Source organism: Cytobacillus gottheilii (assembly GCF_900166665.1).
Lineage (GTDB): Bacteria > Bacillota > Bacilli > Bacillales > Cytobacillaceae > Cytobacillus > Cytobacillus gottheilii_A.
Window position 1 is genome coordinate 1,042,360 of the sequence record NZ_LT800494.1, and the last position, 57,671, is coordinate 1,100,030.

Here is a 57,671-nt window from a genome sequence, read left to right on the forward strand (position 1 = left end):
GAAGAAAATTACTTACCGCTTGCGTGATTGGCTGTTCAGCCGCCAGCGCTACTGGGGCGAGCCAATTCCAATTATCCATTGGGAAGATGGCACAATGACAGCTGTGCCGGAAGAAGAGCTTCCGCTAATTCTGCCAAAAACAACAGAAATCAAGCCGTCAGGAACAGGTGAATCACCGCTTGCTAATATTGAAGACTGGTTAAATGTTGAGGATCCTGCAACAGGCAAAAAGGGCAGACGTGAAACAAATACAATGCCGCAATGGGCAGGCAGCAGCTGGTACTACCTTCGTTATATCGATCCGAAAAATAGCGAAAAAATTGCTGATCCTGAAAAAATTAAAAAATGGCTTCCAGTTGATATTTATATCGGCGGTGTGGAGCATGCCGTGCTTCACTTGTTATATGCAAGATTTTGGCACAAGGTTTTATATGATATTGGAGTAGTGCATACAAAAGAGCCGTTCCAAAAACTATTCAACCAAGGGATGATTCTTGGCGATAATAATGAAAAAATGAGTAAATCAAAAGGAAATGTTGTTAATCCGGATGATATCATTTCAAGTCATGGAGCAGATACACTGCGTCTATACGAAATGTTTATGGGCCCGCTGGAAGCATCGATCGCTTGGTCAACAAATGGTCTTGATGGAGCAAGAAGATTCCTTGACCGTATCTGGCGCTTATTCATTGAGGAGAATGGTCAGCTATCCTCCCGCATTAAAGGGAATGAAGAAGGCGGAGAGCTTGAAAAGGTATACCATCAGACTGTTAAAAAGGTAACTGAGGACTTTGAAGGGCTGCGCTTTAACACAGCTATCTCGCAAATGATGGTCTTCATCAATGATGCATACAAATCAGAAAATCTGCCAGTGGGCTATGCAGAGGGCTTTGTTAAAATGCTTTCTCCAATTGCTCCTCATATTGCAGAAGAACTTTGGGCGAAGCTGGGTCATAGCGGAACGGTTACGTATGAGTCTTGGCCGGCATTTGATGAAGCAAAACTGACAGACGATGAAGTAGAAATCGTTGTACAAGTGAATGGAAAAGTAAAAGCGAAGCTAATGGTTCCAGCAGATGCTCAAAAAGACATCCTTGAGCAAATAGCAATGGATGATGACAAGGTCAAAGAGCAAATTGAAGGAAAAACAGTTAGAAAAGTGATTGCTGTTCCTGGAAAATTAGTGAATATCGTTGCAAATTAATAAAAAACATTCCCTGATTGCTTTTTCAGGGAATGTTTTTTACACTATCAGTATTATAAATGAGCAGCACGGATGAATTTCGGCGCTGTGGCTCATTTAGAAATGTAGTATAAGTGCAACTAAGCCTCTGGCTGTGCCTTGCAGGCTTGCCAGTCGGTAAGTTTTCCTTACTATAGGAATAGTGAAATCGGCAATAGAAAGGATGTATGTGATATGATTCCAGAAATCACAACAGAAGAATTAGAACAAAAGCTGAAAGCTGGCGAAAAGCTTGAACTCATTGATGTGCGTGAGGATGAAGAGGTTGCCGGGGGAATGATTCCTGGCGCAAAACATATTCGTATGGGGACAATTCCTGAACATCTTGATCAGTTTGACAAAGAAAAGGAATATATCTTTATCTGCCGTTCTGGTGGCCGAAGCGCCAATGTTTGTCATTATCTGCAGGACCAAGGCTACAAGGTCGTCAACATGAAAGGCGGCATGCTTGACTGGAGCGGGGAAACTGAATAAATAAAACAAAGCACCCAAGCGAATTGGGTGCTTATTTATTGGCTTTAAGCAATAATTAAAAAATATAAATCCTGACCATTTTTATAAGGTTCTTCAGCAAGAGTGTAGCCATGCTTTACGACTTCTTCTGGTACATTTTTAAAGGCAGGCGGGCAATCAGCAATTACCTGAAGAACTTCTCCCTTACTCATGCCTTCGAGTGCCTCAAGAGAATAGATAACAGGATATGGACAAGGCTCTCCTCTTAAATCTAGCGTATAATCAATTTTCATGCGATATTCTCCTTTCTTTTTTTAAATCCAGTTCCGAATCGGTAATTTTTCTCCCAAAAGACAGCGATCATATACCATGAAATCAGCATTAGCAACGTAAGTATTAACGCCAAAAATGCTCCAAATGTATCCATTAAGTTGATTGGAGTTCCCATTTTTACAAAAGTATTATAAATGCCAAGGTGATCCCAGCCGAATGAAAGCAGCGTAACGCCTATGATGTTGCCTGCAAATACAAAAAGATACAGTACTTGACCTTCCATAACTCTATACATCATGCCTGTCTCACAGCCGCCAGCCAAAACAATGCCTAATCCAAAAAGGATTCCTCCAATAACAGTGCTTGGTGCGGCTATTTTTATAATAGGTTCAAGTCCGTAAATTAAGATCACTGCAAACGTGGCAATTGTACTAATAGCAATGCCAAATGTAATGGCTTTTGCCATTGTTGCCCTTCCGCTCACCCAAAGATCACGGAAAGCAGAGGTAAAGCAGATTTGACCTCTTTCAATTAACATGCCAAATGCTGCGCCAAAAATGGCTGCATTTCCAAGCATCGGCTTACCAGTGAGGAAAAAAAATACAATCATTCCTATATAAATAAGACCAACAAGTACTCCGAAATAAGGCTGCTTTGATTTTTTTAGTTTTTTCACAGGTGGTGGCGCCCCTTTTGTGAGTGCTGGTTTGCCTTTCCACCACTTTGTTTTTACAATTTTAAAACCAAAGAAAGTCCCAATTGCAGTGGCCGCCATGAAAATCCATGAGTGGAAGGAGAACTGCGGCACACCTGTAAAGAAGGCAGCCAAGTTACAGCCGAGTGCCAGCCGTGCACCAAATCCAGCTATAATTCCGCCAACTAATCCCTGTACTAATCTTCTCTTTTGCTTCGGTATTCTAATTTTAAAATTGCTGCTTAGTAATATAGTTATAAAGGCTCCGATGAACATCCCCCAAACTATCCAGCCGTCTGTTCTTTCAAAAGTAGAACCTTCCATTCCGACGAGATCAAAATAAGCCCAGCCAGAAATATCTATCCCGATAAATTCGAGGATATGACCTCCTAATCTAGTAAACTCTCCTGTTACCGCCCAGACTGTTCCAGTTATGCCAAAATAAGCAGCAGACAGAATGCCAGTTATGCCAATGGCCCAATAAGGATTCCAATAGCTCTTTGTTAATCTTTTTATTGTTGACATTCAAGAACTCCTTTCAGGATACCTTCTCTGCATAGCAGAGGCTAAGAACAGCATCCTTCATTGTCTTTATAAGAAGTGCATTTAATTCTTATATGGTAATTCTAGTAATGCAAGTTAGATAGCAATGTTAATTATAGTACAATCCATGATCTCTGAAAGTGATAAATGTTAAACAATAGAATAATAAGATTGAATTGTGTCCATAATGAGAAAAAAAAGCAAATGAGGGAGAGTACAAGTGATTAAAGTAAAACTATTTGATCATGAACATGAAAAGGATTTAGAGGTTGAAATGAATAAGTTCTTAGAGAAGATGGATGAAAAAAAGCTGCTCGATATAAAGTATAATGTGGCGGCTGTTCAAGAGGAAGAGGATGAACAAATCTATTGTTTTTCAGCAATGGTTATTTATAAGGCCTAATGAATAATTCATTAGGCCATTTATCTTGCTATTGGTTACCTTGAAAATAAAGCAGCATTTGTTCCTGCAAGTCGGCCTGTAACTAGAGCTGACGTAATATTGTAGCCCCCAGTATAGCCATGTATATCTAAAATCTCTCCGCAAAAATACAATCCATTCATTTTTTTGGAGGCCATTGTCTGCGGTTCGACTTCTTTAACCGATACACCGCCGCCAGTTACGAATGCTTTATCTAGCGGCAAAGAGCCGTTAACAGTGAATTGAAAGGATTTAACATTCTTAATAAACGTCCGAATCTTTTCATTTGAAATGGTCGCATTTTGTTCTGCAGGATCAATTTCACTTTTTTCGAAAAGGAAGAGCAGATACCTTTCGGGAATAAACCCCTTTAGTGTGTTTTTAATACTTTTCTTCGGATCTTCTTTCATTTTTCTTAATGTGTCCTGAAAAAGGGGTTCTTCCTTTACATCTGGCATACAATCAATACTCATCGTTACAGGTCCTTTTTCTTTTTTCATGGCTTTAACAGCAAATTGGCTGCAGCGCAAAACCGCTGGTCCGCTAATGCCAAAGTGTGTAAATAGCATATCCATTCTATGAGTGATCAGTGCTTTGCCTTTTGCATTTAAGACACTTAATGCAACACTTCTCAGGGATAACCCCTGCAGCGTTTTCTCTTTAATAAAAGGTTCAGATGAAGTGAGCGGTACTTCTGTTGGAAAAAGATCTGTAATGGTGTGCCCAGCCTTTTCCGCCCAAGCATAACCATCCCCGGTTGAACCTGTATGTGGGACAGATTTGCCTCCAACAGCAATCACTATAGATGCAGCTTCAAAAATTTCCCCATTATGAAGCTCAACTGATTGAACAGAATCATTCTTGTAATGTATATCTTTAATGGGACTATTCTTTTTTATTTGTACATTTAATTCCTTCAACCTATTAAGAAGGGCGTCAACGACAGATTGTGCTTTATCACTGACAGGAAACATTCTGCCATGATCTTCTTCCTTTAGGCGAATCCCCAGGTTTTCAAAGAAAGCGATAATGTCTTCATTGCTGAAGATATTGAGGGCACTATATAAAAATCGCCCATTGCCTGGAATATGCTTAATAATCTCATCAACTGGCAGCCTGTTTGTTACATTACAGCGCCCGCCTCCTGAAATCGCAAGCTTTCTGCCGAGTTTCTCACCCTTATCTATAAGAAGCACTTTTGCTTTGTTTTCAGCTGCTCCAATTGCGGCCATCAAACCAGATGGTCCTCCGCCAACTACAATAACGTCAAATTTCATTCTATCCACCAACTTATTTTCATTCGTTATTTACAACATGTTTTATTATACTTTATTTGTCACAATCATAAAAATAAAGAAGGAAATTTCCAGTTGAAAGTAGCATTCTGTAAAAAAGAAGAGTACACTACAAATAGTGTGTCAAAAAAAATGGAAACACAAGATTTATGCATGTTTAGAAATTACACTTGGCTAATGGCCAAGTTTATTTGATTATTACTAAAAAAATAAGCGGGGCGCTTCCGCTTTTCTAAAAAAACAGTGTCTAGCTGCAGGCGCTAGGGGCTCGAGGTGTCGCCCCTGGGCAAGCGCCTTCCGCTTTTCTGTAGATAAAATAATAAGGATTTTTGAACTTTGAATAATGTCTAGCTGCAGCGCCTAGCCCCTCGAGGTCATAAGCCAATCTGTCCAGAAGGTTAAAGAGCAACCTTCTAGCCATCTTGTCTTATGCTTGTCGGGGCTGAGCAAGGCGCTTCCGCTTTTCTAGTAAGGGTAGGGGTTTTATGTCTTCGAAGCTTTTACGCGGTACGTTTATTTTAACGATTGGTACTTTTGTTTCTAAGCTCCTGGGGTTATTATATGTGATCCCATTTTCTCGTATTGTTGGGGATGATGGAACGATTCTTTATCAATATGCTTATGTTCCCTATACTATTTTTCTGAGTATGTCCACCGCAGGTATTCCATTGGCTATTTCCAAGTTTATAGCTAAGTACAATGCTATTGAAGAATATTCGGTCGGCAGGCGGCTGTTTAAATCAGGAATTTGGGTTATGCTTGCAAGCGGTATTGTCTGGTTTTCAATCCTGATGTATTTTGCTCCTGAGTTTGCAGCAATCTTTACTGATGCCGAAGAAGATCAAAAGCTTGAGGAAACGGTAACGGTCATCCGGGCAGTCAGCTTTGCGCTGATTATTATTCCATTTATGAGTTTAATCCGCGGGTTCTTTCAGGGCCACCAATCTATGGGTCCGTCTGCTGTTTCACAAGTAGTCGAGCAAATTGTCCGTATTATTTTCTTGCTTGGCGGTGCTTATGTTGTACTTTACATGATGGATGGATCTGTTGTGGAGGCGGCTAGTGTCGCTACGTTTGCAGCATTTATCGGAGGAATTGGCGGTCTTTTTGTCTTATTCTGGTATTGGTATAAAAGAAAGCCGCATTTGGATCAGCTGCTGCAGCATGATAGGGGCACAGCAGATATCTCCCTAAGGGACATGTACAAAGAAATCATTATTTATTCTATTCCTTTCATTTTTGTTGGTGTTGCTAATCCTTTATTTCAGCTGATTGACTTGATGACGTTTAATAGAACTATGGATGGCATTGGAATTGATATTAATGAATCTGAATATCTTTTGAACATCTTAAACTTTGAAACCCATAAAATTGTCATTATTCCAGTCACGCTGGCGATTTCATTCTCATTAACATTGATTCCTAGTATCACAAAAGCATTTGTGGATGAAGATCAGGCCTCACTTAATCGGCAGATGAATCAAAGCATACAGGTTATGCTCTTTCTGACATTGCCTGCAGCTGTTGGTGTTGCTTTGCTTGCAGAACCTGTTTATACGCTATTTTATACAGCAGACATACAAGGTGCAGCAATTCTGCGTACATATGCTCCTGTTGCCGTTTTATTCGCATTGTTTTCTGTGACCGCAGCTATCCTGCAGGGAATCAATGAGCAGCGATTTACTGTTTTAAGCTTGCTGGTTGGAATTTTAGTCAAGCTGAGCCTGAATGTCCCTTTCATCAGCTGGATGCAAACAGAGGGGGCCATTTATGCAACTGCTATTGGCTATTTAACAGCTATCACTATTAATTTCTATGTGATAAAGAAATTCTCTGGATACCGTTTTCGGTTCGTTTTCAGAAGAAGCCTGCTGATTGTTATTTTTACAGGCATTATGTTAGCTATTACGTTTTTCTTATATAAAGTGTTAACGATCTTTTTATCACCAGAGTCTGTTGCGCAGTCTGTTATGATTGTAATCCTCTGCGGTGTAATCGGAGCGGGAGTTTATTTTTACCTCGGAATTAAATCGAGACTTGTGTACTTCCTCTTCGGTGACAAGGTCGATCGTCTGTTAAGCAAATTGAAATTAAAATAATGGAGGAAGGAGGACAATTTTCATGAGAATCGATAAAATGCTTGCAAATCTCGGCTACGGAAGCCGGAAGGATGTTAAGAAGCTTCTAAAAAATGGTTCGGTAACCATTAATGAGGTTGCTGTTAAGGATGGTAAACAGCATGTGGACCCTGAGTGTGATACGGTGATGATTTATGGGGAACAGGTTGAATATAAGGAATATATCTATTTAATGATGAATAAACCGCAGGGGGTTATTTCTGCCACTGAGGATACTCGTCATGAGACAGTTATTGATATTTTAGAGGCAGAGGATGTTGTTTTTTCACCATTTCCAGTAGGACGGTTAGATAAAGATACGGAAGGGTTGCTGCTTTTAACTAATGATGGCCAGCTTTCGCATAAGCTGCTGTCACCTAAAAAACATGTTCCGAAAACGTATTTTGCTGTCATCAATTCAGAAGTGACAGAAGAGGATATTTCCGCCTTTAAGAATGGGGTCATTTTAGATGATGGCTATGAAACGAAGCCTGCCGTTTTAGAGATTCTAAAATCTGGGCTTACTTCTGATATAGAGCTGACGATTACAGAAGGAAAGTTTCATCAAGTAAAAAGAATGTTTGAAGCGGTTGGAAAACGTGTGATGTATTTAAAAAGGATTTCTATGGGACCGCTAGAGCTTGACCCATCGTTAGAACTTGGTGAATATCGGGAATTAACGGATGAGGAACTAGAGCAGCTATTATCGTACGAGTCTTAACAAACAGGAAGACGGAAAAAATCGCCTAGTCATTTAGGCGATTTTTCTATGGTTTTTATCTATTTGTTGTACTGCTTAAGATGACATCTTCACCTTCTTTTGTGTAATCGTCCATTTGCCCCGGCTTGGACTTTTAACTAAATCGTTATAGGCCAAGACATTTAGGTCTCTTTGTATCGTTCGAGGTGTTATACCAAATTCCTCTACAAGCTCCTGAGTTGTTACAGTTCCGTGTTTGCTGATAAACATGTAAACGGATTTGATACGGTTTAACATCCGGTTAGTCGAAGGTTTCAAAGAACCACTCCCTATCCTTTTTTCAAACCAATGGCAAAATTTCTGCAACCGACAGTTTTCAAAGAAGAAACGTGTCCTTCAAGCATATGTAGTTTTTTTCCTCAGACAACCCCTTTACAAATTGTCACACAATTTAAGATGTCATACTTCTATCCTAATTGTACCCTCATTGTCTGATAATTTCCACTTACACGCAAAATATTAATCTAATTTTAACAAAACTCGATGAATTCCTCCCATCGTCGCTGTCGTTCTAATACATTTATATGGCAGTAGAGCTTTGGATTATGTCAGAAAATTTAGAGAAAATAACTGCATGAATCATGTAAAAAGTAATTAAAAAACACTATTTCCATCTCCTGTATATTATTCTATAATCAATAAGTATTGAAAAAAAAGGATATAAGGAGAATATTATGGATCAATCATTACGCCAGCAATTAGTGCATCCTAAGGAAAATATTTATTTTGCATTTGTATTATTATTTAGTATTTTAATGTATGTGTTTCTTGCTGTTTCAATCATTGGTATTGCAATAATAGTGGTTATTCTTCTGCTTTCTGTTTTTCTTCAAGGTCTAATGATGGCTGGGATTAGAAGGAATGGAGTTAAACTAAGTGAGGAACAATTTCCGAGATTGTATGAAATGGCTGTAAAAACTGCGGCAGATATGGAGATGAAATCTGTTCCTGACATTTATGTTATGGAATCAGAAGGAATTTTAAATGCTTTTGCCACTAGATTCTTTAGAAGGAATATGGTTGTTTTATATTCCAGTATTTTTGAGATGGCAGACAGAGGCGCGGAAAAAGAAGTATTGTTTGTGCTGGCACATGAATTTGCCCATTTAAAAAGAAAGCATGTGATCGTCAATACGCTTATTCTGCCAGCTATGTGGGTGCCTTTTTTAGGGACAGCCTATTCACGTGCTTGTGAATATACTTGCGACAGGTATGCAGCGTACTATGTGCAATCTTTTGAAGCGGCAAAGGATGCACTTACCATGCTGGCTATTGGTACAAGTCTGTATCCGAACGTAAACAAAGAAGTTTATATGAAGCAATTGGAAACAGAGAGCGGATTTTTTGTCTGGTTAAATGAGAAGCTGTCAACACATCCCCATTTGCCAAAAAGGCTATATGCTTTATCTCGCTTTTTTTCTAATGAAACGACTCCTGTTCTAAAAGAATCAAAAGGCAAGGTTGTTATTGGTATTATTATTTCATTTATTGTATTGATTCTATTGGGGGTTGCTGTCTGGTTTTCAATAAGTGCACTGGAAAAGCTCGATCAATTTTCAGATTCATTATATGGAGAAGAATTTAGCTTCTCAGAAGGAGGTAATTCTATTGATGGTGTTACACCGTTAATGGATGCTGCCTTTAATAATGATTCTGCAGCCATTCTTACTCTTATTGAAGAAGGAGAAGATATAGACGCAGTAGACTCTGAGGACACCTCTGTCCTGCATTGGTCTGTATATGGAGATAACCTGGAAGCTGCTGAAGTATTGCTTCAAGCCGGAGCAGATCCTAACACGGTTGACTATACAGATTCTACTCCTTTAATTACAGCTGCTGCAAATGGCAACTCGGAATTGACCGAACAGCTTCTGAACTATGGAGCCGATCCAACCTACGTTGACGGCGCAGGCTACACAGCATATGACTATGCCATGGAATATGGTTATAATGACATCGTTGTCTTGCTCGAAAACTATTAATATAACATCTAGAAAGCCAGAGGGATTCCTCTGGCTTATTCTTATGATACAGCTATAAAATCCATAGGAATTATTTTATACCTTCTTACGTTTATAAAAACCTTAATAAGGATAAAAGAACTATAAGTAAGTTAGTTAGCAAGAATGGTACAAAATTGATTGTATAATAACAGACCTTTATTTCTTTTATGAAGGAATTTATCAACATTCAGCCTTTACATTTTTGCAATCTAATTAAGAGTGTTACAGTAAAAATAGAATGACATATACTAAGAGACAAGTGTTCATACTTGTAAACCATGGGGGAAGGCTGATTATATATTTTAGTTGCATGCAAAGTGCACAAGAATGGTTCTCCATTTTTTTTGTGTGTTAAATGTTAAAGGGGCTGTGAGTGATGATTCGTTTTGAGGATGTTAGGAAGCAATATGATGGTTCTGTAGCAGTGAATGACCTGAATTTTGCCATTGAAGAGGGAGAGTTTTTTGTTTTAATTGGACCGAGCGGTTGCGGGAAGACAACGACGCTGAAGATGATGAATCGTTTGATTGATCCATCTGACGGTACCATTTTGATCGATAATAAAAGGATAACTGATTATGATATACATAAATTGCGTTACAATATCGGCTATGTGCTGCAGCAGATTGCTCTGTTTCCGCATATGACGATTGAAGAGAATATCGCCATTGTACCTCAGCTGAAAAAATGGAATGAGCAGGATATACAAGCAAGAGTATCAGAGCTTTTGGCAATGGTGGGATTGAACCCAGAGGAATTTAAGGACCGCAAGCCTAATGAGCTTTCTGGCGGACAGCAGCAGAGAATCGGGGTGGCGCGTGCTTTGGCAGCGGATCCGAAGCTGATCTTAATGGATGAGCCTTTCAGTGCGCTGGATCCGATTAGCAGGGAAAAGCTTCAAGATGATCTTTTAGAGCTGAAACAAACGATAAAGAAAACAATCGTTTTTGTTACACATGATATATCCGAAGCTTTGAAGCTTGGCGATCGCATCGGGATTATGAATGAGGGGAAAATGATTCAGATTGGCACACCAGAAGAACTTCTGCATGCACCGCAAAATGATTTTGTAAAAAGCTTTATTGGCAGAAGTAATGATGAAACGCCTATCAATTTGGAAGAGCTTCTATCACCGCTTTCTCCAGAAATAGAACTGTCGACTGTTAGGAAAATTCATACAGGATTTACGATACAAGAGCTTCTTCATACCTTAAAAGAGGATGAGCAGGTTGTCATAATAGAAGATGATCAAGCACTCGGTTCCATTGACCGGCAGGCAGTTATCGCTTACCTGGCGAGTGGTGCGGTAAAAGGGGGAAGCCCTAAGTGAATGATTTTATAAATGTCTTTTCAGATCGCAAGGGAGAGCTTCTTCAAGCGCTGATTGAACATATGCAAATTTCGTTTATTGCGCTCTTTTTTGCAGTATTGCTGGCGATTCCGATTGGGATCTTTTTAACACGGAAGGAGAGACTGGCCGAAAGCATCATTGGGATAACGGCAGTTCTGCAGACCATTCCATCGCTTGCTCTGCTTGGTTTATTAATTCCGCTATTTGGCATCGGCCGTGTACCTGCCATTATTGCACTGGTTGCATATGCACTGCTCCCGATTCTGAGAAATACCTATACAGGCTTAAAAGAAGTCGATTCTTCCCTTTTGGAAGCTGCACGTGCCATGGGGATGAATACATATCAAAGACTTGGAAAAGTTGAGCTGCCGCTTGCAATGCCCGTTATAATGGCTGGGATTCGAACGGCAATGGTCCTGATTATTGGAACAGCCACTTTGGCTGCTTTAATTGGTGCAGGAGGTCTGGGAGATCTTATACTGCTTGGAATTGACCGAAACAATATCCTGCTCATTATTCTTGGTGCTGTACCAGCAGCACTACTAGCTCTATTTTTTGACTTCATTTTGAAAAAAATTGAGCAATTATCCTTTAAAAAGTCTGTCACTGCCTTTGCCATTATGGCTGCAGCAGCACTGTTCATTATTCTTTCACCTCTAATTTTTGCTGAGGAAGAAAGTGATCTTGTAATCGCGGGGAAGCTTGGCGCTGAACCAGAAATCCTTATAAATATGTATAAGCTGCTGATTGAAGATGAAACAGATCTGCAGGTCGAGTTAAAACCTGGTTTTGGTAAAACTTCTTTCGTCTTTAATGCCTTGCAATCAGAAGATATTGATGTGTATCCAGAATTTACGGGTACAGCGATTGCAGAATTTCTGAAAGAAACGGCAGTGAGCACGGATGGAGAAGAAGTGTATGAACAGGCAAAAGAAGGCTTGTTGGAACAATTTAATCTAACTTTATTAGAGCCAATGAGCTATAACAATACGTATGCACTGGCAGTTCCTAAAGAGGTGAGCGATCAATATGGAATCACATCAATCTCAGATGTCATTCCTGTGCAGCAGCAGATTAAACCAGGCTTCACATTAGAGTTTGCAGACCGGGAGGATGGATACCTGGGCATTCAGGAGCTATATGGCATCGAATTTCCAGAAGTCATTACAATGGAACCGAAGCTTCGTTATCAGGCTGTTGAAAATGGAGAAATCAATATGGTTGATGCCTATTCAACAGACAGTGAACTCGAGCAGTATGGTTTAACAGTGCTAGAAGATGATCAAGGCCTGTTTCCACCCTATCAGGGAGCACCTCTATTGAGGGAAGAAACAGCAGAAGCTTATCCCGAAGTGGTTGATGCATTAAACAAACTAGCCGGCAAAATCACAGATAATGAAATGCGCGAAATGAACTACCAAGTGAATGTAGAAGGCAAAAGCCCAGAAGAAGTTGCTCAGGATTACTTAAAAAGTGAAGGATTGTTGGAATAGTAGGTTATATTAAAAAATTAATTGATCACAAGAGGCTGTGACATAAAAATTTAACACGACAATAGGACCGTATGGTTAGTAAGCGAATCTTTCTAATCATGCGGTTTTTTATTTGTTATTTAAAAAATTTTCTTTTTTAACATGAGTGAAATGGAGCGGAGGACCCTCGACTCCGGAGGGAAATAGAGGAAAGGGTGAGACCCCGCAGGCGTGCCGAGGAGGCTCAGCTTCCTCCCCTCGGAAAGCGAGAGTCCGCAGCGCAGGTGGAACGGGCTTGTTGAAAGGGTGAGACCCTGCAGGCGTGCCGAGAAGGCTCAGTTTTTTACCCTGGGAATGCGAGAGTCCGCAGTGTATGTGAAACGGACTGCATACTAAGCGAAATCAGTTAAATTATTTATATCATTATCAAAAAAATAAAAATTTACCAAAACTATTTCTTTTCTAATTCGTATAAAGAATAGGGAGGGAAATGAATGAATCTATTACAAGTAAATATTAGAGCTGCTGGCTATGAAAAAGATGAAGCAAAAATAAAAGATATTGCCTTTTCGATCGGGAAGGGCGAGCTCATTGGACTGATTGGACCAAATGGAGCTGGAAAAAGTACAACCATTAAAACCCTGCTCGGGCTCCTGCCCTATAAAGAGGGAGAGGTAACATTTAAAGAACATGCAACGTATTCTTATATTCCAGAGCGGCCTATTTTCTACGATGAATTAACCTTATGGGAGCACCTCGATTTTGTTGCAGCAGTAGAAGGTCTGGATGATCATACATATAAAGAGAAAGCGAATAAATTGCTGCAGCAATATAAATTAGCAGAGCATGCCCATGAATTTCCTGGAAAATATTCAAAGGGAATGCAGCAGAAAGCTATATTAGTATTATCGATGATCACAGACCCGGATATTTATATTATTGATGAGCCATTTATCGGATTAGATCCTAATGCAATGAAGCTTTTTCTTGAATCGATCGAAGAAGAAAGAAAAAGAGGCGCGGGGATTTTAATGTCAACACATGTTTTGGATACAGCAGAAAAGGTATGTGACCGTTTCTTAATGATTCATGAAGGACAGCTGCAGGCGGAAGGCACATTGGCAGACATAAGAGAGCAGTGCAGCTTGCCGAATGCGTCTCTCTTTGATTGTTTTCACCAAATAGCGGAGGGTAAGTCCAATGAATAGCAGCAGTATTTTTCTGCGGAGACTCAAGGAAAACCAGCGATACAAACGCAAAGTCTGGAGAACTGTCGCTGATTGGACCGTTGTTGTTTATATCATCATACCAGCGATTCTTATTGGTATTTTTAGATATATTTCATGGTGGCAGGAGACGCCATCGTGGGCAGAGCCTCTCCCCTTATCAATCTTCTTTTTCGGATTATTCCTGCTGTCGTGGTACGGCAATATTCAGACATATGTGGAAGAAGCAGATAAGCTGTTTTTAGTGAAAAGAAGAAAGCTTTTTCTGGGTATAAAAGTTTTTGGCTATGGTTATTCATTGGCTGCAGAGGCTTTGAGCGCAGCGGCTATACTGATTATTCTCTCACCCATTCTTATTTTGAAATTCAATATGGGAAGCGGCCTAATTTTTTTGCTATTCTTCTATTTGTTTTCACTTCGCTCCGCGATCCTCATTTGTAAATATCATTGGAAAAGGATAGAAAGCCGCTGGATCGGTTTGTTCATAGGAGTTTGTTTATTTGCCATTTTTGGCGGAATACATCTGGTTGCCTATACTCTATTGGCAGGTGGAAACCTGTTCAATCTTGTACTGGCTGGTCTGAGTTTTATCCTGCTTATTGGCAGTGTGATCATTTCCTATCGGGCGCTGCAGCGCATTTCAACGATTGATCACGACATCAAGATGGGGCAAGAAAGCAAAAATTCAGGTATAAATATGATTTTTACCATTTCACAAGATGTAGAGAAGCCTGTCATTACAAAAAGGAAACGACCTCTCTTATTTAGAAGATCGAAAAGGATGTTCAAAAGGAGAACAAAGGCAAATGGGTTTACAGAACTATTTATAAAGGCTTTTATACGTAATTACTCTTATTGGCTCAGTTATTTTCAGATGACGTCCGTTGGTGCGGCCGCTATAGTTGTTATACCGCCGATGTGGATTAAATCCATTATCTTTTTCGCTTACTTGTTCATGATGTATACTTGGCTTCAGTCTGTTTGGGATAAAGTCTTTCAGGTCAATCCAATTACGAAGAAATATACAGAAGCTGATGATTATTTTAAAGCAAGAAAAAGAACGATTTGGATTTTATACTTTATTGCGATTCTGCTGCTGATCGGAATCTCTTCAGTTGGATTGTTTATATATTCCTCTTTCTCTACTCTGTATCAGATACAATAGTCAACTATTTTCATCGTTTTGTTTTATAATGTGATGAGAATGAAAAACCTATAAAAAATACATATAAAGATTCCGAGGAGGATGAATCATGAATGTGCTTGACTGGAACAAGGAAGTTAATAATCGAAAAGAAAGCCTGATTAAAGATGCACAAGCTCTTCTGCAAATTAAAAGTGTACTGGACGAAGAAAATGCAAAGGAAGATGCCCCGCTTGGTCAAGGAGTAAAAGAGGCACTGGATTTCATGCTGACGCTTGGTGAAAAGGACGGCTTTACAGCAAAAAATGTCGGCAATCTGGCAGGCCATTTAGAGTTTGGAGAAGGAGATGAGATCGTCGGAATTCTATGTCATGTGGATGTTGTTCCAGAAGGGGATGGATGGTCAAGTGATCCCTTTGGAGCTGAAATTCGTGATGGCAAAATCTTTGCCAGAGGAGCAATTGACGATAAAGGACCAACAATGGCAGCCTATTACGCAATGAAGATTGTGAAGGAATTGGACTTGCCTCTTTCCAAAAGAGTTCGCATGATTATAGGTACAGATGAAGAAAGCAATTGGCGCTGTGTGGATCATTATTTTAAGCATGAAGAAATGCCAACACTTGGATTTGCTCCAGACGCTGATTTTCCGATCATTTATGCGGAGAAAGGAATCTCCGATTTTGATATTGTGCAGCTGAAAAAAGAACAGAAGGAAGTTATAAATGTTCAGGCAGAAGTGAACAGCTTTCATTCAGGCTTGAGATATAATATGGTCCCTGATTTTGCGAAGGCTTCATTGCTGATCCATTTTGAACCAACTGAGATTGTGCAGAAGTACTCTGATTTTCTTCGGGATGGTGACCTTGAAGGTAAATATTATATGGATAATGGAATGTTAATTTTAGAGCTTCAAGGTGTATCTGCTCATGGATTAGAGCCTGAAAATGGGAAGAATGCCGGCTTACTGATGGCCAATTTCCTAGCAGGTATTCAGCTTGATGCTGAGTCCCAGCATTTTATCACTTTTACAAACCAATATTTTTGCGGTGATTCACGCGGGAAAAAGCTTGGAATTGCGTTTGAGGATCATATCACAGGCGAATTAACCGTTAATGTTGGAAAACTCTCTTATACAAAAGAAGATGGCGGCCGTCTTGGTTTAACGGTAAGATACCCTGTTACGAATGAGATGGATCACACAAAAGAAAAACTGGACCAGCTATTAGAAGAAAATCATTTTACCATTGAAAATTTTTCAGATTCAAAACCTCATCATGTTGCTGAAGATGATTTTCTTATTCAAACACTCAAAAAGGTGTATCAATTACAGACAGGGGAAGAACCGGAGCTTCTTTCAATTGGAGGCGGCACATATGCACGGTCTTTAAAATCTGGAGTTGCCTTTGGACCGCTTTTCCCTGGAAGAGAAGACATTGCCCATCAAAAGGATGAATATATGTATATTGAGGATCTGGTAAAGGCTACCGCGATTTATGCTCATGCTATTTTTGAGCTTGCCAAATAAGAGAATAGGCTGGTAAGATAGCAGAAAGTTTAGTGCTTTAAAGGGTGTTGGCAATTATTTGGGAGGGGTGCTGGAAAATGGAATATGTCATTGTTAATGGAGAATTCGTAGAACGTTCACAAGCAAAAGTAGATATTGAGGACAGAGGTTTTCAATTTGGTGACGGAGTCTATGAAGTTATTCGCGTATATAATGGAAAAATGTTTACGGCAGATGAACATCTGGAACGCCTTCATGTGAGCGGAGAGAAAATTGGTCTGAAGATTCCCTATTCCGTTGAAGAACTAAAAGAACAGCTTGCAGAGCTGATCAGCAGGAATGATTTAAAGCTTGGAACTATTTACATGCAATTTACGAGAGGAGTTTCACCTAGAAATCATCCGTTTCCTAGTGAAACGATTGCACCAAGCTTTACAGCCAATATTAAACATGTAGGTCGTCCTTCTGAAAACATGGAAAACGGTGTAAAAGCGCTATTAAAAGAAGATGTCCGCTGGCTGCTTTGTGATGTGAAAAGCTTAAATCTGCTTGGCAATCTTTTAGCAAAGCAAGAAGCCGTTGCAGCAGGCTGTTTTGAAGCCATTCAGCACCGAGGCGAAACAGTGACAGAAGGAAGTGCCTCCAATATCTCGATTGTTAAGGACGGCAAAGTGTTTACACACCCTGCTACAAATCTGATTTTAAATGGAATTACAAGAAGAGTATTTCTTGCTCATTGTGAGAAAAATGAAATCCCATTTGCTGAGGAAGCCTTCACACTGGCTGACCTGTCACAGGCAGATGAAGTATTCTTATCAAGCACCACAGCTGAAATCATGCCGATCATTCAGATCGATAATAAGCCAGTCGGAGCAGGTGAGCCCGGCCCGGTAACAAAAAAGCTGCAAGAGCTTTTCCAGCACGAGATTGAAGAACAGTGTGGGAAGATTATGTAATGATAAAGGTGCTGAGACATAAGTATTTAACACGATCATAGAAGCGAATGGTTAGGAAGTGAATCTTTCTAATCATTCGTTTTTTTTATTTGTTTAACTTTTAATATTTCTAAACATGAGTGAAATGGAGCGGAGGACCCTCGACTCATGTGGGCAATAGAGGAAAAGGTGAGACCCCGCGAGGATGCTCAGCTTTCTCCCCACGGAAAGCGAGGGTCTGGAGCGCAGGTGGAACGGACTTGTGTAAATATGCAAACCTTGAAAATGAACATTCCTTTTTACAAATAGCATTTTCGTTTTGTCCCAGCTTCTTCTTTCGAAAAGCAGTAAATAAGCAGCACCGAATAAAATACCCCGCCTCTTTGGAACTGCCTCCTTCATCTGCTAAAATAAAAAAAATGCACTTTGGAGGTTTTTTTGTGGGAAATGAACATTATTTCTTTGCTTTAAGTTTGCCAGAGGAAGTTAAAAAGGAAATGTGGAGTTATTTTGAAGCTTATAAAGTAACTCTTCCGTTTAAGACATGGGTTCATCAGGAAGACTATCATATTACGCTTGCCTTTCTTGGCGGGGCAGAGAAGACCATGCTGGAGGATGCGATCAGTTTAGTTAGAAGTTCCATGCAGCATGAAGAAATACGTTCTTTTTCAATACATATAAATAAGCTTGATGTCTTTGGCCAGGCAGATTCACCGCGTATATTTTGGGCGGGATTGAAAGAAAGCCCCCCTTTGCATAAAGTGAGAAAGAGAGTATATGATGCTTGTTTAAAAGCAGGCTTCCGGCTCGAGACACGTTCGTTCAAGCCTCATATAACAGTGGCAAGAAGATGGCAAGCTGAGTCAGCATATTCAGCAGCACTTCTTGAGCCTAAAGAATGGATGTTTATGGCAAAAGAAATTGTGTTATACAAAACACATATGCATAAAACACCAAAATACGAAAGAATAGCCATTTTTCCGTTACGGTAGATATATAATGAGGTATAGGCCGGTTTATGCGAATGCTAGGAATAAGTTCGCACATTAAAAAAACGAAAAAAGCCTAAGAATAAAAGAAACAAGGCAGGGGCAGAAATGGGACAATTAATTAAATTACAAGACTATGTGTCAAGATATGAGCAGAACATATATCTATACCCTTCCAGATACGTCAGGCTCAAAAAGCAGCAATGGGAAAAACTACAGGCAGCCTGGGAAAACAAAGATGAACCATCTCCTTTTTTTGAAAAGAACTTATTTGAAGAGACTTGGACACCTGAAGCAGAAGAGAAGCAGATACTTCAGAAGCTGAAGGGTCTTTTTAGAAATGAACGTAAAGCGGAAGAAATGATGGAGATAAATGCAGCGGAATCAAGCGACAAAAAGCAAAATCAAGACCAAGACCAAGCTGATCAGCTGGAATTCAGTGTTTCTTATAGCAGCAGGCCACATTCTCTAGAACTTTTAAAGCAGCAATTTCTTGACCAGATTTTTCGTTTCCAAATGAAATGGGCGAGCTCGACCTTAATGGAAAAATCTTTTGTTGATAAAACGTTTTATTATAATGAACAGTTAAAGTATTTTATGCAGCGCTTTCCAGATACTTTTCTGATCTTGTTTCGTCCGATTTTTCAGCTGAAAAATGCTCCAGTGGAAACAGAGACCATGATGATCACGCCAACAGAACTATGGTGTATTAGTTTCTTAGAAGAAGAGGAAAATGCAGTATTTGTAGGGTCTCAGGAACATTTCTGGCTAAAGCGCGGAAAAAATGGTGAGAAGAAAATATTAAATCCAATGCTTGCCTTAAATCGTACCGAAAAGATTGCTAAACAGATTTTTAAAATACATGATATTGAATTGCCGATCAAAAAAGCAATCATCAGCAGAAATGGATATATTGATTTTCCATCCGCTCCAATCGATATTCAATTTATAGAATCAAGAAAATATGAAGAATGGTTTCAGAGTATGAGAGGGTTGCGTTCACCTTTAAAGCATATTCAAATGAAGGCATCCTCACATCTTCTTCAATATTGTCTCACATCTTCTATTCGAAGAATGGAGTGGGAGCAGCAGGATGAATGAACAAGATGACCAACTCATATGTATCGTTAATCCGTCTGCGCAAAATGGACGCTGCCTTAAAATATGGAGAAAACTTGAGAAACAGTTAAAAACCGAAGACGTTTCTTACATTGCCTATTTTACAAAAGAAAAAAAACATGCTGTAGAGCTGATCAAGAAGATTGCAGAACAGAAGCGGGGAAAATCTGTGCTCATTGCAGTGGTTGGTGGTGATGGGACGTTGCATGAAGTCTTGAATGGTGCAGTGAAGCATAAGAATATCAAAGTCGCATTTTTACCAGCTGGGTCTGGAAATGACTTTTCAAAAGGTTTTCACGTTTCCAGCGATGCAATGACAGCCTTAAAAGATTTATTGCGAATAAGAAAGCGGGAAGGCACTCATGTTGATATTGGTGTTATATATGATCAAAACAAAGTAAACCCTCATTATTTTATAAATAATATGGGTGCCGGTTTTGATGCTGAGGTCGCTCAGGAGGCAAACCATTCACCTTTTAAACAAGTTCTTAGTTTATTTTCTTTAGGGAAGCTTGCATATGTATTGATTTTGCTAAAAAGGCTATTCACATACGAAAGAAGGGAAATCGAATTAACAATTGACGGGAAAAGCTATCATTTTTCGAAAGCTTGGTTTGTTACCATTTCCAATCAGCCATACTACGGCGGAGGAATGAAGATCGCTCCAAATGCCTCGCCTCTAGATGGCAAGCTCGATATAACAGTTGTCCACCATGTGTCCCGCTTGAAGCTCTTATTTGTTTTTTTTACTGTTTTTTCTGGTAAACATGTACATATTAAAGGCGTTGAAATGTTTCAAGGAAGATATATTCATCTTGACTCCAGTACCCGGCTTCCGGTCCATACAGATGGTGAGGCAGCAGGAGTGACGCCATTATCAGTTACAATACTACCGAGGCAAGTCCGAGTTATGACTGCAAATAATCAGATGGAGAAAGAGGAGGTTCGGCATTGTTAATTAGGATTGAAAGAGATTTTGAAGCTTATTTAGATGAAATTAGCTTGATCACCATCCTGCTTCCTTATGATTATTATGAAGGGAAATCAGCTGCTTTTTTTATAAAGAGTGATGAAGAACGATCTCAGCTTGAAATGTTAAGCAGTGAACCTATTGAGGATTTTATAAAGTATTCTTGCCGGCTGGATCAGAGTATTGACATTGGATCAGAGTATTTGATTGAGGACGAACATGGAAATACGACTGATTTACAAATAGGTGCAGTGATTCGAACAAAGGAATTTGATGACATATTTTACATTGAAAGAAGGTTGGGTTTTACTTACACAAAAGAAGCGACGTCTTTTTCTCTTTGGGCACCCACAGCGGGGACGGTAAAACTGAGACTTTTTAATAATGACGGAAGAGAATCGGAAAAATGGCCAATGAATAGAGGAGAGAAAGGAGTTTGGGAGCTAACAATCGATGGGGATCTGGAAGGAAGGAAATATACGTATCTAGTATGTGTCAATTTACGCTGGCAGGAAGCTGTTGATCCATACGCTGTTGCGCTTACACCAAACGGAGAGCATGGTGTGATTGTTAATTTGAAAAAGACAGCTATGACGAAAAGAGAGCTGCCAAGGTTAAGCAGTCCTGTAGATGCCATTATATACGAAACACATATCCGTGATTTCACGATCCATCATGATAGCGGTGTAAGTCAAAAAGGTTTATATAATGGTGCGGCTGAAATAAACACAAAAAGCAGTGATGGAGGATTGACAGGATTATCATACGCTGCTGATCTTGGTGTAACTCATATTCAATTTCTTCCTTTTCATGATTTTGCAGGCGTTGATGAGGTCAAGAGTAATAACGAATATAATTGGGGCTATAATCCCCTTCATTTTAACGTGCCTGATGGAAGCTATTCAACAGATCCCGGAGATCCTTACACACGGATTAAAGAATTAAAGGAATTAATATCTACTGTGCATTCATTAGGATTAAGGGTTATAACTGATGTTGTATACAACCATGTATACGAACGTGAAAGCTCTTCATTTGAGAAGATTGTTCCAGGCTATTTTTTTCGCCATGATGCTTTTGGGATGCCATCAAATGGAACGGGAGTCGGAAATGACATTGCCTCAGAACGAAAAATGGTGAGAAAATTCATTATTGACTCTGTGCTGTTCTGGCAAAAAGAATATCATGTAGATGGATTTCGCTTTGATTTGATGGGAATCCTCGATATTGAAACGATGAACCTGATTAGAGAAAAAACGGCAGAAATTGATTCTTCTATTCTTTTGCTGGGAGAAGGATGGGAATTAAATACACCTATCCCTGCAGGGCAAAAGGCGAGTATGCGCAATCAGTTAAAAATGCCTGGAATTGCTCATTTTAATGATAAATTTAGGGATCGAATAAAGGGGAGTACATTTCATTTATACGATAAAGGCTATGCTTTAGGAAATGCAGGATATTATCAGGATGCTTCTGAAGTGATCAGCGGCAGTATTGGGATGTGTGATGAGAAGGGGTTATTTCTATCTCCGGAACAGTCCATTAACTATGTGGAAGCACATGATAATCATACGATGTGGGATAAAATCACAGCTTGTTTTCAGGATGGAGATGAACAAGAATTGAAGCTGCGCCACCGATTGGCAACAGTGTTGACAATTCTATCACAAGGTGTTCCCTTTTTTCACAGCGGACAGGAATTCTTCCGTACTAAACACGGGGTAGGAAATAGCTATCGATCTTCAAATGAAATCAATCAAATGGATTGGAGCAGAAAAGCTCAGTATAAAGATCATGTAAATTATATAAAGGGTATGATTTCAATCCGCCAAAAACACGGAGCCTTTCGCTTTTCAGAGGCTGAGGACATACGGAAGCACCTTCGTGTTCTAGAAGAGGTGAAACCTGTTTTAGGTTTTTTACTGCATGATGTACAAGAGTTTGGAAGCTGGAGCCGCATTCTTGTGTTTTTTAATCCTTTTCAAAATCCTTGTCCTGCAGTTCTGCCAGAGGGAATTTGGTCTGTTATCGCTAACGATCAATCTGCAGGAGTAAATGAGCTGGAGGCTGTTTCGAAAAAAATAGAATTGAAGCCCATCAGTACGTACGTTCTAATTCAGGAGGAAATCTAAAAGCTTATGTGGATAGACTTGACGGCTAAAGCCCTAAAGAGATAAAATTTACTATTATAGCTATTGTTGAATGAAATCAATAGCTTTTTTTTATTGGAGAAATAAAGGAGCTTCTTTTAAGCCCAATCTAATTAAACTCTGTTAATTACAATGACAATTGTCTTAAATTACAAATTAAAATAATGCATTCATGCAACTGTTGGGCTTCATCGCTGAAGCCTAATTTAGCTATTATCGAGTAAAGCTGAAGCATAGCAAATTGAAGGTGAACAATCTTGGAACATTTTTTTGGAGAGGAATGGGAAATTGTACCCGCTGGGGGAGCAACTGGTGAAGCTTATTTCGCGCAGTTTGAACAGCAAAGATTATTTCTGAAAAGAAATTCTTCCCCCTTTCTCGCTGTATTATCTGCAGAGGGTATTGTCCCTAAGCTCGTTTGGACAAAGAGAATGGAAAATGGTGATGTTGTAACAGCGCAGCAATGGCTGAATGGAAGAGAGCTTAAAGCAGCGGACATGAATGATGAGCGGGTGGCAATGCTGTTAAACAAAATCCATTCCTCTAAACCGCTGCTTGCTATGCTAATGAGGATCGGGAAACCGCCTTTACAGCCTGAAAGCCTGTTAAATATGGTAAATACTCAGTTAGATCCTTCACTAAAGCAGCACGATTATATACAAAAAGGCCTTCAATTTTTGTATCATTCCATTGAGGAAATTGATTGTGAAGAGGTTACGGTCTGCCATTGTGATGTCAATCATAACAACTGGCTGCTGACAGAGGACAACCAGTTGTATCTAATTGATTGGGATGGTGCCATGATTGCAGACCCAGCTATTGATCTTGGCATGCTTCTTTATTGGTATATTCCTGAAGACCAATGGGAAGATTGGGTGAAACGTTATGGTGTACAATTAACGGATCATTTGCGCCTGCGCATGAAGTGGTATGTCATCGCTCAAACGCTTCATTTTATTCAATGGCATAAAAGTAAAGAAAGATATTCGGAAATGGATAAATGGATAGATTTCCTTGCCGCCGTTTTAGACTAGGAATATTGGTTGATTTGACTTACCCATTGTGAGAGTTCTTGCTGATTGGATTCAATATGCTGATCCAATTCTGGTGAAGCAATCCCATTTTGGCTATAGCGGTAAATTTCTTCTAAAACAGGCTGGATTTGACGATCTGAATTGGTTTGGACCATTAAAGATTTGACTAACCGTTCAAGCTGTTCACATTCTGCAACGGAGCCGCAGCAATCACTTTGATGATTGCTTAAAATATCTCTTAATAATGAAAACTGATCCTGCTGGCTTAATGGCATAACAGACATCCTTTCTGTTTAAGGAATGGTTGTTCTTTCAATGCTTTGTAAAGCAGAGAAAAAGGGAATCACAACTAGGTTGTGATTCCCTTGTTTATTTATGCGTGCCAGAATCTTGAATACATGTTTAGAGGGTTGCACTTCAAGGATCTGCATGATATGTTTTGAAGGATATTATTTTTTAGGAGTGTCAGTATGAGACAAAGAAACAAGCCTTGGGCTAAAGATAAATTAAATGAATATCCACAATATGTGATTACTTCCCCTCAAGAGCATAAAGGCAACTGGGGTACTGTTTTTGAGAAGAAACAGCCGCTGCACATTGAAATAGGTACAGGAAAAGGCAGATTTATTACAGGAATGGCAAAAGCAAATCCACATATAAATTATATTGGCATTGAACTGGCAGACAGTGTGATTGTCACAGCACTGGACCGCATTATTGAGGAAGAAATTCCGAATGTCAAATTAATGAATGTAAACGCAAATGACCTTGAAGAATTCTTTGCAAAAGGTGATGTTGACCGCGTTTATTTAAACTTCTCAGATCCGTGGCCAAAAACACGCCATGCGAAAAGAAGACTTACGTATAAAAGCTTTTTGCAAATTTATGAGAATATACTTGTGGATCAGGGAGAAATTCACTTCAAAACAGATAATCAAGGATTGTTTGAATATTCTTTAACAAGCTTTTCAGAATACGGTATGCTGTTAACGTTTGTCAGCCTTGATTTGCATAAGAGTGATTATGAAGGAAATATTATGACAGAATACGAAGAGAAATTTTCGAATAAAGGCAGCAGAATTTATCGCAGTGAGGTTCGATTTCAATAGGCTTATCCTTTTGGGATAGGCTTTTTTTTTGCAGGAGATTTCGGTTTGAATTGATTCTTTTTTCGTGCTTTTCATTTCAAGCAACAGACATATTACTAAGATGCCCCCGACCAATCATTTTTCATCACGAAAGAACCAAACTTAAAAACCGCGGCAAATTTAGCCGCGGCTCCTATCATACAAGCTTAAATACCTCTAATATAGTACCTGTTTTTGCGTCTGCAATAAATTCATATTGCTCAGTGGCGTCGTCCTGCTGTTTAGAAATTCCGCCCTTGTAGACATCATAATGAAGCAGTCCTTTTTCAAAGGGCTCAGCCTTCATATGGATCCACGAGCCGCTGATTGGGCCTTCTTCTTTAAACAGTTTCTTTGCCTGGTCCAATACTTTATCAGCCGACAGCAATGACTTTTCAGCCAGCAGTTCCTTTGCTGCATAGCCGCTGACGAGTCCGATTCCTAATCCAAGAAAAAATGATCTCCACTTCATGTAAGCACCTCCAGAGATTAATGCATACATTCATCTTATCAAAAAATGCGAATGATACAAACATATCAAATGAAAAGGTGGCAAGCATTGTGAAAGTTCTGTAAAATAGAATTTATACATAATGAAATCTTTTGCAAAGTGCAGAAAAAGGAGCTAATAAAAATGAATGAGAAAACATTGCAGCTTTTTAAAACATTAACAGAGCTTCCTGGTGCGCCGGGAAATGAGCATGCTGTGCGAAAATTTATGCGTGAGCAGTTAAGCAAAAATAGTGATGAAATTGTTCAAGATCATCTTGGCAGCATCTTTGGTGTAAAACGCGGCGATGTTAATGGACCAACTGTCATGGTTGCAGGCCATATGGATGAAGTTGGCTTCATGGTCACTTCCATTACTGAAAACGGAATGCTGCGCTTTCAGACATTAGGCGGATGGTGGAGCCAGGTATTGCTGGCTCAAAGAGTACAAATTATTACAGATAACGGCCCGATTATTGGTGTCATTGGCTCTATTCCGCCTCATCTTCTTGATGAAGCGAAACGCAGCAAACCAATGGATATTAAAAACATGTTAATTGACATTGGTGCGGATGATAAAGCAAATGCCATTGAGCTTGGCATCAAGCCAGGACAGCAAATTGTTCCATTATGTGACTTTACTCCAATGGCAAATGAAAAGAAAATTTTAGCGAAAGCATGGGATAACCGTTATGGCTGTGGCCTGGCAGTTGAATTGCTTGAAGAAGTAAAGGATGAAAAGCTTCCTAACATTCTTTATTCAGGAGCAACTGTTCAGGAAGAGGTTGGTTTAAGAGGAGCACAAACAGCAGCAAATATGATTAAACCAGATATTTTCTTTGCACTTGATGCAAGTCCTGCCAATGACATGTCAGGCAATAAAAACGAATTCGGCCAGCTTGGCAAAGGAGCATTGCTGCGAATTCTTGACCGTTCCATGGTTACTCACCGCGGCATGAGAGAATTCATTTTAGACACAGCAGAAACAAACAATATCCCATACCAGTATTTTGTATCTCAAGGCGGCACAGATGCAGGACGTGTCCATATTTCGAATGAAGGGATACCTAGCGGTGTTATTGGGATCTGCTCAAGATACATCCATACACATGCATCGATCGTTCATGTTGATGACTATGCGGCAGCTAAGGAACTGCTAGTGAAGTTAGTCAAGGCTAGTGACCGTACGACAGTGGACTCTATTCGTCAAAATAGCTAAGGCAAAAGATGGAGGCAGCGAAGGCTGCCTCTTCGTATGTATATCATTAAGTGAGTAGTGAGGTATAAGATATGAAAAAAATAATGATCGGCAGCAAAAATCCAGCGAAGATCCTGGCTGCTGAAGCCGCTTTACAAGAATTTGAAGCAGAGATTTTTTCTGTTGATGCTTCCTCCGGTGTTAGCGAACAGCCTTTCTCAGACGAAGAAACGATTCAGGGTGCAATGAACCGGGCGAAAGATGCTATGCAAAAAGGAAATGGAGAGATCGGCATTGGTTTAGAGGGAGGGGTTGTTGAAACGGAATACGGTCTTTATGTGTGCAATTGGGGAGCCTTATATGAGGAAGGACAGCCGCCAATTATTGCTGGAGGAGCAAGAATTCCCCTCCCTGAAGAAATCGCTGGAAAGCTGCGGGCAGGTATGGAATTAGGTCCAGTTATGGATGAATATGCCCAAAAGGAAAATGTTCGGAAGAAAGATGGAGCTGTGGGCATTTTTACCTCCGGACGCATTACGAGAATTGATATGTTTACCCATATCTGCAGCATGCTGCTTGGACAATACGAATATAGAAGCAGGGTTGAAAGATAGAGAAACAGAAAAAAGTCCGCAAGCAGTGTTAGCTTGCGGATTTTGAATTAGTTAGAAAATACGTATTTAACTACTTGAAGGGCTTGATCAACACGCTCTACCGTAACATGTGCTTTTTGGGATAATTCTTTAAGCGGATGATGTAATGATTCTGGTCGTATAAGGATTAACGGCTTTCCAAGTGCAACAGCAGTGCTTGCATCCATGGCTGTATTCCATTGCTTATATTTTTCACCGAATAAAGCGATCACTAAATCACTTTTTTCCAATAACAGCTCTGTGCGTAAATTGTTAATGCTTGATGCAGCCTCGTCACGGAGAATCGCATTTGGCTGAGACCCTAAGATTTCCTCCCCAATATAATCAGATCGATCATGATCTTCCATTGGCCCATAAAATATAACAGGAAGCTGTAGTGCCTCCGCTTTTTCTTTAATCTCTTTTCGCCATTCAGAATGAATTTCTCCTGCTAAGTAAATTGAAAGCTTCATGATATCTACCTCCTTTGTAACATCTTACCACTTTTTCCTTCGACAGCCGATTGATAAGGCTTCCAATTTGCCATAAAGGGTTGTCAGACGATTCTTGGAAAATGTATGATAGAATAGGACGATTGATATGTTGACAGGAGGAAAAAAGTATGAGGAAGCTTGCGATCGGGTCCTTGCTCTTACTTCTCAGTATCCTAGTGATAAGCGGCTGTTCCGCTTCTTTAATAGAAGAAGAAGGTACGATTACTGAGGCAGTTAAGGAAGCCTTTCAAAAATCTCCAGAAAAGACAAACAATGAAAATGAAGTTATTGCATTTTATTTGCCTCAAGGATATGAGATTGAGGATGAATCAGATAACAATGTAATCTTAAACAATGGAAATAATACGTTTATCCTTTTTTACAACCAACACGAAGCATCTGACAGTAAAGTTGTATATGATTCAACTCTTAACCAAGGTGACTATGAAATAAATGAAACATTTGAAAAAGAAGACGGCTTTGGGTTTTTATTAATTAAAGAAGCCGAAGAAAAACTTAATGAAATGACTGTGGGAATCGGCGGGGTAAAGCTCACTACCCAAGCGAAAACCAGTGAACTTTCAGAAACTGCTTCTTCTATGATGGAAATTGCACAATCTGTTACAGTGAAATAAAAAATGTTAAACTTTATTGAAACACCCTAATGTCTAGTTAGGGTGTTTTTTGTAATGGAGACGCTCAAGCTATTGGACTTTATTACCTCTTTATCAGCAATATATAATCCTCTTGGTGAATAGATGTGAGAAGGGTATAGATGTCGGATGTAGTAACAAGTTATATTGATCGTCCTCTTCTTATCCTTTTTGGATTTGGATTTTTATTATTAGGATTAATGCTTCAGTATGTTAAACATAGTTTTGGTGAAAAAGAAATTCATTCTTTTGGTATATCTTTAATAATTGGGTAATATTAGGTCATTTATAGTTGGAGGCTTTCTAATACTTATAGTATTAGTAGATATTTTTAGCTAGTTTATAGTGTCTGCTAGTTTGTATGGGTGGCGGCTGATGTGGGAATTGATATTGATGTTGAGGATAATGCAGCCCGGAATTGAGCGGAATGGTCGAGTTGGGTAATTAAAATAGAGTTTCAACAACCGAAGTCAAGCGGAATGGTCGAGTTGGGTAGTTAAAATAGAGTTTCAACAACCGAAGTTGAGCGGAATGGTCGAGTTGGGTAGTTAAAATAGAGTTTCAACAACCGAAGTTGAGCGGAATGGTCGAGTTGGGTAGTTAAAATAGAGTTTCAACAACCGAAGTCAAGCGGAGTGGCAGAGTTGGGTAATTAAAATAGAGTTTCAACAACCGAAGTTGAGCGGAATGGTCGAGTTGGGTAATTAAAATAGAGTTTCAACAACCGAAGTTGAGCGGAATGGCAGAGTTGGGTAATTTGCTGTACAACTAACCACAATCAAATAAAAAAACTCCTCAAAATACGATAAAACTGTATTTTGAGGAATCAATTGCAAATCGCTATATTTTTTTTCTTCGCTTCATATTAAATTTCAGCTTCGGGAACTTAAGGTTCACTCCACGTTTTTTCTTTTCTTTCCTATTCGTCTCGTCTGCAGCTGACCCCTCCAGACTAAATAAACTTACTTCCTGCTGGAGGTCGCTTGCAATTTGGCTAAGCTCGACAGCAGCGAGGTTTACTTTAGAAATGGCATCAAGCTGTGTTTCGCTTGAGGCAGCTACTTCTTCTGCGGTTGCGGCTGATGTATGTGATACTGAGAAAACTCCTTCTATCCGATGGGTCAAAAGGTGGTTAGACTCTTGAACTTCCATAACAGCTGTTTCGATGGTTTTGATCTTTCCACCTATGGAGTGAACATGCTGTACAATGGATTCGAATGCCGTCTTTGTTGATTGAACCGCCTCACTTTGGCGTGTTTTGTAGTCATTAAATTTCTCTGATTCCTTCAATAGCTGGTCCATTTTTTGATTCATTGAAATGATCAGCTGATGAATGGTTTGAGCTTCTGATTTGGAACGTTCCGCCAGTTTTTTTACCTCTGCAGCCACAACAGCAAAGCCTTTGCCTGATTCACCTGCTCTGGCAGCTTCAATGGCTGCATTTAACGCTAAAAGATTCGTGCTGTCAGCAATGTCCTGGATCGTGTCAACAATGGATGTAATATTAGATGTATGAGCAGAAGCTTCGCTTACCTTTTCAATTAGATGATTAGATAACAAAAGAAATTGATCAGAAACTTCCTGTAAATCCCGTGCTGTATCAAGTCCCCGCTGCCCTTGTTTTTCAGTTAAATCAGCATCAGACGAAATTTCCGAACTTAATTTTTCCGTTCTTTTTATAGCAGACGAAACCCGGTCAATTTCTGCTCTGCTGTCCTCCAGCTGTATGGATTGCGCCTCTGCTCCAGCCGCAATTTGTTTTATCGCACTGTCCACCTCATTTGCCTGTGCTGTCGTTTCTTCTGAAATTGCAGCTAAATGCTGGGAAGAGGCTTGAAGCTGAGAAGAGGAATCAAGGATCTGAAAAAATGATTTTTGCACTTTTTCAGCCATGCCATTAAAGGTTTGAGCAAGTAAGCTTAACTCATCACTGCCTTTAAAAGGAACGCGATAAGCTAAGTTTCCATTCCCGATTTTTTCTGCTCCTGCTTTTAAGTAAGTAATAGACCTTGTGATATTACGCATCAAGTAGATTCCAATCAGGCTTAAAACAAGCACTAGCACAAAACTGATGCCGTAAATGATCCAGTTAATCAGCTCGTTTTGTTTATCGATATCAGCAACAAGCGATCGCTGTGTTGAGAAGACAGCTTGTTCTGCTTCCGCAATGGCTTGTTCAATTGCATTTGCTTGTCCATCAAACTGTGCAATAAATTCATCTGTTTGCTGATAGGAGCTGTGTATGGTGCTTAGAGCAGTTTGATAATCGGATAATCTTCTTGATAAGTAATCTTTTGAACTTGCTTCAATATCTGCATCAGAATCAATCGCAGACTGTAAATTCGTGCCGCTTTCTGAGTATGCATTGAATGAATCTTCTTCTCTAGTTGCTAAATACTGCTTTTCGTATAATCTCATCTGCAGCAGCTGTTCATCGATCATTGGGTTCTTCATAAATTGTGTTAAGGAAGTAATTTGCTTAGCGGTACTTTCAATTTGTCCTTTTAATCCGTGCTGATTATTGTAGCCGATTTGTTCATACATGCCCGATAATTCGGTGAAAAGCTCCATATATGTATCAGATATATTGGAAACCGAATCAAACTGCTCTTTAATATCACGATTATCCTGAAGCTTTCCAAGTCTTTCTGCTTCAGTTTTTACTCGGACAATGGTTTGTGATACTAAGTCGACACTGCTTTGATCTGGTGCCCGCAAAAATTGCTGTTCATATTTTCGGGTCATTGCCATATTGTATTTGATCTCTTTACTGGCACTAACGGTTTCCTGCAGTAATTGTTCCCGCTCTCTGCTGCTTTCTTGAATGGTGTTTAACATAATAATAAATGCTAATAGTAGTATGAGTCCTCCAATCGTCATATACAGCAGAAAACTTAATTTAGCTCTTATGGTTTTCATGAAATCCCCCCTTAAGATTGTATGACTGAAAAGCTAAGTGACAGGTTAGATTATAAAAATCTAAAAATACTAAAAATTTGAATTTTTATTTAATTATAGTGCTTAGATCATGGGAAAACAATACAATAACACATAAATTATCCTAGATAATCTCTATTTTACTTCAAAATTCGACCAAATCTTACAAGGGGAATGGGTATTTTATACTGAATAAAGGGAATGTTGAGCCCGCAGCTTGTACTCCTTGCATTTTATTGGACTGTTAAGGGGAAGATTGATATGATCCTATTAGGTTCTAACGTACAGGAGGAGAAGATAGTGAAAAAGCTTGAGTCTATGGAACAGTTTGAAGAGTTAAAAGCAGAAGGAAAGCATATTTTTTTATTTTCAGCAGATTGGTGCGGTGATTGCCGTTTTATTGATCCTTTTATGCCGGAAGTTGAAGAAAAATATGCTGATTATACATTTGTCTACGTAGATCGTGATCAATACATTGATTTATGTGTGCAGCTAGATGTCTTTGGCATACCAAGCTTTATTGGCTTTGAGGATGGAAAAGAGCTTGGCCGATTTGTCAGCAAAGATCGTAAGACTCAAGAGGAAATTGAGAAATTTGTTGAGTCTTTAAGTAATTAAGTTATTTCACCCTCCACCATGCTATGGATGGAGGTTTTTTTCTAAAGTATAGATCAATACATACTCCACTAGGAGGAAAACGGATGAAAATGGATAGTAAGAAAATGAAAAAGGTAATACAGGATCGATTAGAAAAGGACAATCGTGAGTTCAGCTTTGACCGTGAAAAAGATCAGCTTCGTGTTGTCAATAAGGAAACGGGTAAAGGGATTACAATCTCACTGCCGGGTATCATCGCTAAGTGGCAGGAACAAAAGGAAAAAGCGATTGATGAAGTAGTCTATTATGTGGAAGAAGGACTGGAGGCTATGACAGGTGAGCCGATTTTAGCAGGTCACGAACGGAATATTTTTCCAGTAATTCGCTCCACTTCATTTCCAGCAGAATCAAAAGAAGGTGTTCCTTTCTTAACAGATGAACATACGGCTGAAACAAGGATTTATTATGCTTTAGACCTGGGAAATACGTATCGGCTGATTGATGAAGAGCTCCTTTCAAAAGAAGACTGGGATCGTGGAAGAATAAAGGAAACGGCTTTATTCAATGTTCGATCACTTTCTGTAAATGTTAAAAAGGATCAAGTGGCCGGCAATGACTTTTATTTTCTAAACAGTAATGATGGCTATGATGGCAGCAGGATTTTAAACGAATCATTTTTGAAAGATATGGAAGGAAAGGTCGAAGGGAAAATGGCCATTGCGGTTCCACACCAGGATGTATTAATCATCGCAGATATTAAAAATGAAACCGGATATGATGTGCTTGCTCAAATGACCATGAGCTTCTTTGCGAGCGGACGTGTACCAATTACCGCCTTATCATTTTTATATGAAGATGGTGAGCTTGAACCGATCTTTATCTTAGGAAAAAACCGAGCAAAAAAATAAAAAAATTTCTGCTGAGGCTGGAACATAAGTATTTAACACACCAATTGAACCGAATGGTTAGGAAGTCATCTTTCTAATCATTCGTTTTTTTTATTTATGATTATAAAATATATTTTATTATCATGAGTGAAATGGAGCGGAGGCCCCTCGACTCCAGTGGGCAATAGAGGAAAAGGTGAGACCCCGCAGAAGCTTTGCTTCGAGGAGGCTCAGCTTCCTCCCCACGGAAAGCGAGGGTCCGCAGCGCAGGTGGAACGGACTTGTTTAAATACCCAAATCAAGATATTGAATATTCGTGTTTTAGAAATATTAATTTTGTTTTGTCCCAGCCTCACTTTTGGCATTTTTTGTATGAGTTAGAAGATACAAATTAGACTTTTTGCATATCGGTAGACCTCATAAAGACCCAATATCTATTTTTATCCCCATTTCCTCTAAAATACTGCTAAAATAAGAAGGATAGACTTGCAGAAAGAGATGGTTACATATGAGTTGGTTTAAAAAGATATTTGGATTTTTTCAAGAAGAGGAAGATGCAGAACAAAAACAGATTGAGCCTGAAAAGGTCACATATATGGAACAGAAAAAAGACTACGGGAAAAATGTAGACGCTAAGGTTGTGTACCAATATCCGAAAGGGAAGTTTAGATTCCCTCTCATCCCAGATGAAGAAGAGTTAAAGAAGCAGACTGAAAAAAAAGAGATAAAAAAATCTATTCCTGAGAAAAAAACAAACGAAACAAACAGGGCATACCATAAGGGCTCGGCTGATCATAAAGATCATGCCAAACCAGAACGGACTGCCGCTAAAATGACGAGACCATTTCATCCAACGGAAATTCCGTCACCCATTTATGGATTCTCTAAACGCCCAGTCAATAAAGCAAAAGAGCAAATAGAATTTGAGCTTAATAGTGATGCGGTTATTGCTTTAGATAAAAAAGCTTTGACGCAAGGCTCAGCTGTGCAAAAAGAACAGGCGTTTACTCATTCTGAACCCGAATTTAAGCAGGAGAAGCACTTAGAGAGTGCACTCACTGTCATTCAAGGTACAGAACCAAATGAAGAACCTCAAGAAGCCTATTATGCCGAAGAGGATGTTGAAGATGTTAATAACAATCTTACAGATTTGTTAGAACATGAAGACAATTTAGCACCTGAAAGGTCTGCACCAATAAGCTTAGAAGAAGCTGATTCTAATGCAGATTTAGAGCAATTTGATAAAAAAGCAGAAGAGCCATATCGAGCGCTTAATGAGATTGAACTTCAGAAAAAGACTTTTTCTGAAGAAGTTATTTTTGATGATGCTGCTATTCACGAAAAACAGGAAGAAATAGAGGCTTCCCAGCATACTGAAAGCAGCCAGGGTGGTGAGGAATTGCCATCCGAGCAACTGGAGAATAAGGCTAGGAACTCTCGCAGTCATATTCCGTTTAATGTCATTATGCTAAATAAAGATCGTCAAAGGCTGAAGACATCACAGCCTGCTCCTACTGTCAAAAATGATATAAAGCCGAGGGGCGCTGAGGAAAAAGTGACGACCATTCCTGCACAGCAGCAGCCGAATACGGTTGAAACCTTCTTGAAAGCAGATGAACTGGCAGTTGAAGAGATTCACTCTACACCTGAACAGACAAATGCTGAGGAGGATTTGCCTTATTACGCTTTTCCTTCGAAAGGTTTACTTGAACCAGGGGTTGCTCCAGAAGAGTCTTCAGAATGGCTGTTTGCACAGGAAGAACTGTTGAATTCCACACTTTCTAATTTTAATGTACGTGCACATGTTGTAAATGTAACTCAAGGTCCGTCGGTTACGCGTTTTGAGGTTCAGCCTGAGCCTGGTGTCAAAGTGAATAAAATCACGAATCTGTCAGATGATATTAAATTAAGTCTTGCAGCGAGAGACATTCGAATTGAAGCGCCAATCCCAGGAAAACACACAATTGGCATCGAAGTTCCAAACCATTCGAGCCGTCCTGTTTTTATTAGTGAAATTATTAACAGTGCTGTTTTTCAGGAAGCATCATCTCCACTGACAGCTGTTTTGGGTTTGGATATTGCCGGACAGCCGATTGTGACAGATTTACGGAAAATGCCGCATGGACTGATTGCTGGTGCAACAGGCTCTGGAAAAAGTGTCTGTATCAACTCGATTTTAATCAGTCTCTTATATAAGGCAACACCTGATGAATTAAAGCTGCTCCTGATTGATCCAAAAATGGTTGAGCTTGCTCCTTATAATCGAATGCCGCATCTCGTTAGCCCGGTCATTACAGATGTAAAAGCTGCTACAGCTGCCCTAAAGTGGGCTGTAGAAGAAATGGAACGGCGCTATGAGCTTTTTGCTCACAGTGGTGTTCGCGATATTACGCGATTTAATGAGCTTGCAGAACAGTCAAAACAATATAAAGATAAGCTTCCTTATATCGTTATTGTCATTGATGAGCTTGCTGATTTAATGATGATGTCACCAGCGGATGTAGAAGAAGCGATTTGCCGGATTGCTCAAAAAGCAAGAGCGTGCGGAATCCATCTGATTATCGCTACACAGAGACCGTCTGTGGATGTCATTACTGGTTTGATTAAGGCCAATGTACCAACAAGAGTTGCCTTTTCGGTTTCTTCTCAAGTGGATTCTCGTACGATCATTGATATAAGCGGTGCAGAGAAGCTGCTGGGAAGAGGTGATATGCTGTTTTTAGAAAATGGTTCCTCAAAACCTGTCAGGCTGCAGGGTACTTTTGTATCGGACCAGGAAATCGATGAAGTTGTCGCACATGTAAGAAAAGAAAGAGAGCCCAATTACTTGTTCGAGCAGGAAGAACTGCTGAAAAAAGCAGAAGCCGTTGAGGAAGAGGATGAGCTTTTCTTTGATGCCTGTGAATTTATTGTGGCTCAAGGGTCTGCCTCTACTTCAAGCTTGCAGAGAAGATTTAAAATTGGCTACAGCAGAGCAGCTCGATTAATCGACATGATGGAGCAATTAGGATATATTACAGAGAACCGCGGCAGCAAGCCAAGAGATGTGCTGATCAGTGCGGCAGATCTTGAAAGTATTTTAGAGGCTAGTACAATAAATTAATACATGGTATTCTTTATTTGCATTAGAAAACAATATAAATATAACATTTTAGGTGGAATTGACTTAAGGAGCTTTAACAATGAAAGAAATTGAATTGAAGTTGCAAGGCAAGATCAACCGTTTAACAAACAAAACATTTAAGTTCGATGAGCGTGTGAGGGATGGCTGGTTTTCAGCCGTTTACTTTTTAAAAACACGGCAAATTGTTGAGAAGTACCATTATGATAAAATTGTAACGATGCAATTTTTCCAAAAAAATCATGCTGTTCTTTGCGGGACAGATGAGGTCATCTCACTTATAAAAACATTTGCGGATAATCCGGATGAATTGGAAATATATTCATTAAAAGATGGAGATAAGATTTCTCCGTTTGAAACCGTGTTAACGATAAAAGGAAACTATAAAAACTTTGGGTATCTTGAAGGTCTAATTGATGGAATTTTAGCACGCCGCACTTCTGTTTCTACAAATGTATACAATGTAGTGAAAGCTGCTGGTGCTTCTGGAAAACAGAAGGAAGTCATCTTTATGGGAGATCGAGATGACCATTTCATGACTCAAGCAGGTGATGGGTATGCAGCCCATATTGGAGGTGCAAGTGCTAAAGCAACACACGCAATGAATGAGTGGTGGGGAAAGCAGGGAATGGGTACAATGCCACATGCTTTAATCCAGTTATTTGAAGGAGACCTTGTTGCTGCAACGCGAGCATATAAAGAAACGTTTCCGGATGATGAACTCATCGCACTTGTTGATTATAATAACGATGCGGTTGCTGATTCTTTAAAAGTAGCAAGGGAATTCGGAAAAGAGTTAAAAGGAGTCCGTGTGGATACATCACGAACCATGATTGATCAGTATTTCCTGAGAAATCAGCATTTGCTTGGAACATTTGATCCAAGAGGTGTGAATGCCGAATTAATTTTTGCCTTAAGAAAAGCATTAGATGATGAAGGCTTCCAGCATGTGAAAATTGTCGTAAGCGGAGGCTTTAATGAGGACCGTATATTAGAATTTGAAAAGCAAGGTGTTCCTGTGGATACATATGGCGTTGGAAGCAGTTTATTAAAGGTGAATATTGGATTTACTGGCGATAATGTGATGATTGACGGCAAGCATGTGGCAAAGGCAGGACGGCGATATCGCCCAAATCCTCGTTTAGAGAAGGAAATATAGGGCATAGTTTTTCAAAACAACTAATGATATAATGAATGAATGCATTTTCATGTTATGATGTTCACGGATAAGAATAGAGGGACTGACAAAACTCTTTCCCTCTTATCTGAAAGATGTACTGACAATTTACTTTAATGCTGTAATGTTCTTAAAAGTTTAAGTCATGTCCCTTAAAGGATATGAGCAAATCTAGATATATGTCATATACTGTTTTACAGATATACGATGGTTGGAGGTTCTTTATATGACTATTTACCATTTCGTAGGGATTAAAGGATCTGGGATGAGTGCACTTGCACAAGTTCTTCATGATATGAATTTACAGGTCCAAGGCTCCGATTATGAAAAACATTTTTTTACTCAAGTGGCACTAGAGGAAGCGGGAATTAAAATCCTTCCTTTTCAAAAAGAAAATATTGAACCAGGCATGACGATCATTGCAGGGAATGCTTTTCCTGATACACATGAAGAAATTCAAGAAGCGATGAAGCTCGGCTTGCCGATTGTTCGGTACCACCGTTTTCTGGGGGATTTCCTCCAAAACTTTACAAGCATTGCAGTGACTGGGGCGCACGGTAAAACCTCCACTACAGGCTTGCTTTCGCACGTCTTACAGGGTGCGAAACCTACTGCGTATCTAATTGGAGATGGAACAGGTAGAGGGAAGGAAGAAGCAGAATACTTTGCTTTTGAAGCTTGCGAATACCGACGCCATTTCCTTTCGTATTCTCCTGACTATGCGATCATGACTAATATTGATTTTGATCATCCGGATTACTTTACCAATATTGATGATGTATTTTCTGCCTTTCAAGAAATGTCTTGGCAGGTGAAGAAGGGCATCTTCGCTTTTGGTGATGATGAGCAACTGCAAAAAATACAGGCCAAAGTTCCGGTATTATTTTACGGTTTTGGGGAGGACAATGACTTCCAAGCTAGGAATATTGTAAAATCTACTGAAGGAACGACATTTGATGTATTTGTCAGAAATACGTTCTATCATACATTTTCGATTAATGCCTATGGCGATCATAATGTGCTTAATTCATTAGGTGTTATTGCTGTATGTCATTATGAGGAAATTGAAGCGGAAATCATCCAGGATCAGCTATCTTCTTTTGGTGGAGTTAAGAGACGATTTTCTGAAAAACAGGTTGGTTCTCAGATCATCATAGATGATTATGCACACCATCCAACAGAAATCAAAGTAACTGTCGAAGCTGCCAGGCAGAAGTTTCCAGATAAACAAATTGTTGCTGTTTTTCAGCCTCACACATTTACAAGAACACAAACCTTTTTATCAGAGTTTGCTGAGAGCTTAAATACAGCTGATAAAGTGTACTTATGTGAAATATTTGGTTCAGCCCGCGAAAATCATGGGAAGCTTTCAATTGAAGATTTGCAGGCAAAGATTCCTGGAGCGGAAATTCTGACTGAAGAAGACACATCAGTCCTAATGAAACATGAGGATAGTGTCATCATTTTCATGGGGGCAGGAGATATCCAAAAGTTCCAGGCAGCCTATGAGAAACAGCTGTAAATGAATTAATATAAATGAATTTCAAGCAAATAAAAAAGGATGTCGGCCATAATAGCCGCATCCTTTTTTACAATTTTGGGAAGAATCAATAGCAATATGCTTCTAAATTTTTGAAACATGTTCACTTTACCTTACTACACGTTTAGTTTACTGAATTATTTTAAGTTTTCTGGATTCAGAGCTTCTAATTCAGGGATTACAAAACGGCCGTCTTTTCGGATGAGAACATCGTCAAAGTAAATTTCTCCGCCGCCGTAGTCTGGACGCTGAATGTTCACCATATCCCAGTGAATGTTCGAGTTGTTTCCATTTGAGGCTTCATCATAGCATTGGCCAGGTGTAAAGTGGAAGCTTCCATCAATTTTCTCGTCAAATAAGATGTCTTGCATCGGGTGAAGAATATATGGATTGACACCAATTGCAAATTCGCCAATGAAACGGGCACCTTCATCAGTATCAAAAATTTTATTTATGCGCTCCGTATCGTTTGCTTCTGCTTCAATGATTTTTCCATCTTTAAACGTAAGCTTTACATTTTCAAAAGTGAAGCCTTGGTAAGGCGATGGAGTGTTATAGGTAAGTACACCATTAACCGAATTACGTACTGGCGCAGTGTAGACTTCTCCATCCGGAATATTCATTTGACCTGAGCACTTTATAGAAGGAATGTCTTTGATGGAGAAAGATAAATCAGTGCCAGGCCCAGTAATGCGAACCTTATCCGTACGATCCATTAAGGAAACAAGCTGATCCATTGCTTTATCCATTTTTCCGTAGTCTAAGTTACAAACATTGAAGTAGAAATCTTCAAATCCTTCTGTGCTCATTTTCGCTAATTGTGCCATTGAAGCATTTGGATAGCGGAGTACAACCCATTTTGTTTTTGGAACTCGAATTTCTCTATGTACCATCTTGCCGATTGTGGCGCCATGGATCTTCATTTTATCGTCTGGCACATCCGCCTGCTCATTAATATTATCACCAGAACGAAGCCCAATGTAAGCATCCATGTTTTTCATTACATTTGCCTCAAATTCAGCTGCAAGTCTGAATTGCTCTTCTTGCGCACCTAACAATAATGCACGATCCACCTGATGATCTTTAATGGATACGAATGGATAGCCTCCTGCAGCATATGCTTCTCTTACAAGAGCCGTTACAAGTTCTTTTTGTAAGCCAAAGTTTTCAATCAGTACTTTTTCGCCTTTTTGCAGGCGAACAGAGTAATTGATTAAGTTTTTGGCGAGTTGATCAATGCGTGAATCTCTCATTTTTATACCCCCATTAATAATATACGTACATTTATTATTGTAACCGAAATAATTCAATTTGTTTATTATTATAAAATTTTTAGCGGATTATGTTAAGATTTAACTAAAAGGCTGGTTTATTGTACTAGTCAATGGGTAAATGATAATAACAGCTTGAAAACAGACTTTTTTGAAGAAAGACGGAGGTGCACTATGGAAATTATTTTATATTTAAGTGTAGCGGTTATTGCAGTTGCATTTTTAGTTTTAGTCGTTTATTTATCAAAAACGCTAAAGTCTCTGCAGGGAACGCTTGAAAGTGTTTCACACACGCTGACTGGCTTAGAAAAACAATTAGACGGAGTTACGAAGGAAACAACAGTGCTTCTACATAAGACGAATTCGCTGGCAAGCGATATCCAGCAGAAATCTGAGAGCTTAAATAGTGTCGTTTATGCAGTAAAAGAAGTAGGAGATTCAGTTCGCCGCTTTAACGGTTCTGTCCAAAAAATTACATCGACTGTAAACGATCAACTTGAGCAAAATAAGGACAAGATATCACAAGTTGTTCAGTGGAGCAATGTGCTTCTTGAAATAAAGAATAAGTGGAAAATGAGAAAGCCTGATCCATATCAATATGGAATGCAAGAAGATGTTTTACCGAACAAAAGAGAGAAGGTAAGAGTACGAAATTAATTATGCGGAGGGATGGAAATGAGTAAGCAAGATCGCAGCCAATTTGATAATGTTACGGATGTTAAGGAAGAAAGTATGAATACTAAGGACTTTATGATAGGAGCTTTAATCGGAGGAATTATTGGTGCAGGAGCAGCCCTTTTGCTGGCGCCAAAACCAGGAAAAGAATTGATCAGTGATATTAGCGATCAAGCTTCTGTTTTAAAAGAAAAAACAAGCAAGCTTCGTGATACGGCGATGGAAAAAGGAACGGAAATAGCTGGTGCTGCCAAGGAAAAAACAAACGCAGTATCTTCTACTGTATCAAAGCAATCTTCTGAAATTGTCAACAAAGTAAAAGGCCTGACTTCCAAAAATAATCAAGGTACTCAATCTGAAGAACCTACTGCAGAATCCGTCATGGACGGGAATGAGGAATTATTTCCAGAGGGAAACTCACCAGTAAATGATACGGAAATCCAACTAAAGCTGGATGAAACCAAGCAAGCTTTTGACGAAACAGAGTTAAAGTATAATCGATAAAAACTCAATATTTGTCATATAAACGGTGAAGTGATACGATAGCTTCACCGTTTATGATCCTAATGGAGGTATTTTTGACATGGAAAGATTATCAAGTGTTGAAGCATTTAACGAAGTAATAAAAGCTGATGGGACATTTATGTTATTAAAGCATAGTTCTACTTGTCCAATCAGCCAGGCAGCTTATGAAGAATATGAAAGCTTCTCTGGTGAAAAACAAGATTTGAAAACGTATTTATTAATTGTTCAGGATGATCGTCCGCTTTCAAATCATATTGCAGAGGAATTTCATATTAAGCATGAATCTCCTCAATCTATTTTATTCAAAAATGGGGATGTTGTTTGGCATGCTTCCCACTGGAAAATTACGACTGATTCATTAAATCAGGCAATAGAAGAAAATCAATAAGCTTGCAAAACAGAGTATGTGCACCATAACTAGCCTAGCCTTGTTATGCATATTTAAATGAACTGCAAATGGATAAGTAAAAAATGCTTGGGAACAATGATGTTTCCAAGCATTTTTTTGCAGAAATTTTTATACTAGATACTGAGGAATTAAACGAAGGAATTCGTTTATTTTAAGAAAAAACCTACACATCTGTGAAACATTAATCTTCTCTTCTACCTGCCATATTTGATGTTTTATTCACATATGTCTGCATCTGCTTAATCGGCCAGACAATTTCTAATTGATCCCCTGCATTGAGCGGATCGTAAAAAGTTGCATTTTCTCCATTTTTTAAAAGGAGAAAGCTGCCATTTGCATTCTGAGGCATGTTAATTTCTACTGCTTTAAAAATATCCTGAAAAATGAAAGGCTCTTGTTTAATTTCAATGTAATTCAATGCATCTCCATCAAAAATAAAATCCTCCAAAGCTAATTCTTCACCATTTCTTTTAAATTTAACTAATGGTTTTTTCAGCTGAATCTCTTTGTTATTAAAGGACACTGGCAGAGTACACTCTAAATCCATCTGTTTAACATGCATTAGATCTTTCAGCGTTGGCTCAGTTCTATTTGAGATCGTAATTTTATCCCCGTGTTCAATGCTGTTATGCATCTTTGCCTGTGAACCATTGCGCAGTAAAGTTCCAGAAAATGATGGGATAACTGTATCTTTACCATTTATTTTCAATTTAAAAGGCTTTAGTCTATCCAGCAGATTTTGCAGGTTTAAAACTGTAAGCATCTCTGATATCGTATCTGGCACCGTACATTTAATGACATCATGGTCTAAGACTAGGTGGTTTGTACCTACAGGCTCACCATTACGAGTAATGATCGCATGCAGGGTATATTCCTGGTCGTTCACGTAGATTGTTTTATTTGGAAGCTCATCAATTAAATCATGGATCAGCACTTGTGCTCTCAGGCCGTCTAGCCCTTTACTAACAATTATTTCATCCCCGCTTTGAACCTTATCATCCAGTCCGCAAAGATCTCCATTTTTCATTAATAATGGAGCTTCACCGTGACTCCCAGGAATCGTAATCTGATGGCCATTTAAGGATACAATCATGGCAAGACCCGGTTTACCATATAATTTATTCATTTTTATACCAGATGCAAGCAGGCAGTCACCAACGGTTAATTTTGTCACCTCAAATAGCCGGACAGGCTGTTCATTCACATAAACAGTTTTATATTGAACAGGTGCTTTATGTGCAGCTATAGCAATGCCGATTGGTGTCACTAACTCTGGTCCCCGTGAAATATGCTCAGAAATCGTTAAAGCATGAATCGCTTCAATGCCGCGAATAGCTACTCTATTGGCAGGGAGCTGCAATTTATCGGCAATTCGTTCGGCTAATGCAGGTGTTTGGCTGCCTCCTCCAACAAGCATGACAGCTTTAGGCTGTTTGTTATTATTTAACGTTAAAATTTCATCACAAATAGCATCTGTCAGACGATTAATGGCTGGTGAAATCTGCTCAATCATTTCAGATTTTGTCACCTCGGTTTCAAAGCCGAGAATGTCTTCAACTTGGATTGAATCGTTGGTAAGCAGCTCCCGCTTTGCTTGTTCTGCGCGAGGAAAATCTAATAGCAGCTGATCACTAATCGCCTCAGTGATTTCATCGCCGGCAACTGGAACCATCCCATAAGCTACAACTGTCCCTAAATCTGTAATTGCAATATCAGATGTTCCTGCGCCAATATCAACAAGAGCGACATTTAATCTGCGCATTGATTGCGGAATAAGCACATTGATTGCAGCGATCGGTTCAAGGGTGAGTGCTTCCATTTCTAAATCAGAACGGTGCAAGGCAGACATTAGTGATTCAACGACGACTTTTGGCAGAAAAGTGGCAATGATTTCGACAGACGCCTCTTCTCCCTGCTGATCAATTAAATTACCAATCTCTTCTCCATCGAGCTTGTAATAAAGAATAGAATAGCCTACACAATAATAGAAGGCACTCTTTTCACTTTCTTGATCTTCCGCAACTGAGGCCTGTGCCTGTTGAACCGCACTTAGTTCAAGATGGAGAATATCCTGTTTATTCATCATCGGCTTGCCTTGTATTCCGATCGAGGAGACAGCACGTTTTGTCTTTAATGAACGTCCAGCGGCAGCTACACTTACTTTCTTTAATGGGCCGTGTTTAGTCTCGAGCTGTTCTTTAATTTGAGTGATGATTTTTGAGACTGCTAACACATCATGTATTTGCCCATCAAGCATGGCACGTTCGGTATGTTCCTGAATAAGTATATCTATAACATGAAATTGATCTTCCTGCTGTTCAAGGATAATTCCGACAATTGATCGAGTACCAATATCCAAAGCGAACAATTTTTTGGCTTCTTCCAAGGTGTACACCCTCTTTTAACGGTTACTTTCGCTTTACTACTTAAAAGCGTTTAATTAATAAAGAAAAATATAGTGACATGTTTGAATATTTCCGATATAATAACCCTAATTATAAAAAATGTATCACAAAATGACCGGTCAATAAAGAAGAATAAGATGATGTTAATCTTTAGGAACTTGAGGCCAGGCTATAAAGAAAGGGAAGGGATAAGATGGGTAAAGAGCTTGATCAATTGCGTGACCGGGTGGATGAGATTAATCTGCAGCTGTTAAAGTTAATTAATGAAAGAGCAGAGCTGGTTCAGGAAATCGGAAAAGTAAAGGAAACACAAGGGGTTTATCGCTATGATCCTGTCCGTGAGAGAGGTATGCTTGATTTAATAAAAGAAAATAATGATGGACCATTTGAAAATTCTACGATCGAGCATATGTTTAAGGAAATATTTAAAGCTGGACTCGAATTGCAGAAAGATGATCACAGCAAAGCTCTTCTTGTTTCCCGTAAAAAGAAATCAGAAAACACAATTGTTGATATTAAGGGGGAGAAGGTTGGAGACGGAAATCCTCATTTAGTATTTGGACCATGTGCTGTTGAGTCTTATGAACAGGTGGCAACAGTTGCGGAGGCTGTTAAGGCAAAAGGGCTAAAACTATTGCGCGGGGGAGCGTTTAAGCCGCGTACTTCCCCATATGACTTCCAAGGCTTAGGACTTGAAGGGTTAAAAATTCTAAAAAGAGTCGCAGATGAGTACGATCTTGCAGTCATTTCTGAGATTGTAAGTCCTGCGGATATTGAAACAGCTGTAAATTATATTGATGTCATTCAAATCGGTGCACGCAATATGCAAAACTTCGAGTTATTGAAAGCAGCAGGTTCTGTTAATAAGCCGGTCTTGCTAAAAAGAGGGATTGCAGCAACGATTGAAGAGTTCATTAATGCTGCAGAGTACATTATGTCTCAGGGCAACGGTCAAATTATTCTTTGTGAGCGCGGTATTCGTACGTATGAGCGTGCGACTAGAAATACACTCGATATTTCAGCGGTGCCGATTTTAAAACAAGAAACGCATTTGCCGGTACTAGTTGACGTAACGCACTCTACAGGCAGAAAAGATCTGCTTCTTCCAGCAGCAAAAGCTGCATTGGCAATCGGAGCTGACGGTGTTATGGCTGAGGTCCATCCTGATCCAGCAGTAGCATTATCTGACTCTGCTCAGCAAATGGATTTACAGCAGTTCGATCATTTCATGAAAGAATTGAAAGCAACACCTTTTGCAAGAGTATAAATAGCGCTCGATATAAAGGAATCCACAGGATATATATCTTGTGGTTTTCTTTATATGTATAAAGGTCTTTGTGTCCGTAAATTGTTAATTTTTCATTAAATTTATGAAAAAGATATCAGCTTTTATGAAAATAGAGCAGTTTTTTTTCAAAAATGAATGTGTTGACATTGCGACAATTCGCTTGGTGTCGTATGATTATACATAATTAGACATGTGTATCCTATCACAATATCATTTTTATGAGTAGGTTACGTTCGCATGCAGTAAAATAACTATATTAAAGCGGAAAACCGTAAATATCGAGGAGTGAATGAAATGAATGTAACAATATATGATGTTGCCCGTGAAGCAAACGTTTCAATGGCAACCGTATCACGGGTAGTGAATGGCAACCCAAATGTAAAACCAACGACTAGAAAAAAGGTACTTGAAGTAATCGACAGGCTTGGCTATCGTCCAAATGCAGTAGCACGCGGGCTGGCAAGTAAGAAGACAACAACTGTTGGCGTTATTATCCCTGACATTTCCAGCACGTTTTTTGCAGAGCTTGCACGAGGAATTGAAGATATTGCAACAATGTACAAATACAACATTATTTTGAGTAATTCTGACCAAAACGAAGAGAAAGAACTGCATCTTTTAAATACAATGCTTGGGAAACAAGTCGACGGGATTGTGTTCATGGGAGGAAATATCACCGCTGAGCATGTAAATGAATTTAAAAAATCTCCTGTTCCGATTGTTTTGGCTGGCTCTATTGAAGAATCAGGCAGTATTCCATCTGTCAATATTGATTATGAGCAAGCTGCATTTGATGCAACGACTGCTTTAATTGAAAAAGGCCATAAAGATACTGCGCTAGTAGTAGGTCCTCTCCGTGAGCCGATTAATGCTGAGAAGAAGCTTGAAGGCTATAAACGTGCATTAGCTGAAGCAGGTATTTCTTTTAGAGAAGAGCTTGTAGTTGAAGGGGATGACACGTACGATTCTGGTATTGAGGCATTTGAAAAATTATTAGAGGCAACACCAAAACCAACAGCTATTTATGCAGGGTCTGATGAAATGGCACTTGGAATTGTACACGGAGCTCAAGATAAAGGCATCAACGTTCCTAACGACCTGGAAGTAATCAGCTCTGACAATACAAGATTGACGTTGATGGTTCGTCCGCAGCTTACATCCATTGTTCAGCCATTATATGATATTGGAGCTGTTGCAATGAGATTATTAACAAAACTTATGAATAAAGAATCAGTTAGTGATCAAATTGTAGTACTTCCGCACCGTATTGAGCAGCGTGACTCAACAAAATAAGACAATTGCCGATAAAAAAGGTAAGAAAGAGGCGCCTATATTAGGACAAAGGAAAGTAGAGTCTCGTGTGTAATTGCCGAGACTATTACTTTAGAACGTACCTAGTAAGGGCCTAAAGCCTATAAAGAAAATGCGGAGGCGGCTTGAGCATCATGTATGTCGTATTACATGAAAGGCTTTTTCACTTGGCCGAGACACCGAGAAGCATTGGCTGTACAAATGTGTTTGTACGGAAAAGCGGCAATGTAATAGTATGAGTTCTGACAATATCAGAACTGCCTGCCCCACTGTTTGACTCTATGTCTTGATCAGAATAAGTCGTAACATCTCCGCCAAAATGGCAATTTTGTGCGTCAGGGAGAGAGATTATGAAAAAGCTGGACATGTTAACACCGTTGGGGCTTGTGGTCGGATTAGCCCTGCTGCTTTTTGGGATTGCAGCAAATGGCGGAATAGGAGATATTATTTCGTTTATTGATCCTGCTTCCATACTAATTGTTTTAGGAGGACTTGTAGCAGGGTTACTTGTCAGTTTTCCTTTAAAAAATGTGCGTCATATGTTTACTGTTATTCGGCAAGCATTCTCTCAGAAAGAAGAAAGTCTAGAGGAGTTAATTGCTATTTTTGTGAAGCTGGCGGAGAAAGCTAGAAGAGAAGGTCTTTTGTCTCTGGAGTCAGTGATTGAAGAAGTTGATGATCCATTTATCCGAAAAGGTGTTTTACTGGCTATTGATGGAGTTGAACAGGACGTCATCCATGATATTATGAGTGCTGAAATTGCTGCATTAGACGAACGTCATCGAAAAGGCAGAAGCATTCTGGAAAAAGCAGGAGAATATGCACCAGCATGGGGAATGATCGGTACCTTAATCGGACTTGTGCTAATGCTAAAAAGCCTCAATGATCCATCAACATTGGGTCCTAATATGGCGATTGCTCTTTTAACTACCTTATATGGTTCGTTATTGGCAAACTTATTTTTTATTCCGGTTGCTGCCAAGCTGGAGTTAAAAACAGAGCAGGAAGTGTTTATGAAGCAAATTGTCATTGAAGGCGTAATTGGCGTTCAGTCTGGACAAAATCCGAAAATATTAGAAGAAAAGCTAAGTGCCTTTTTATCTGCAGAGGAGAAAAAACGCTCCGCTGAGATTACGAGATCAGGGGAGGCACTAGAAGATGAACGCTAATAGGAGAGGACCAAAACCTAAAAAAGGCGCGCCGACTTGGATGGTTACCTTCTCTGACTTAGTTACACTTATACTAGTGTTTTTTATTCTTTTGTTTTCCATGTCGCAAATAGACGTTTTTAAATTCCAGGCAATTGCGGAGTCTTTTCGAACAAGAGAAATTTTAGACTTCTACCCTTCTATTATTGAAAATGAACATCCTGGTGAAGCTAGTGATAGCGAGGCAGATGTGAGCAGCAGTTCAGAAGAAGGAACACTGGATCATTTGCTTGCTGAAGTACAGGCATACCTGCTGGAAAACGGGATGGAAGATGTCATCGTTGCAAATAGAACAGAACGCGGAGTGGTATTGGTTTTACAGGAGCAGATTCTGTTTGAATCAGGTGCAGCCGATTTGAAAGAACAATCTTTTCCATTCTTAAATAAAGTGGGAACAATGCTTTCTGAAATGCCCAATCTTGTAAAGGTTGAAGGTCATACGGACAGCAGGCCGATCACCACTTATCGCTATCCTTCGAACTGGGAGCTTTCAGCTGCGCGCTCCGCCAGTGTGATTCGTTATCTAGTAGAGGAACAGCAATTAGACAGTAGCCGTTTTGCAGCAATAGGTTATGGCGATACCCGGCCTGTAGCTGTAAATGACAGTCCGGAAAATTTAAGCAAAAACAGAAGAGTTGAAATTATTATTTCTGATCCTGCTTACAATGAAGAGGAACAGGATTAACAATTGAAAACGTTCTAGAGGATATGTAAAGTCCTCTGAACGTTTTTTTATTATAGGTATAACGGTTTCATGATAATGAATGATTTTATTCGGACGACGAAATCGATTTTATATCTTTCAATGGATATAAAGCTTTATCCAGTGTATTTTGGTTTTTTTCTTCAATTTCTTTTTTGCGGGGAATTTCTTTATAGGCGTCCGTTGGGTCATCCCATTGATCAGGCAAAGGAACAGGAGCTTCTTTTGCCCATTTTTCAATCCATTCCTTAGGTATATTTCCATAACTATTCGAGTTTTCTGTCATCTCAAGCCAGATTAGTGACCAGGCTCTTGGTACAACCCTCCAAATATCGTAACCTCCGCCTCCTACCGCAATCCATCGGCCATCACAATATTGGTGAGCGATTTCATGTGCCAGCTTAGGAATCTCACGGTAAATTTTCATTGTTGCAGATAAGTGTGTAAGCGGATCCAAAAAATGAGCGTCTGCCCCATTTTGCGTAAGAATAATATCAGGTTTAAAAAATTCAGCAATCTTTCGAAGTGCCGTTTTGTAAGCATGAATCCAAGATTCATCTTCAGTAAAGGCATCCACTGGAATATTAAATGAATAGCCATACCCTTTACCTTGCCCTCGTTCATTCACATTTCCTGTTCCAGGGAATAAGTAACGACCTGTTTCATGAATAGAAACCGTACAAACACTAGGATCATCATAAAATGCCCATTGAACTCCATCGCCATGATGGGCATCGGTGTCAATATACAGAACGCGTGCCTGATATTTTTCCTGCAAATATTTAATGGCAACTGAGCTATCATTATAGATGCAAAACCCAGAAGCTTTTCCTCTGAATCCATGATGCAATCCGCCGCCGATATGGAAAGCATGCTTCGCCTTTCCTTCCATAACATAATCTGCTGCAGTTAAAGTGCCGCCAACTAGTAGTGAACTGGCTTCATGCATATGAGGAAAAATAGGTGTATCCTCTGTGCCTAAGCCATAATTCTCTGCTGTCTCTTCAATGAGTCCGACAGTTCCAGCTTGTTTTACAGCTTGAATATAGCTGGGATCATGAATCAATTGCAGCTCTTCATCTAGTGCTAAGCGCGGAGGAATCATTGATTCTTCATTTAAAGCACCAATCGATTGAAGCAAGCTGACTGTCAATTCTAATCTTTTCTGATTAAAAGGATGATTTTCGCTGAATTTATAGTTCATAAGATCCTTCGAATAGATAAAAACAGAATCATGCATCATAGCAGTTTCCCGAATTGATTTGGCCATAGTACTTCATGTCCTGCTGATGTTAAATCCTCAATAATGGGAATAGGGTTCATAGTTTGTACACGAATGACAATGACCTTATATTGATGATCCTTCTTGTCTGGATAAACGAGTACACTTTGTATATTCGCTTTTCTTTTCGTGATAATTGAGGTAACATCATTTAGCTTTCCAGATTTATTCTCTACTCTGACTTCAAGATGAGAGCCAGGCTGATGCGCCCCAGTCAGCTCAACCAATGTGTGAAGAAGATCTGTTTCAGTGACAATACCGACAAGTCTTTTATTTCTAATAATCGGGAGACAGCTAATTCGATGTTCATATAAAACAGCAGACACTTCTGCAACTAAATCAAGTGGATGCCCAGTTATGACGTCCTTTTGCATGATTAAATGAAGTGGATTTTGTAAAGTATTCATAAATTGATCTGTTTCAAAAATGGATGGAGTTGCATCGCGAATGTCCCGATCTGTAACTAGTCCAATAAGCTGGCCTTGGGAATCAATAATAGGCAAATGGCGGATTTTATTCGCACTCATGATTTTTACTGCATCACCGATACTGTGTTCTTTTGTTAATGTGGTGACGTCCTGTTTCATTATTTCTTCCACAAGCATGTTCTGCCCCACCTTTAGTAAGAAATTGTCTTTAATACATAAAACGATTCATAAATCTTAATTGATCAAATTGCTGGATGGATTCAGGCTGAATTCTTTTTCCGATTCTGGCCATTAAACAATTGGCAGGGTGTGAACTTATTTCCGGCTCATCTGTTGCATACCATTCAAGTCCGCCAGCGTTCATCATTTTCTCCATTACTTTACGATATTCCCAAACATTTAAGCCGGTACCCTTTAAGTCCCAGTGCCAATAGTATTCGGTCGTAATGATGATGTAATTTTCCATGGCATCATCCATCATAGAAACCTTTAGCAGATTTTTCCCTGTTCCGTATCCACGGAAACCAGGAATCACCTCAATGGCGCCTAATTCAATTAAATCAGGCATTTTTCCTTCAGACCATCTTTCAAGTGGATCTGGATATAAATAGGTGACATAGCCTACAATCGTATCTCGACAGCGCGCAATAATAATCCTTCCCTCTGGCAGTCCAGCAATCTCAATTAATGCCTTCTTTTGCTGCTCTGGAGGTCGAAAGGCAGTTAAGTCTTTATGAAATTCATATTCTTGTAGTTTTTCCGGTGGAATGGGTCCTTCAATAATGATATTTTCGCTTGGTGTTTTGAGTTCTTTGGCATTATATGTTTTCGGATGGTCCATCAATTCACCGCCTTTTTTTCGTAGTTTAGTTCTATTATACATAAATCTAGTATGTATGAAGCGCTTTCACTGAATTTTCTATGAAATTTTCTACAGGAATTTTCAAGTGGTGAAATCATCCCTTTAGCCAGGAAAAAATTTAAGGAGAGGGGACCCATTGAAACAGTGTGCAGCATTAACTTATCGCAGTACTTACTAACAAGTTATTTCTCTATAATTGTTAAGTCCTGCAATATATCTTGTCTAACTAGAGATGTTTTTTCTATAACTATAAGGATAATTATAAAAATATATAGTCAATTAGAAGGAATAATATTTTTAAAATTGAGAAAACAACATATCTGTACTATAATATTAGCAAATGAATAAAAGGGGGATTTTGGCATATGAAATTGGAAGCGCTGCCAGTTATTCAAGGGAATTATTATTTGGAAAATTATGATGAGCAATACGCTAATTATGATTGGTCAGAAGCAGAAAAGAACTTCTCGTGGAGTGAAACAGGTAAAGTGAATCTGGCATATGAAGCCATTGATCGACATGCTGAAAACTTTAGAAAAAATAAAATCGCTCTTTATTATCGAGATGGAATCAGAAATGAAAAGTACACGTTTAAAGAAATGAAAGATCAGTCCAACAAAGCAGGAAACGTTCTTAAAACGCATGCTAATGTAGAAAAAGGAGACCGAGTGTTTATCTTTATGCCGCGCTGCCCTGAGCTCTATTTCGCTGTATTAGGTGCGATTAAACTCGGAGCTATTATTGGACCTTTGTTTGAGGCATTTATGGAGGGAGCTGTAAAGGATCGCCTTGAAGATAGTGAAGCTAAAGTGCTCATCACAACTCCTGAACTGCTTGATCGTGTACCGGTTGACCAGCTGCCGGCATTAAAGTCAATTGTTCTAATCGGTGAGGATATCAATGAAGATGGAAAATTTATTAATTTTAGAAAAAGGATGGAAGAAGCGAGCAAACAACTGGAGATTGAATGGGTTGACTTATCAGATGGACTAATATTGCATTATACTTCCGGCTCGACAGGAAAGCCAAAAGGGGTATTGCATGTTCATAAAGCGATGGTACAGCATGCTCAGACAGCAAAGTGGGTACTTGATTTAAAAGAGGAGGATGTATACTGGTGTACGGCCGATCCAGGTTGGGTAACTGGCACAAGTTATGGAATCTTCGGACCATGGTTAAACGGCGTGTCGAATGTTATTGTTGGTGGACGCTTTAACCCTGAAACATGGTATAAGATGATTGAAGAATATGGAGTAACTGTCTGGTATAGTGCTCCAACTGCATTTAGAATGCTAATGGGAGCGGGAGATGAAGTCATTAAAAAGTTTGATTTATCGAGCCTGCGACATATTTTAAGTGTTGGTGAACCTCTTAATCCAGAGGTAATTAAATGGGGAATGAAGGTATTTGGACTGCGCATTCATGATACATGGTGGATGACAGAAACAGGTGCACAGCTTATTTGCAACTACCCGTCAATGGAGATTAAGCCAGGTTCTATGGGAAGACCCGTTCCAGGTGTTAAAGCGGCTATTGTGGATGACCAGGGAAATGAACTGCCGCCAAACAGAATGGGGAATTTGGCTATTAAAAAGGGCTGGCCATCCATGATGGCAACAATTTGGAATAATCCGCAAAAATATGAATCTTACTTTATGCCGGGAGATTGGTATGTTTCAGGAGATTCTGCCTATATGGACGAGGATGGCTATTTCTGGTTTCAAGGACGTGTAGATGATGTGATTATGACATCAGGCGAGCGTGTAGGTCCATTTGAAGTCGAAAGCAAGCTGTTAGAGCACCCTGCAGTTGCAGAGGCAGGCGTCATTGGGAAACCCGATCCAGTCAGAGGAGAAATCATTAAGGCTTTTGTTGCTTTAATGGACGGTTATGAGCCATCGGATGAACTGATTGAAGATATCCGTGTATTTGTTAAAAAAGGCTTGGCTGCACATGCTGCACCTAGGGAAATTGAATTTCGTGATAAATTGCCTAAAACGAGAAGCGGTAAGATTATGCGCCGGGTTTTAAAAGCGTGGGAATTGGAGCTCCCGACAGGTGATTTATCGACGATGGAGGACTAAAAAGGAACTCTCTTTTTAGGAAGTATACTAGAATAATGAGCATATAAAAAAAGCGCCATATGGCGCTTTTTTTATATTATATAAGTGTTTACCACTCAAGTTGCCGCGTTTTTTATTCTGAATCTCCGTCACCAGGTGGTTCAGGTTCATTTTCTCCTCCACCCGAATCTCCGTCACTAGGCGGATCAGGTTCATTCTCTCCACCGTCTGAATCTCCCTCACCATTATCTGGGTTTTGAGGAGGATCTGGTTCAGGATCAGGTTTTGTATTAGTATCGGTATCTTTAGGTGGCTTCGGCGGTTCCGGTTTGTCAGCAGGAGGTTTTTCCTCAGGTTTGCTGCCAATTTGTATTGAGTTAGAAGGCGCCGATTCCTGGCCTGCAATATCAACGGCTGTTACATAATATGAGCCATTTCCGGCTTGGTAAGTCAAATTCTCACCAGAACGGATAGAAGCAACCTTTCCTCCCTCACTATAAATACGATAGCCAATAACATCATTTTCTGGATGTGCATTCCATGTTAATGTGTTGCCGGAAGCAGTAACTGAAAGAGGTGATGGTACTTTGCCGTTATCCTCCATTTTGTCATCTGCAACAAGAATTTTTGACCATCGATCCTTTTTAGGAATAAGACTACTTGGGTTGACATTCGATATGCCGAATAACTTTTCTATATAATCTGGATTCAAGATCATGCCAGGCTCAGAAAATTCTTCTGGTGTAGATGGAAGAGCCATGTATTTGCGATCTCCAATTCTAACGAGTCTTCCAGTCCCCAGACTGTCATCCACTTGTGTAGGAACGAATTTGGCATTAAATAAATCTGTGTCAACCAGTCCAGCTGCAGAACAAGCTTCCGATGGAAGAAGACCAGATATTGCACAGAATGATCTGCTGACGATTCCGCCCGGCATTTTAAAGCTTTCGCTAGGGTCAACAAGCTCAGGAGCTATGTCATAAGCAGCATTCATTAAATCTGCCCATAGGTAGTTGGTTCTTAAGCTGTAGTTAAGACCGCCTGTTTTTAATGATTTAGGTGTATCATAACCTGTCCATATGCCGAAAGAAACGTTTGGATTGGAAGCAACAAACCAAGAATCATAAAATTCGTTTCCTGTTCCTGTTTTCCCAGCCCAATCTGAAGCAAACTTTAATCTGCTTTTAATGGATGTAGCTGTACCGCTATTTATAACATCACGCATCATATCAATCGTTAAATAAGCAGTTTGCGGACTGAAAACATCAACTGGCTCGACTTCATGCTGAAAAATAGGATTTCCTTCTTTATCTGTTATTTTTTCAATGAGATAGGCATCTACAAACTGACCGCCATTCGCAAATGTGCCATATGCATTTGTATTTTCTTCTACTGTAACACCATATTCTAAAGATCCAATGGATGTTGCTAGATTGGTATAATCAGCTTCATATAAGGATGTAAAGCCCATTTTCGCAAGATATTCTGCTGGCCTTTGACCGACAATATCCTTATAAAGCTTAACAGCAGGCACATTATATGATTTTGCTAATGCGTACCGTGCGGATACGAGGCCGCTATAAGATCTCGTATAGTTGTTTGGCCATGGCCTGCTTAAGGCAGGATTTAAATGAAGCGGTACGTCAGGCAGGATTGTACCTGGTGATGCTTTTCCTAACTCCATTGCAGGTGCATAAACGAGTAATGGCTTCATTGTTGAACCATTTTGCCTGATTGCGCTTGTGGCATGGTTGAGCTGTTCTCGTTCATGATCCCGGCCGCCTACGAAACTGATAATTTTACCTGTTTTGTTTTCAATTAGTATGGCGCCAACTTCAACAGGCTCCATCACTTGAACATTCTCTCCAGTTTCAGGGTCTTTAACGGTTTCCCCTTTATCTGGTCCATAATTTGGATAATTATCTTTTACAGCTTGCATACTGTCGTAAATTTCTTTATTAACAGTAGAGTGTATTTTATAGCCATTTTGTCTAATATTACGATCTGCTAATGTTTGATATTCTTCTCTTAGCTGGTCATCGTTTTCCAAGTCTTTCTCTTCATAACCATCATTCTTTGCTAATATCTTACTCATAATGTCAACTGCTCGTTTTTCTATTTCATACGTTAAGTAAGGATATTTCTCCAGAGGGTTGTCCTCATCTTGCTGCCTAAAATCTTGTGTAATATCATAGGCTATTGCTTCTTCATATTGTTTTTTGTTGATCTGTTCATCATCATACATCCGTTTTAAAACGGTCTGCATTCTGCTTAGTCCAGGTTCTAATCCTTCAGGCTCCTTTAATTCACCAGATTGCGTAAATGGTGTGTAGCCGAATGGGCTTTGTGGAAGTCCTGCAATAAAGGCAGCCTGCGGTAAGGTTAAATCTTTTGCTGCAACACCAAAAATACCTTCTGCAGCCGATTGAACTCCTGCAATATTTCTACCAGCAGAGTTTCTTCCAAAGGTTGAAACATTCATATACGCTTCTAAAATTTCCTTCTTTTCAAAAAACTTCTCAAGTCTGAGAGCAAGTAAAATTTCTTTCGCTTTTCTTTCGAAGGAAATTTCATTTGTCAATATTTGATTTTTGATCAGCTGCTGGGTTAATGTACTTCCACCAGACTGAACGGATGAATTGCTGACTTCTTGAAAAAGAGCTCGCAGTATGGCTTTAGGAACAACTCCTTCATGCTCATAGAAATATTCATCCTCTGTAGCTACGATTGCATTCACTAAATACTCAGAAACATCATCAATATTTACTTCTTCACGTTCCAGATCAGTTCTAAGCTTTCCCAAGTAAACATCGTTTGCAAAATAAAGCTCTGATGTTTCTTCATAGTTGTATATGTCTTTTTGCATGTTATCATAAGAACGGATAGGTTCATCTTTAACAAGAGAAGCAAAATATCCTGCGCCAGCTCCGCCTGCAAAGGCTGTACCGAGTACGATAACAATGATCAATAAGAGCGTCAAATTCCAAATGACCTGGTATGTGATGCTTGCACCCTTGACTGTTTTCTTATTTGTAAAGAAACCGGCTGTCGGCTTTAACTTATTCTTCCAATTTTGAAGAATCTCTTTCATTCGCATCATTCCCCCTAAAATCACATACATTATAGCATAAGTCAACATCTAATATGACAAGGTTCGCCATTTATCTGAAATTTCCTTTTATTACTAGAAGTTTTTTGAAGAAAGATCGTTTATCTTTTGGGTAAGTAGAAACCTTTAATAAGTAATTTTATAAAAATAAATTTATTNGGTAAGTCAAATTCTCACCAGAACGGATAGAAGCAACCTTTCCTCCCTCACTATAAATACGATAGCCAATAACATCATTTTCTGGATGTGCATTCCATGTTAATGTGTTGCCGGAAGCAGTAACTGAAAGAGGTGATGGTACTTTGCCGTTATCCTCCATTTTGTCATCTGCAACAAGAATTTTTGACCATCGATCCTTTTTAGGAATAAGACTACTTGGGTTGACATTCGATATGCCGAATAACTTTTCTATATAATCTGGATTCAAGATCATGCCAGGCTCAGAAAATTCTTCTGGTGTAGATGGAAGAGCCATGTATTTGCGATCTCCAATTCTAACGAGTCTTCCAGTCCCCAGACTGTCATCCACTTGTGTAGGAACGAATTTGGCATTAAATAAATCTGTGTCAACCAGTCCAGCTGCAGAACAAGCTTCCGATGGAAGAAGACCAGATATTGCACAGAATGATCTGCTGACGATTCCGCCCGGCATTTTAAAGCTTTCGCTAGGGTCAACAAGCTCAGGAGCTATGTCATAAGCAGCATTCATTAAATCTGCCCATAGGTAGTTGGTTCTTAAGCTGTAGTTAAGACCGCCTGTTTTTAATGATTTAGGTGTATCATAACCTGTCCATATGCCGAAAGAAACGTTTGGATTGGAAGCAACAAACCAAGAATCATAAAATTCGTTTCCTGTTCCTGTTTTCCCAGCCCAATCTGAAGCAAACTTTAATCTGCTTTTAATGGATGTAGCTGTACCGCTATTTATAACATCACGCATCATATCAATCGTTAAATAAGCAGTTTGCGGACTGAAAACATCAACTGGCTCGACTTCATGCTGAAAAATAGGATTTCCTTCTTTATCTGTTATTTTTTCAATGAGATAGGCATCTACAAACTGACCGCCATTCGCAAATGTGCCATATGCATTTGTATTTTCTTCTACTGTAACACCATATTCTAAAGATCCAATGGATGTTGCTAGATTGGTATAATCAGCTTCATATAAGGATGTAAAGCCCATTTTCGCAAGATATTCTGCTGGCCTTTGACCGACAATATCCTTATAAAGCTTAACAGCAGGCACATTATATGATTTTGCTAATGCGTACCGTGCGGATACGAGGCCGCTATAAGATCTCGTATAGTTGTTTGGCCATGGCCTGCTTAAGGCAGGATTTAAATGAAGCGGTACGTCAGGCAGGATTGTACCTGGTGATGCTTTTCCTAACTCCATTGCAGGTGCATAAACGAGTAATGGCTTCATTGTTGAACCATTTTGCCTGATTGCGCTTGTGGCATGGTTGAGCTGTTCTCGTTCATGATCCCGGCCGCCTACGAAACTGATAATTTTACCTGTTTTGTTTTCAATTAGTATGGCGCCAACTTCAACAGGCTCCATCACTTGAACATTCTCTC

General features: G+C 39.4%; 49 protein-coding genes and 1 pseudogene (2 of these 50 only partly in view). 35 read left to right on the forward strand and 15 right to left on the reverse strand.

Translation table 11 applies throughout. The features are described from left to right. Together leuS and B7E07_RS05200 are read left to right on the forward strand one after the other, a co-directional pair. Nucleotides 1-1,204, forward strand: partial view of a leucine--tRNA ligase gene (leuS, locus tag B7E07_RS05195; protein WP_080844367.1) — the final stretch only. 1,214 nt of this gene lie to the left of the window's left edge; the window shows 1,204 of its 2,418 coding nt (coding positions 1,215-2,418); its start codon lies off the left edge, out of view; the stop codon is at nucleotides 1,202-1,204. Nucleotides 1,205-1,417: 213 nt separating this feature from the next. Beyond that, nucleotides 1,418-1,717: a rhodanese-like domain-containing protein gene (locus B7E07_RS05200; RefSeq protein WP_080844368.1), complete on the forward strand. Its 300-nt coding sequence runs from the start codon at nucleotides 1,418-1,420 to the stop codon at nucleotides 1,715-1,717. 44 nt (nucleotides 1,718-1,761) lie between these two features. On the opposite strand, the gene yedF is transcribed toward B7E07_RS05200, so the two are convergent. Together yedF and yedE are read right to left on the reverse strand one after the other, a co-directional pair. Beyond that, a complete protein-coding gene (gene yedF, locus B7E07_RS05205; RefSeq protein WP_080844369.1) occupies nucleotides 1,762-1,989 on the reverse strand; it encodes a sulfurtransferase-like selenium metabolism protein YedF in 228 nt (75 codons plus the stop codon). After that, a complete protein-coding gene (gene yedE, locus B7E07_RS05210) occupies nucleotides 1,986-3,188 on the reverse strand; it encodes a selenium metabolism membrane protein YedE/FdhT (protein ID WP_080844370.1) in 1,203 nt (400 codons plus the stop codon). The genes yedF and yedE overlap by 4 nt, the downstream gene beginning before the upstream one ends. A gap of 238 nt (nucleotides 3,189-3,426) precedes the next feature. On the opposite strand from yedE, the gene B7E07_RS05215 reads away from it, so the two are divergent. Next, complete coding sequence (locus B7E07_RS05215) at nucleotides 3,427-3,609, forward strand: sporulation protein Cse60 (RefSeq protein ID WP_080844371.1); 183 nt, start codon at nucleotides 3,427-3,429, stop codon at nucleotides 3,607-3,609. Between the two features lie 35 nt (nucleotides 3,610-3,644). Here B7E07_RS05215 and B7E07_RS05220 read toward each other — a convergent pair whose 3' ends face one another. Beyond that, entirely contained in the window at nucleotides 3,645-4,904 is a 1,260-nt protein-coding gene (locus tag B7E07_RS05220; protein ID WP_080844372.1) for a BaiN/RdsA family NAD(P)/FAD-dependent oxidoreductase, read from the reverse strand. Between the two features lie 503 nt (nucleotides 4,905-5,407). On the opposite strand from B7E07_RS05220, the gene B7E07_RS05225 reads away from it, so the two are divergent. Continuing rightward, nucleotides 5,408-7,021 (forward strand): putative polysaccharide biosynthesis protein, encoded by a 1,614-nt coding sequence (locus B7E07_RS05225; protein WP_080844373.1) that lies wholly within the window; start codon nucleotides 5,408-5,410, stop codon nucleotides 7,019-7,021. Nucleotides 7,022-7,043: 22 nt separating this feature from the next. Next, nucleotides 7,044-7,760, forward strand: coding sequence for a pseudouridine synthase (locus B7E07_RS05230; protein WP_080844374.1), 717 nt, complete (start codon nucleotides 7,044-7,046; stop codon nucleotides 7,758-7,760). A 75-nt stretch (nucleotides 7,761-7,835) separates the two neighbouring features. On the opposite strand, the gene B7E07_RS05235 is transcribed toward B7E07_RS05230, so the two are convergent. Further along, entirely contained in the window at nucleotides 7,836-8,057 is a 222-nt protein-coding gene (locus B7E07_RS05235) for a DeoR family transcriptional regulator (protein ID WP_066451410.1), read from the reverse strand. A gap of 416 nt (nucleotides 8,058-8,473) precedes the next feature. Between B7E07_RS05235 and B7E07_RS05240 the strand changes: the two genes are divergently transcribed. From B7E07_RS05240 to B7E07_RS05295, 12 genes are all read left to right on the forward strand, one after another. Further along, nucleotides 8,474-9,781 carry a M48 family metallopeptidase gene (locus B7E07_RS05240; RefSeq protein ID WP_080844375.1) on the forward strand — a complete coding sequence of 436 codons (1,308 nt, stop codon included), beginning with the start codon at nucleotides 8,474-8,476 and terminating at the stop codon, nucleotides 9,779-9,781. A gap of 397 nt (nucleotides 9,782-10,178) precedes the next feature. Further along, nucleotides 10,179-11,132: an ABC transporter ATP-binding protein gene (locus B7E07_RS05245; RefSeq protein ID WP_080844376.1), complete on the forward strand. Its 954-nt coding sequence runs from the start codon at nucleotides 10,179-10,181 to the stop codon at nucleotides 11,130-11,132. After that, nucleotides 11,129-12,646 (forward strand): osmoprotectant update ABC transporter permease/substrate-binding subunit OpuFB, encoded by a 1,518-nt coding sequence (gene opuFB, locus B7E07_RS05250; protein WP_080844377.1) that lies wholly within the window; start codon nucleotides 11,129-11,131, stop codon nucleotides 12,644-12,646. The genes B7E07_RS05245 and opuFB overlap by 4 nt, the downstream gene beginning before the upstream one ends. 473 nt (nucleotides 12,647-13,119) lie before the next feature. Then, nucleotides 13,120-13,833: an ABC transporter ATP-binding protein gene (locus B7E07_RS05255; RefSeq protein ID WP_080844378.1), complete on the forward strand. Its 714-nt coding sequence runs from the start codon at nucleotides 13,120-13,122 to the stop codon at nucleotides 13,831-13,833. After that, the gene (locus B7E07_RS05260) at nucleotides 13,826-15,016 is read left to right on the forward strand and encodes an ABC transporter permease (RefSeq protein WP_080844379.1); all 1,191 of its coding nucleotides are present in this window, start codon (nucleotides 13,826-13,828) and stop codon (nucleotides 15,014-15,016) included. The genes B7E07_RS05255 and B7E07_RS05260 overlap by 8 nt, the downstream gene beginning before the upstream one ends. An 88-nt stretch (nucleotides 15,017-15,104) precedes the next feature. Continuing rightward, the gene (pepV, locus tag B7E07_RS05265; protein ID WP_080844380.1) at nucleotides 15,105-16,523 is read left to right on the forward strand and encodes a dipeptidase PepV; all 1,419 of its coding nucleotides are present in this window, start codon (nucleotides 15,105-15,107) and stop codon (nucleotides 16,521-16,523) included. Nucleotides 16,524-16,600: 77 nt separating this feature from the next. Continuing rightward, a complete protein-coding gene (dat, locus tag B7E07_RS05270; RefSeq protein ID WP_080844381.1) occupies nucleotides 16,601-17,458 on the forward strand; it encodes a D-amino-acid transaminase in 858 nt (285 codons plus the stop codon). 419 nt (nucleotides 17,459-17,877) lie between these two features. Further along, on the forward strand, nucleotides 17,878-18,429 hold the full coding sequence (gene thpR / locus B7E07_RS05275; RefSeq protein ID WP_257391401.1) for an RNA 2',3'-cyclic phosphodiesterase: 552 nt from the start codon (nucleotides 17,878-17,880) through the stop codon (nucleotides 18,427-18,429). A gap of 105 nt (nucleotides 18,430-18,534) precedes the next feature. Further along, a complete protein-coding gene (locus B7E07_RS05280; protein ID WP_080844382.1) occupies nucleotides 18,535-19,527 on the forward strand; it encodes a hypothetical protein in 993 nt (330 codons plus the stop codon). Then, nucleotides 19,520-20,503: a diacylglycerol/lipid kinase family protein gene (locus tag B7E07_RS05285; protein ID WP_080844383.1), complete on the forward strand. Its 984-nt coding sequence runs from the start codon at nucleotides 19,520-19,522 to the stop codon at nucleotides 20,501-20,503. Before B7E07_RS05280 ends, B7E07_RS05285 begins: the two co-directional genes overlap by 8 nt. Beyond that, a complete protein-coding gene (gene pulA / locus B7E07_RS05290) occupies nucleotides 20,497-22,647 on the forward strand; it encodes a type I pullulanase (protein ID WP_080844384.1) in 2,151 nt (716 codons plus the stop codon). The genes B7E07_RS05285 and pulA overlap by 7 nt, the downstream gene beginning before the upstream one ends. 275 nt (nucleotides 22,648-22,922) lie before the next feature. Next, nucleotides 22,923-23,699 (forward strand): phosphotransferase family protein, encoded by a 777-nt coding sequence (locus B7E07_RS05295; protein ID WP_080844385.1) that lies wholly within the window; start codon nucleotides 22,923-22,925, stop codon nucleotides 23,697-23,699. Here B7E07_RS05295 and B7E07_RS05300 read toward each other — a convergent pair. Beyond that, a complete protein-coding gene (locus tag B7E07_RS05300; protein WP_080844386.1) occupies nucleotides 23,696-23,974 on the reverse strand; it encodes a YtzH-like family protein in 279 nt (92 codons plus the stop codon). The genes B7E07_RS05295 and B7E07_RS05300 overlap by 4 nt on opposite strands. Before the next feature lie 195 nt (nucleotides 23,975-24,169). Here B7E07_RS05300 and trmB point away from each other — a divergent pair, with 195 nt between their 5' ends. Next, nucleotides 24,170-24,808 (forward strand): tRNA (guanosine(46)-N7)-methyltransferase TrmB, encoded by a 639-nt coding sequence (trmB, locus tag B7E07_RS05305; RefSeq protein WP_080844387.1) that lies wholly within the window; start codon nucleotides 24,170-24,172, stop codon nucleotides 24,806-24,808. A 175-nt stretch (nucleotides 24,809-24,983) separates the two neighbouring features. On the opposite strand, the gene B7E07_RS05310 is transcribed toward trmB, so the two are convergent. After that, nucleotides 24,984-25,298 (reverse strand): PepSY domain-containing protein, encoded by a 315-nt coding sequence (locus B7E07_RS05310; protein ID WP_080844388.1) that lies wholly within the window; start codon nucleotides 25,296-25,298, stop codon nucleotides 24,984-24,986. 162 nt (nucleotides 25,299-25,460) lie between these two features. On the opposite strand from B7E07_RS05310, the gene B7E07_RS05315 reads away from it, so the two are divergent. Continuing rightward, nucleotides 25,461-26,534, forward strand: coding sequence for a M42 family metallopeptidase (locus tag B7E07_RS05315; protein WP_080844389.1), 1,074 nt, complete (start codon nucleotides 25,461-25,463; stop codon nucleotides 26,532-26,534). A gap of 71 nt (nucleotides 26,535-26,605) precedes the next feature. Next, nucleotides 26,606-27,127, forward strand: coding sequence for a DUF84 family protein (locus tag B7E07_RS05320; protein ID WP_080844390.1), 522 nt, complete (start codon nucleotides 26,606-26,608; stop codon nucleotides 27,125-27,127). A gap of 47 nt (nucleotides 27,128-27,174) precedes the next feature. On the opposite strand, the gene B7E07_RS05325 is transcribed toward B7E07_RS05320, so the two are convergent. Continuing rightward, nucleotides 27,175-27,618, reverse strand: coding sequence for a YtoQ family protein (locus tag B7E07_RS05325; protein ID WP_080844391.1), 444 nt, complete (start codon nucleotides 27,616-27,618; stop codon nucleotides 27,175-27,177). 149 nt (nucleotides 27,619-27,767) lie between these two features. Between B7E07_RS05325 and B7E07_RS05330 the strand changes: the two genes are divergently transcribed. Continuing rightward, the gene (locus B7E07_RS05330) at nucleotides 27,768-28,274 is read left to right on the forward strand and encodes a hypothetical protein (protein WP_080844392.1); all 507 of its coding nucleotides are present in this window, start codon (nucleotides 27,768-27,770) and stop codon (nucleotides 28,272-28,274) included. Nucleotides 28,275-28,414: 140 nt separating this feature from the next. Beyond that, nucleotides 28,415-28,567, forward strand: coding sequence for a hypothetical protein (locus tag B7E07_RS23515; protein ID WP_176215116.1), 153 nt, complete (start codon nucleotides 28,415-28,417; stop codon nucleotides 28,565-28,567). Between the two features lie 565 nt (nucleotides 28,568-29,132). On the opposite strand, the gene B7E07_RS23520 is transcribed toward B7E07_RS23515, so the two are convergent. Next, nucleotides 29,133-31,211 (reverse strand): methyl-accepting chemotaxis protein, encoded by a 2,079-nt coding sequence (locus B7E07_RS23520; protein ID WP_080844393.1) that lies wholly within the window; start codon nucleotides 31,209-31,211, stop codon nucleotides 29,133-29,135. A 318-nt stretch (nucleotides 31,212-31,529) separates the two neighbouring features. Here B7E07_RS23520 and B7E07_RS05340 point away from each other — a divergent pair, with 318 nt between their 5' ends. From B7E07_RS05340 to murC, 5 genes are all read left to right on the forward strand, one after another. After that, complete coding sequence (locus tag B7E07_RS05340) at nucleotides 31,530-31,847, forward strand: thioredoxin family protein (protein WP_080844394.1); 318 nt, start codon at nucleotides 31,530-31,532, stop codon at nucleotides 31,845-31,847. Between the two features lie 83 nt (nucleotides 31,848-31,930). Next, complete coding sequence (locus tag B7E07_RS05345; RefSeq protein ID WP_080844395.1) at nucleotides 31,931-32,734, forward strand: DUF1444 domain-containing protein; 804 nt, start codon at nucleotides 31,931-31,933, stop codon at nucleotides 32,732-32,734. 487 nt (nucleotides 32,735-33,221) lie between these two features. Then, nucleotides 33,222-35,816 (forward strand): DNA translocase FtsK, encoded by a 2,595-nt coding sequence (locus B7E07_RS23525; RefSeq protein WP_080844396.1) that lies wholly within the window; start codon nucleotides 33,222-33,224, stop codon nucleotides 35,814-35,816. 79 nt (nucleotides 35,817-35,895) lie between these two features. Further along, nucleotides 35,896-36,993, forward strand: coding sequence for a nicotinate phosphoribosyltransferase (locus tag B7E07_RS05355; RefSeq protein WP_080844397.1), 1,098 nt, complete (start codon nucleotides 35,896-35,898; stop codon nucleotides 36,991-36,993). A 244-nt stretch (nucleotides 36,994-37,237) separates the two neighbouring features. Further along, a complete protein-coding gene (gene murC, locus B7E07_RS05360) occupies nucleotides 37,238-38,533 on the forward strand; it encodes a UDP-N-acetylmuramate--L-alanine ligase (protein WP_080844398.1) in 1,296 nt (431 codons plus the stop codon). Nucleotides 38,534-38,688: 155 nt separating this feature from the next. On the opposite strand, the gene B7E07_RS05365 is transcribed toward murC, so the two are convergent. Continuing rightward, nucleotides 38,689-39,804 carry an aminopeptidase gene (locus B7E07_RS05365; protein ID WP_080844399.1) on the reverse strand — a complete coding sequence of 372 codons (1,116 nt, stop codon included), beginning with the start codon at nucleotides 39,802-39,804 and terminating at the stop codon, nucleotides 38,689-38,691. Between the two features lie 192 nt (nucleotides 39,805-39,996). Between B7E07_RS05365 and B7E07_RS05370 the strand changes: the two genes are divergently transcribed. From B7E07_RS05370 to ytxJ, 3 genes are all read left to right on the forward strand, one after another. Next, nucleotides 39,997-40,479 carry a DUF948 domain-containing protein gene (locus tag B7E07_RS05370; protein ID WP_080844400.1) on the forward strand — a complete coding sequence of 161 codons (483 nt, stop codon included), beginning with the start codon at nucleotides 39,997-39,999 and terminating at the stop codon, nucleotides 40,477-40,479. A gap of 18 nt (nucleotides 40,480-40,497) precedes the next feature. Then, nucleotides 40,498-41,001 carry a YtxH domain-containing protein gene (locus B7E07_RS05375; protein WP_080844401.1) on the forward strand — a complete coding sequence of 168 codons (504 nt, stop codon included), beginning with the start codon at nucleotides 40,498-40,500 and terminating at the stop codon, nucleotides 40,999-41,001. 79 nt (nucleotides 41,002-41,080) lie between these two features. Continuing rightward, entirely contained in the window at nucleotides 41,081-41,410 is a 330-nt protein-coding gene (gene ytxJ, locus B7E07_RS05380; RefSeq protein WP_080844402.1) for a bacillithiol system redox-active protein YtxJ, read from the forward strand. 202 nt (nucleotides 41,411-41,612) lie between these two features. Here the strand turns inward: ytxJ and pilM are convergent, their stop codons facing one another. After that, complete coding sequence (gene pilM / locus B7E07_RS05385) at nucleotides 41,613-43,817, reverse strand: cell division protein FtsA (protein ID WP_080844403.1); 2,205 nt, start codon at nucleotides 43,815-43,817, stop codon at nucleotides 41,613-41,615. 212 nt (nucleotides 43,818-44,029) lie between these two features. Between pilM and B7E07_RS05390 the strand changes: the two genes are divergently transcribed. From B7E07_RS05390 to motS, 4 genes are all read left to right on the forward strand, one after another. Then, nucleotides 44,030-45,103 (forward strand): bifunctional 3-deoxy-7-phosphoheptulonate synthase/chorismate mutase, encoded by a 1,074-nt coding sequence (locus B7E07_RS05390; protein ID WP_080844404.1) that lies wholly within the window; start codon nucleotides 44,030-44,032, stop codon nucleotides 45,101-45,103. Nucleotides 45,104-45,418: 315 nt separating this feature from the next. Beyond that, entirely contained in the window at nucleotides 45,419-46,417 is a 999-nt protein-coding gene (gene ccpA / locus B7E07_RS05395) for a catabolite control protein A (RefSeq protein ID WP_080844405.1), read from the forward strand. 368 nt (nucleotides 46,418-46,785) lie between these two features. Beyond that, nucleotides 46,786-47,604 (forward strand): flagellar motor protein MotP, encoded by an 819-nt coding sequence (gene motP / locus B7E07_RS05400; protein WP_080844406.1) that lies wholly within the window; start codon nucleotides 46,786-46,788, stop codon nucleotides 47,602-47,604. Then, entirely contained in the window at nucleotides 47,594-48,328 is a 735-nt protein-coding gene (gene motS / locus B7E07_RS05405; RefSeq protein ID WP_080844407.1) for a flagellar motor protein MotS, read from the forward strand. Before motP ends, motS begins: the two co-directional genes overlap by 11 nt. A gap of 85 nt (nucleotides 48,329-48,413) precedes the next feature. On the opposite strand, the gene B7E07_RS05410 is transcribed toward motS, so the two are convergent. From B7E07_RS05410 to B7E07_RS05420, 3 genes are read right to left on the reverse strand one after another with little or no spacing between them, the layout of a single operon-like run. Then, a complete protein-coding gene (locus tag B7E07_RS05410) occupies nucleotides 48,414-49,589 on the reverse strand; it encodes an acetoin utilization protein AcuC (protein ID WP_080849114.1) in 1,176 nt (391 codons plus the stop codon). Next, entirely contained in the window at nucleotides 49,586-50,233 is a 648-nt protein-coding gene (locus B7E07_RS05415) for an acetoin utilization AcuB family protein (RefSeq protein WP_080844408.1), read from the reverse strand. The genes B7E07_RS05410 and B7E07_RS05415 overlap by 4 nt, the downstream gene beginning before the upstream one ends. Nucleotides 50,234-50,264: 31 nt before the next feature. Continuing rightward, nucleotides 50,265-50,897, reverse strand: a complete 633-nt coding sequence (locus B7E07_RS05420; protein ID WP_080844409.1) for a GNAT family N-acetyltransferase — start codon at nucleotides 50,895-50,897, stop codon at nucleotides 50,265-50,267. Nucleotides 50,898-51,283: 386 nt separating this feature from the next. Here B7E07_RS05420 and acsA point away from each other — a divergent pair, with 386 nt between their 5' ends. Next, complete coding sequence (gene acsA / locus B7E07_RS05425; RefSeq protein ID WP_080844410.1) at nucleotides 51,284-53,002, forward strand: acetate--CoA ligase; 1,719 nt, start codon at nucleotides 51,284-51,286, stop codon at nucleotides 53,000-53,002. A 112-nt stretch (nucleotides 53,003-53,114) separates the two neighbouring features. Here the strand turns inward: acsA and B7E07_RS05430 are convergent, their stop codons facing one another. Together B7E07_RS05430 and B7E07_RS05435 are read right to left on the reverse strand one after the other, a co-directional pair. Continuing rightward, nucleotides 53,115-56,072 carry a transglycosylase domain-containing protein gene (locus B7E07_RS05430; RefSeq protein ID WP_080844411.1) on the reverse strand — a complete coding sequence of 986 codons (2,958 nt, stop codon included), beginning with the start codon at nucleotides 56,070-56,072 and terminating at the stop codon, nucleotides 53,115-53,117. A gap of 178 nt (nucleotides 56,073-56,250) precedes the next feature. After that, nucleotides 56,251-57,671, reverse strand: a pseudogene (locus B7E07_RS05435) (transglycosylase domain-containing protein); its annotated part runs 1,225 nt beyond the window's last position; the annotation flags it as partial.

Bases quoted from the DNA above. Each gene is read 5' to 3' on its own strand.
- B7E07_RS05355 (WP_080844397.1), top strand. From the start codon at position 35,896: ATGAAAGAAATTGAATTGAAGTTGCAAGGCAAGATCAACCGTTTAACA.
- B7E07_RS05325 (WP_080844391.1), bottom strand. From the start codon at position 27,618: ATGAAGCTTTCAATTTACTTAGCAGGAGAAATTCATTCTGAATGGCGA.
- dat (WP_080844381.1), top strand. From the start codon at position 16,601: ATGGAATATGTCATTGTTAATGGAGAATTCGTAGAACGTTCACAAGCA.
- yedE (WP_080844370.1), bottom strand. From the start codon at position 3,188: ATGTCAACAATAAAAAGATTAACAAAGAGCTATTGGAATCCTTATTGG.
- B7E07_RS05260 (WP_080844379.1), top strand. From the start codon at position 13,826: ATGAATAGCAGCAGTATTTTTCTGCGGAGACTCAAGGAAAACCAGCGA.
- ytxJ (WP_080844402.1), top strand. From the start codon at position 41,081: ATGGAAAGATTATCAAGTGTTGAAGCATTTAACGAAGTAATAAAAGCT.
- B7E07_RS05415 (WP_080844408.1), bottom strand. From the start codon at position 50,233: ATGCTTGTGGAAGAAATAATGAAACAGGACGTCACCACATTAACAAAA.
- motP (WP_080844406.1), top strand. From the start codon at position 46,786: ATGAAAAAGCTGGACATGTTAACACCGTTGGGGCTTGTGGTCGGATTA.
- trmB (WP_080844387.1), top strand. From the start codon at position 24,170: ATGAGACAAAGAAACAAGCCTTGGGCTAAAGATAAATTAAATGAATAT.
- B7E07_RS05230 (WP_080844374.1), top strand. From the start codon at position 7,044: ATGAGAATCGATAAAATGCTTGCAAATCTCGGCTACGGAAGCCGGAAG.
- B7E07_RS05240 (WP_080844375.1), top strand. From the start codon at position 8,474: ATGGATCAATCATTACGCCAGCAATTAGTGCATCCTAAGGAAAATATT.
- B7E07_RS05310 (WP_080844388.1), bottom strand. From the start codon at position 25,298: ATGAAGTGGAGATCATTTTTTCTTGGATTAGGAATCGGACTCGTCAGC.
- B7E07_RS05280 (WP_080844382.1), top strand. From the start codon at position 18,535: ATGGGACAATTAATTAAATTACAAGACTATGTGTCAAGATATGAGCAG.
- murC (WP_080844398.1), top strand. From the start codon at position 37,238: ATGACTATTTACCATTTCGTAGGGATTAAAGGATCTGGGATGAGTGCA.
- B7E07_RS05330 (WP_080844392.1), top strand. From the start codon at position 27,768: ATGAGGAAGCTTGCGATCGGGTCCTTGCTCTTACTTCTCAGTATCCTA.
- B7E07_RS05365 (WP_080844399.1), bottom strand. From the start codon at position 39,804: ATGAGAGATTCACGCATTGATCAACTCGCCAAAAACTTAATCAATTAC.
- B7E07_RS05420 (WP_080844409.1), bottom strand. From the start codon at position 50,897: ATGGACCATCCGAAAACATATAATGCCAAAGAACTCAAAACACCAAGC.
- ccpA (WP_080844405.1), top strand. From the start codon at position 45,419: ATGAATGTAACAATATATGATGTTGCCCGTGAAGCAAACGTTTCAATG.
- B7E07_RS05300 (WP_080844386.1), bottom strand. From the start codon at position 23,974: ATGCCATTAAGCCAGCAGGATCAGTTTTCATTATTAAGAGATATTTTA.
- B7E07_RS05255 (WP_080844378.1), top strand. From the start codon at position 13,120: ATGAATCTATTACAAGTAAATATTAGAGCTGCTGGCTATGAAAAAGAT.
- B7E07_RS05225 (WP_080844373.1), top strand. From the start codon at position 5,408: ATGTCTTCGAAGCTTTTACGCGGTACGTTTATTTTAACGATTGGTACT.
- B7E07_RS05245 (WP_080844376.1), top strand. From the start codon at position 10,179: ATGATTCGTTTTGAGGATGTTAGGAAGCAATATGATGGTTCTGTAGCA.
- motS (WP_080844407.1), top strand. From the start codon at position 47,594: ATGAACGCTAATAGGAGAGGACCAAAACCTAAAAAAGGCGCGCCGACT.
- B7E07_RS05345 (WP_080844395.1), top strand. From the start codon at position 31,931: ATGAAAATGGATAGTAAGAAAATGAAAAAGGTAATACAGGATCGATTA.
- pepV (WP_080844380.1), top strand. From the start codon at position 15,105: ATGAATGTGCTTGACTGGAACAAGGAAGTTAATAATCGAAAAGAAAGC.
- B7E07_RS05375 (WP_080844401.1), top strand. From the start codon at position 40,498: ATGAGTAAGCAAGATCGCAGCCAATTTGATAATGTTACGGATGTTAAG.
- B7E07_RS23525 (WP_080844396.1), top strand. From the start codon at position 33,222: ATGAGTTGGTTTAAAAAGATATTTGGATTTTTTCAAGAAGAGGAAGAT.
- B7E07_RS05320 (WP_080844390.1), top strand. From the start codon at position 26,606: ATGAAAAAAATAATGATCGGCAGCAAAAATCCAGCGAAGATCCTGGCT.
- B7E07_RS05390 (WP_080844404.1), top strand. From the start codon at position 44,030: ATGGGTAAAGAGCTTGATCAATTGCGTGACCGGGTGGATGAGATTAAT.
- yedF (WP_080844369.1), bottom strand. From the start codon at position 1,989: ATGAAAATTGATTATACGCTAGATTTAAGAGGAGAGCCTTGTCCATAT.
- B7E07_RS05370 (WP_080844400.1), top strand. From the start codon at position 39,997: ATGGAAATTATTTTATATTTAAGTGTAGCGGTTATTGCAGTTGCATTT.
- B7E07_RS05410 (WP_080849114.1), bottom strand. From the start codon at position 49,589: ATGATGCATGATTCTGTTTTTATCTATTCGAAGGATCTTATGAACTAT.
- B7E07_RS23515 (WP_176215116.1), top strand. From the start codon at position 28,415: ATGTCGGATGTAGTAACAAGTTATATTGATCGTCCTCTTCTTATCCTT.
- acsA (WP_080844410.1), top strand. From the start codon at position 51,284: ATGAAATTGGAAGCGCTGCCAGTTATTCAAGGGAATTATTATTTGGAA.
- B7E07_RS05200 (WP_080844368.1), top strand. From the start codon at position 1,418: ATGATTCCAGAAATCACAACAGAAGAATTAGAACAAAAGCTGAAAGCT.
- B7E07_RS23520 (WP_080844393.1), bottom strand. From the start codon at position 31,211: ATGAAAACCATAAGAGCTAAATTAAGTTTTCTGCTGTATATGACGATT.
- B7E07_RS05430 (WP_080844411.1), bottom strand. From the start codon at position 56,072: ATGAAAGAGATTCTTCAAAATTGGAAGAATAAGTTAAAGCCGACAGCC.
- B7E07_RS05315 (WP_080844389.1), top strand. From the start codon at position 25,461: ATGAATGAGAAAACATTGCAGCTTTTTAAAACATTAACAGAGCTTCCT.
- B7E07_RS05220 (WP_080844372.1), bottom strand. From the start codon at position 4,904: ATGAAATTTGACGTTATTGTAGTTGGCGGAGGACCATCTGGTTTGATG.
- B7E07_RS05285 (WP_080844383.1), top strand. From the start codon at position 19,520: ATGAATGAACAAGATGACCAACTCATATGTATCGTTAATCCGTCTGCG.